This is a genomic window from Candidatus Symbiopectobacterium sp. NZEC151 (genome assembly GCF_025962655.1).
Classification (GTDB): domain Bacteria; phylum Pseudomonadota; class Gammaproteobacteria; order Enterobacterales; family Enterobacteriaceae; genus Symbiopectobacterium.
On record NZ_JAGFPE010000001.1, the window covers coordinates 807402 to 864503 of the forward strand.

Annotated in this window: 56 protein-coding genes and 1 pseudogene (2 of these 57 running past the window's edge); 23 read left to right on the forward strand and 34 right to left on the reverse strand. The window is 53.8% G+C overall.

All coding sequences use genetic code 11. The annotated features are described in order from the left end of the window. The 4 genes in view from J5067_RS03710 to J5067_RS03725 are tightly spaced (at most 5 nt apart) and all read right to left on the reverse strand, a layout consistent with a single transcriptional unit that may run on beyond the window. Nucleotides 1-530, reverse strand: partial view of a metal ABC transporter permease gene (locus tag J5067_RS03710; RefSeq protein WP_264642510.1) — the 5' portion only. It extends 325 nt beyond the left edge of the window; 530 of the gene's 855 nt are visible here — the first part of the coding sequence; the start codon lies at nt 528-530; the stop codon falls past the left edge of the window. Continuing rightward, a complete protein-coding gene (locus J5067_RS03715; RefSeq protein WP_264650462.1) occupies nt 527-1390 on the reverse strand; it encodes a metal ABC transporter permease in 864 nt (287 codons plus the stop codon). The genes J5067_RS03710 and J5067_RS03715 overlap by 4 nt, the downstream gene beginning before the upstream one ends. Nucleotides 1391-1395: 5 nt before the next feature. Beyond that, complete coding sequence (locus J5067_RS03720) at nt 1396-2277, reverse strand: manganese/iron ABC transporter ATP-binding protein (RefSeq protein ID WP_264642512.1); 882 nt, start codon at nt 2275-2277, stop codon at nt 1396-1398. Next, nucleotides 2274-3194: a metal ABC transporter substrate-binding protein gene (locus J5067_RS03725; RefSeq protein ID WP_264642513.1), complete on the reverse strand. Its 921-nt coding sequence runs from the start codon at nt 3192-3194 to the stop codon at nt 2274-2276. Before J5067_RS03725 ends, J5067_RS03720 begins: the two co-directional genes overlap by 4 nt. A gap of 828 nt (nt 3195-4022) precedes the next feature. Here J5067_RS03725 and J5067_RS03730 point away from each other — a divergent pair. From J5067_RS03730 to rlmA, 3 genes and pseudogenes are all read left to right on the forward strand, one after another. Next, nucleotides 4023-4140: pseudogene (locus tag J5067_RS03730) on the forward strand (DUF2627 domain-containing protein). 40 nt (nt 4141-4180) lie between these two features. After that, nucleotides 4181-4390: a transcription antiterminator/RNA stability regulator CspE gene (cspE, locus tag J5067_RS03735; RefSeq protein WP_196907015.1), complete on the forward strand. Its 210-nt coding sequence runs from the start codon at nt 4181-4183 to the stop codon at nt 4388-4390. Between the two features lie 108 nt (nt 4391-4498). Further along, nucleotides 4499-5305 carry a 23S rRNA (guanine(745)-N(1))-methyltransferase gene (gene rlmA / locus J5067_RS03740; protein ID WP_264642514.1) on the forward strand — a complete coding sequence of 269 codons (807 nt, stop codon included), beginning with the start codon at nt 4499-4501 and terminating at the stop codon, nt 5303-5305. 73 nt (nt 5306-5378) lie between these two features. Here the strand turns inward: rlmA and mntP are convergent, their stop codons facing one another. From mntP to manX, 5 genes are all read right to left on the reverse strand, one after another. Then, nucleotides 5379-5948, reverse strand: coding sequence for a manganese efflux pump MntP (mntP, locus tag J5067_RS03745; RefSeq protein WP_264642515.1), 570 nt, complete (start codon nt 5946-5948; stop codon nt 5379-5381). Between the two features lie 456 nt (nt 5949-6404). Beyond that, nucleotides 6405-6863: a DUF986 family protein gene (locus J5067_RS03750; RefSeq protein ID WP_264650463.1), complete on the reverse strand. Its 459-nt coding sequence runs from the start codon at nt 6861-6863 to the stop codon at nt 6405-6407. A gap of 155 nt (nt 6864-7018) precedes the next feature. Further along, entirely contained in the window at nt 7019-7861 is an 843-nt protein-coding gene (locus J5067_RS03755; RefSeq protein ID WP_264642517.1) for a PTS mannose transporter subunit IID, read from the reverse strand. Between the two features lie 14 nt (nt 7862-7875). Continuing rightward, a complete protein-coding gene (locus J5067_RS03760) occupies nt 7876-8676 on the reverse strand; it encodes a PTS mannose/fructose/sorbose transporter subunit IIC (protein WP_264642518.1) in 801 nt (266 codons plus the stop codon). Between the two features lie 100 nt (nt 8677-8776). Beyond that, complete coding sequence (manX, locus tag J5067_RS03765) at nt 8777-9730, reverse strand: PTS mannose transporter subunit IIAB (protein WP_264642519.1); 954 nt, start codon at nt 9728-9730, stop codon at nt 8777-8779. A gap of 478 nt (nt 9731-10208) precedes the next feature. Here manX and J5067_RS03770 point away from each other — a divergent pair, with 478 nt between their 5' ends. Further along, nucleotides 10209-10331 carry a hypothetical protein gene (locus J5067_RS03770; RefSeq protein WP_264642520.1) on the forward strand — a complete coding sequence of 41 codons (123 nt, stop codon included), beginning with the start codon at nt 10209-10211 and terminating at the stop codon, nt 10329-10331. Between the two features lies 1 nt (nt 10332). Continuing rightward, a complete protein-coding gene (locus tag J5067_RS03775) occupies nt 10333-11883 on the forward strand; it encodes a TerC family protein (protein WP_264642521.1) in 1551 nt (516 codons plus the stop codon). Nucleotides 11884-11964: 81 nt separating this feature from the next. Here J5067_RS03775 and J5067_RS03780 read toward each other — a convergent pair whose 3' ends face one another. The 3 genes from J5067_RS03780 to pabB form a co-directional block, all read right to left on the reverse strand. Beyond that, nucleotides 11965-13329: an L-serine ammonia-lyase gene (locus J5067_RS03780; protein WP_264650464.1), complete on the reverse strand. Its 1365-nt coding sequence runs from the start codon at nt 13327-13329 to the stop codon at nt 11965-11967. 241 nt (nt 13330-13570) lie between these two features. Beyond that, nucleotides 13571-14188, reverse strand: a complete 618-nt coding sequence (locus tag J5067_RS03785) for a CoA pyrophosphatase (RefSeq protein WP_264650465.1) — start codon at nt 14186-14188, stop codon at nt 13571-13573. After that, nucleotides 14185-15576: an aminodeoxychorismate synthase component 1 gene (gene pabB, locus J5067_RS03790; RefSeq protein WP_264628301.1), complete on the reverse strand. Its 1392-nt coding sequence runs from the start codon at nt 15574-15576 to the stop codon at nt 14185-14187. Before pabB ends, J5067_RS03785 begins: the two co-directional genes overlap by 4 nt. A 110-nt stretch (nt 15577-15686) precedes the next feature. Here pabB and J5067_RS03795 point away from each other — a divergent pair, with 110 nt between their 5' ends. Beyond that, complete coding sequence (locus tag J5067_RS03795; RefSeq protein WP_264642525.1) at nt 15687-15866, forward strand: YoaH family protein; 180 nt, start codon at nt 15687-15689, stop codon at nt 15864-15866. Between the two features lie 56 nt (nt 15867-15922). On the opposite strand, the gene J5067_RS03800 is transcribed toward J5067_RS03795, so the two are convergent. Beyond that, on the reverse strand, nt 15923-16270 hold the full coding sequence (locus J5067_RS03800) for a RidA family protein (protein WP_264650466.1): 348 nt from the start codon (nt 16268-16270) through the stop codon (nt 15923-15925). 193 nt (nt 16271-16463) lie between these two features. Between J5067_RS03800 and J5067_RS03805 the strand changes: the two genes are divergently transcribed. From J5067_RS03805 to rnd, 5 genes are all read left to right on the forward strand, one after another. Further along, nucleotides 16464-18389, forward strand: coding sequence for an ATP-dependent DNA helicase (locus tag J5067_RS03805; RefSeq protein WP_264642527.1), 1926 nt, complete (start codon nt 16464-16466; stop codon nt 18387-18389). A gap of 72 nt (nt 18390-18461) precedes the next feature. Further along, nucleotides 18462-19163, forward strand: coding sequence for a tRNA (adenosine(37)-N6)-threonylcarbamoyltransferase complex dimerization subunit type 1 TsaB (gene tsaB, locus J5067_RS03810; protein WP_264642528.1), 702 nt, complete (start codon nt 18462-18464; stop codon nt 19161-19163). A gap of 66 nt (nt 19164-19229) precedes the next feature. Beyond that, a complete protein-coding gene (locus tag J5067_RS03815; protein WP_264642529.1) occupies nt 19230-19799 on the forward strand; it encodes a Slp family lipoprotein in 570 nt (189 codons plus the stop codon). A 214-nt stretch (nt 19800-20013) separates the two neighbouring features. Continuing rightward, nucleotides 20014-21717 carry a long-chain-fatty-acid--CoA ligase FadD gene (fadD, locus tag J5067_RS03820; protein WP_264643714.1) on the forward strand — a complete coding sequence of 568 codons (1704 nt, stop codon included), beginning with the start codon at nt 20014-20016 and terminating at the stop codon, nt 21715-21717. A gap of 123 nt (nt 21718-21840) precedes the next feature. After that, nucleotides 21841-22968 (forward strand): ribonuclease D, encoded by a 1128-nt coding sequence (gene rnd, locus J5067_RS03825; protein ID WP_264650467.1) that lies wholly within the window; start codon nt 21841-21843, stop codon nt 22966-22968. A gap of 47 nt (nt 22969-23015) precedes the next feature. Here rnd and minE read toward each other — a convergent pair whose 3' ends face one another. From minE to minC, 3 genes are read right to left on the reverse strand one after another with little or no spacing between them, the layout of a single operon-like run. After that, complete coding sequence (gene minE / locus J5067_RS03830) at nt 23016-23285, reverse strand: cell division topological specificity factor MinE (RefSeq protein ID WP_264642531.1); 270 nt, start codon at nt 23283-23285, stop codon at nt 23016-23018. A gap of 3 nt (nt 23286-23288) precedes the next feature. Further along, nucleotides 23289-24101, reverse strand: a complete 813-nt coding sequence (gene minD / locus J5067_RS03835; RefSeq protein WP_195313355.1) for a septum site-determining protein MinD — start codon at nt 24099-24101, stop codon at nt 23289-23291. 22 nt (nt 24102-24123) lie between these two features. Next, the gene (gene minC, locus J5067_RS03840; protein WP_264650468.1) at nt 24124-24810 is read right to left on the reverse strand and encodes a septum site-determining protein MinC; all 687 of its coding nucleotides are present in this window, start codon (nt 24808-24810) and stop codon (nt 24124-24126) included. A 133-nt stretch (nt 24811-24943) separates the two neighbouring features. On the opposite strand from minC, the gene J5067_RS03845 reads away from it, so the two are divergent. The 3 genes from J5067_RS03845 (at nt 24944) to J5067_RS03855 (ending at nt 26746) form a co-directional block, all read left to right on the forward strand. Further along, nucleotides 24944-25213, forward strand: a complete 270-nt coding sequence (locus J5067_RS03845; protein ID WP_264642533.1) for a YcgL domain-containing protein — start codon at nt 24944-24946, stop codon at nt 25211-25213. Nucleotides 25214-25490: 277 nt separating this feature from the next. Continuing rightward, nucleotides 25491-26147, forward strand: coding sequence for a fumarylacetoacetate hydrolase family protein (locus J5067_RS03850; protein WP_264642534.1), 657 nt, complete (start codon nt 25491-25493; stop codon nt 26145-26147). 152 nt (nt 26148-26299) lie between these two features. Then, the gene (locus J5067_RS03855) at nt 26300-26746 is read left to right on the forward strand and encodes a YcgN family cysteine cluster protein (RefSeq protein ID WP_264642535.1); all 447 of its coding nucleotides are present in this window, start codon (nt 26300-26302) and stop codon (nt 26744-26746) included. Nucleotides 26747-26963: 217 nt separating this feature from the next. On the opposite strand, the gene J5067_RS03860 is transcribed toward J5067_RS03855, so the two are convergent. Then, entirely contained in the window at nt 26964-27296 is a 333-nt protein-coding gene (locus J5067_RS03860; protein WP_264628421.1) for a hypothetical protein, read from the reverse strand. Between the two features lie 1030 nt (nt 27297-28326). Here J5067_RS03860 and J5067_RS03865 point away from each other — a divergent pair. Beyond that, complete coding sequence (locus tag J5067_RS03865; RefSeq protein ID WP_264642588.1) at nt 28327-28824, forward strand: RICIN domain-containing protein; 498 nt, start codon at nt 28327-28329, stop codon at nt 28822-28824. Nucleotides 28825-28943: 119 nt separating this feature from the next. On the opposite strand, the gene J5067_RS03870 is transcribed toward J5067_RS03865, so the two are convergent. Beyond that, nucleotides 28944-29789 (reverse strand): leucine-rich repeat domain-containing protein, encoded by an 846-nt coding sequence (locus tag J5067_RS03870; protein WP_264628343.1) that lies wholly within the window; start codon nt 29787-29789, stop codon nt 28944-28946. A gap of 235 nt (nt 29790-30024) precedes the next feature. Here J5067_RS03870 and J5067_RS03875 point away from each other — a divergent pair, with 235 nt between their 5' ends. Further along, nucleotides 30025-30294, forward strand: coding sequence for a hypothetical protein (locus J5067_RS03875; RefSeq protein ID WP_264642590.1), 270 nt, complete (start codon nt 30025-30027; stop codon nt 30292-30294). Between the two features lie 72 nt (nt 30295-30366). Here J5067_RS03875 and dsbB read toward each other — a convergent pair whose 3' ends face one another. Next, on the reverse strand, nt 30367-30897 hold the full coding sequence (dsbB, locus tag J5067_RS03880; protein ID WP_264642591.1) for a disulfide bond formation protein DsbB: 531 nt from the start codon (nt 30895-30897) through the stop codon (nt 30367-30369). Between the two features lie 218 nt (nt 30898-31115). Beyond that, a complete protein-coding gene (gene nhaB / locus J5067_RS03885) occupies nt 31116-32657 on the reverse strand; it encodes a sodium/proton antiporter NhaB (protein WP_264650469.1) in 1542 nt (513 codons plus the stop codon). A gap of 231 nt (nt 32658-32888) precedes the next feature. On the opposite strand from nhaB, the gene fadR reads away from it, so the two are divergent. Continuing rightward, nucleotides 32889-33608 carry a fatty acid metabolism transcriptional regulator FadR gene (fadR, locus tag J5067_RS03890; RefSeq protein WP_264650470.1) on the forward strand — a complete coding sequence of 240 codons (720 nt, stop codon included), beginning with the start codon at nt 32889-32891 and terminating at the stop codon, nt 33606-33608. 52 nt (nt 33609-33660) lie between these two features. On the opposite strand, the gene J5067_RS03895 is transcribed toward fadR, so the two are convergent. Further along, on the reverse strand, nt 33661-35202 hold the full coding sequence (locus J5067_RS03895) for a SpoVR family protein (protein ID WP_264642594.1): 1542 nt from the start codon (nt 35200-35202) through the stop codon (nt 33661-33663). Between the two features lie 282 nt (nt 35203-35484). Here J5067_RS03895 and J5067_RS03900 point away from each other — a divergent pair, with 282 nt between their 5' ends. Then, a complete protein-coding gene (locus tag J5067_RS03900; RefSeq protein WP_264650471.1) occupies nt 35485-36741 on the forward strand; it encodes a D-amino acid dehydrogenase in 1257 nt (418 codons plus the stop codon). Nucleotides 36742-36782: 41 nt separating this feature from the next. Here J5067_RS03900 and J5067_RS03905 read toward each other — a convergent pair whose 3' ends face one another. The 6 genes from J5067_RS03905 to J5067_RS03930 all read right to left on the reverse strand — a co-directional run bounded on the left by J5067_RS03905 (nt 36783) and on the right by J5067_RS03930 (nt 44090). Beyond that, nucleotides 36783-37976, reverse strand: coding sequence for a multidrug effflux MFS transporter (locus J5067_RS03905; protein WP_264650841.1), 1194 nt, complete (start codon nt 37974-37976; stop codon nt 36783-36785). Between the two features lie 206 nt (nt 37977-38182). Continuing rightward, nucleotides 38183-39925 carry an ABC transporter permease subunit gene (locus J5067_RS03910; protein ID WP_264650472.1) on the reverse strand — a complete coding sequence of 581 codons (1743 nt, stop codon included), beginning with the start codon at nt 39923-39925 and terminating at the stop codon, nt 38183-38185. Further along, on the reverse strand, nt 39922-41436 hold the full coding sequence (locus J5067_RS03915) for an ABC transporter substrate-binding protein (RefSeq protein WP_264650473.1): 1515 nt from the start codon (nt 41434-41436) through the stop codon (nt 39922-39924). The genes J5067_RS03910 and J5067_RS03915 overlap by 4 nt, the downstream gene beginning before the upstream one ends. A gap of 24 nt (nt 41437-41460) precedes the next feature. Continuing rightward, nucleotides 41461-42285, reverse strand: a complete 825-nt coding sequence (locus J5067_RS03920) for an ABC transporter ATP-binding protein (RefSeq protein ID WP_264650474.1) — start codon at nt 42283-42285, stop codon at nt 41461-41463. 6 nt (nt 42286-42291) lie between these two features. Beyond that, the gene (locus J5067_RS03925; protein WP_264650475.1) at nt 42292-43095 is read right to left on the reverse strand and encodes an ABC transporter ATP-binding protein; all 804 of its coding nucleotides are present in this window, start codon (nt 43093-43095) and stop codon (nt 42292-42294) included. An 89-nt stretch (nt 43096-43184) separates the two neighbouring features. Beyond that, nucleotides 43185-44090 carry a LysR family transcriptional regulator gene (locus J5067_RS03930; RefSeq protein ID WP_264650476.1) on the reverse strand — a complete coding sequence of 302 codons (906 nt, stop codon included), beginning with the start codon at nt 44088-44090 and terminating at the stop codon, nt 43185-43187. A 95-nt stretch (nt 44091-44185) separates the two neighbouring features. Here J5067_RS03930 and J5067_RS03935 point away from each other — a divergent pair, with 95 nt between their 5' ends. After that, entirely contained in the window at nt 44186-44728 is a 543-nt protein-coding gene (locus tag J5067_RS03935; protein WP_264650477.1) for a GNAT family N-acetyltransferase, read from the forward strand. Between the two features lie 48 nt (nt 44729-44776). Here J5067_RS03935 and J5067_RS03940 read toward each other — a convergent pair whose 3' ends face one another. Then, nucleotides 44777-46051 (reverse strand): YeaH/YhbH family protein, encoded by a 1275-nt coding sequence (locus J5067_RS03940; RefSeq protein WP_264650478.1) that lies wholly within the window; start codon nt 46049-46051, stop codon nt 44777-44779. A gap of 36 nt (nt 46052-46087) precedes the next feature. Continuing rightward, nucleotides 46088-48022 (reverse strand): PrkA family serine protein kinase, encoded by a 1935-nt coding sequence (locus J5067_RS03945; protein WP_264642604.1) that lies wholly within the window; start codon nt 48020-48022, stop codon nt 46088-46090. A 517-nt stretch (nt 48023-48539) separates the two neighbouring features. Here J5067_RS03945 and J5067_RS03950 point away from each other — a divergent pair. Both J5067_RS03950 and J5067_RS03955 read left to right on the forward strand, forming a co-directional pair. After that, on the forward strand, nt 48540-49289 hold the full coding sequence (locus J5067_RS03950) for a MipA/OmpV family protein (protein WP_264642605.1): 750 nt from the start codon (nt 48540-48542) through the stop codon (nt 49287-49289). Nucleotides 49290-49410: 121 nt separating this feature from the next. Next, entirely contained in the window at nt 49411-50265 is an 855-nt protein-coding gene (locus tag J5067_RS03955; protein ID WP_264650479.1) for an aldo/keto reductase, read from the forward strand. Between the two features lie 107 nt (nt 50266-50372). On the opposite strand, the gene J5067_RS03960 is transcribed toward J5067_RS03955, so the two are convergent. Both J5067_RS03960 and gapA read right to left on the reverse strand, forming a co-directional pair. Beyond that, nucleotides 50373-51242: a D-hexose-6-phosphate mutarotase gene (locus J5067_RS03960; RefSeq protein WP_264642607.1), complete on the reverse strand. Its 870-nt coding sequence runs from the start codon at nt 51240-51242 to the stop codon at nt 50373-50375. Nucleotides 51243-51348: 106 nt separating this feature from the next. Further along, nucleotides 51349-52344: a glyceraldehyde-3-phosphate dehydrogenase gene (gene gapA, locus J5067_RS03965; protein WP_264650480.1), complete on the reverse strand. Its 996-nt coding sequence runs from the start codon at nt 52342-52344 to the stop codon at nt 51349-51351. Nucleotides 52345-52693: 349 nt separating this feature from the next. Between gapA and msrB the strand changes: the two genes are divergently transcribed. Then, a complete protein-coding gene (gene msrB / locus J5067_RS03970; RefSeq protein WP_264642609.1) occupies nt 52694-53113 on the forward strand; it encodes a peptide-methionine (R)-S-oxide reductase MsrB in 420 nt (139 codons plus the stop codon). An 83-nt stretch (nt 53114-53196) separates the two neighbouring features. Next, on the forward strand, nt 53197-53478 hold the full coding sequence (locus J5067_RS03975) for a YeaC family protein (RefSeq protein ID WP_264650481.1): 282 nt from the start codon (nt 53197-53199) through the stop codon (nt 53476-53478). A 30-nt stretch (nt 53479-53508) separates the two neighbouring features. On the opposite strand, the gene pncA is transcribed toward J5067_RS03975, so the two are convergent. The 3 genes from pncA to sppA all read right to left on the reverse strand — a co-directional run. Then, nucleotides 53509-54162, reverse strand: coding sequence for a bifunctional nicotinamidase/pyrazinamidase (gene pncA / locus J5067_RS03980; RefSeq protein ID WP_264628309.1), 654 nt, complete (start codon nt 54160-54162; stop codon nt 53509-53511). 49 nt (nt 54163-54211) lie between these two features. Beyond that, the gene (gene ansA, locus J5067_RS03985; RefSeq protein WP_264642611.1) at nt 54212-55231 is read right to left on the reverse strand and encodes an asparaginase; all 1020 of its coding nucleotides are present in this window, start codon (nt 55229-55231) and stop codon (nt 54212-54214) included. A gap of 90 nt (nt 55232-55321) precedes the next feature. Then, nucleotides 55322-57102: the 3' portion of a signal peptide peptidase SppA gene (sppA, locus tag J5067_RS03990; RefSeq protein WP_264650482.1), read on the reverse strand. The gene runs 70 nt beyond the window's last position; the window shows 1781 of its 1851 coding nt (coding positions 71-1851); its start codon lies off the right edge, out of view; the stop codon is at nt 55322-55324.

Here is a 57102-nt window from a genome sequence, read left to right on the forward strand (position 1 = left end):
TTGACCGGCAGGCCAATCACACGGGCATGGTGTGGATCGAAGCAATACAGCATCAAGTCACGGCGTTTAAGCATGACAATGACCAGCGTGACACCGGCAATCAGCAGGATTTGCGTCAACTCTTGTGCGGTGATCCCCAAGACGTTGCCAAACAGAATATGCGACAGATGTTGGTCGGTATCTATCCGGGCAAACATCACCAGCCCGAGGGCGAACATGCCAGAGAAAACGATACCCATCACGGTATCTTCTTTGACGCGGCTATGCTCTTTCAGATAACCGGTGGCGAGCGCGCACAGCACGCCGGAGGCAAATGCGCCTACCGCAAAGGGAATACCGAGCAAGAACGCCACAACGATGCCGGGCAGTACGGCGTGGGAGATGGCATCCCCCATTAACGACCACCCTTTGAGCACCAGATAGCAGGAGAGTACCGCACACACCACGCCGGTGACGACGGCAGCCAGCAGTGCGCGTTGCATGAACGGATAGGCCAGCGGTTCAATGATCCAATCAAACAACATTGTCATTGCACATCTCCCTCTGCCGCACGGTGGCGCGCACGCCGTGTCGCCAGTAAGCCATGTTTCGGGGCAAACAAAAACGCGAGCAGAAAGATCAGCGTCTGCAAGGTGACAATCACCCCGCCCGTTGCACCATCAAGATAAAAACTGAGATAGGCACCCAACGCGCTGCTGATGGCACCGAGCACAATGGCAATCACAATCAGTCTGCCAAAACGATCGGTTAACAGGTAAGCGGTAGCACCCGGTGTGATCACCATGGCAATCACCAAAATGGCACCTACGGTTTGCAGCGCGGCTACGGTGCAGGCGCTGAGCAGGGTAAAAAACAGGATTTTGAGCTTCAGCGGCGATAAACCAATGGAACGGGCGTGGTTCTCATCAAAAAACACCGCCAGCAGATCTTTCCACAGCACACACATGATGATGAAGGTAATGCCGATAATAATCTCGACCTGAAGCACGTCCTCGTCGGCGATGCCGAGAATATTGCCGAAAATAATCGACTGTACGTTAACCGAGGTGGGGTTAAGGGAGATGATCAGCAATCCGGCGGCAAAGAAGGTGGAAAAGATAAAGCCGATAATGGCATCTTCACGCAAACGTGTGATGTGACGGATAAGCGTCATTGCCAAGGCGGCCAGCATGCCGGTAAAAAAAGCGCCCGCCGCGTAGGGCAAGCCCAGTGCGTAGGCACCCGCAACGCCCGGCACCACAGAGTGGGAGAGGGCATCGCCCATCAGCGACCAGCCCTTGAGCATCAGGTAGGCGGAAAGAAAGGCACAGACGCCGCCTACGATGGCACTCACCCAAATTGCCTTCACCATGTAGTTGTAGTGGAACGGCTGCAACAAAAGTTCAAACATCTACGTTAGTTATCCTCTGGCCGGGAGCGGAATGCCGGTGTATCGCTGGGGGTTGCGCCATAAAAGACGGCAGGGCGTTCGTCATCGGTTAATACGGTGACAGTTCGGGCGTCGTCATCGTCGTGCAGATGCTCGCCACCGAGATTGATGTGGCGCAGCACGCCGCCAAAGGTTTTCTCCAGATTACTCTGGGTGAAGGTGGTTGCGGTGGGACCGGCTGCCAGTACGGTGCGGTTGACCAGAATCACGTTGTCGCAAAATTCAGGCACGCTGCCGAGGTTGTGGGTCGCCACCAAAATCAGATGTCCTTCATCACGCAGAGTGCGCAGCAGATCGATAATGGCATTTTCGGTTTTCACATCCACGCCGGTAAAGGGTTCATCCAACAGCAGCACACACCCTTGCTGCGCCAGCGCACGCGCCAGAAAAACGCGCTTTTTTTGCCCGCCGGAGAGTTCACCAATTTGCCGTTGGCTCAGCGCGCTCATGCCGACGCGAGCCATGGCATCGTTTATCACGTCACGATCTTGCTGGCGCGGGATGCGCAAAAAATTCATTTTGCCGTAGCGCCCCATCATCACCACGTCGGAGACCAGCACGGGAAAATTCCAGTCAACCTCTTCGGTTTGCGGCACATAGGCGATGAGATTTTTTTTCAACGCGTCACTGATGGCTTCGCCGTTGAGACGAACCTGGCCCGAAGAGGGCTTCACCAGCCCCATGATGCTTTTGAATAAGGTCGATTTACCGCTGCCGTTGACCCCAACCAGCGCGCAGATGGTGCCGCCGCCCAGTGAAAAGGACGCGTTACGAATCGCCTGATGGCCGTTGCTGTAAGTCACGGAGACATCGTCAACGGTAAGTGCTAATGCAGGTGTACGACTCATTGATTAAATCCTTCGGCGATGGTGTTCACCGTGGTTTGCAGCAGATCCAGATAGGTGGGAACCGGACCCTTTTCATTGGACAATGAGTCAACATACAACACGCCGCCATATTTCGCGCCGGTTTCTTTACTGACCTGTTTGGCCGGTTTATCGGAAATGGTGCTTTCACTGAACACCACCGGGATGTGTTTTTCACGCACGGTATCGATCACGCGGCGCACTTGCTGAGGGGAACCCTGCTCATCAGCATTGATCGGCCACAGGTAGACTTCGTTGAACTGATAATCGGTGGTGAGGTAGCTAAAAGCGCCTTCGCTGGTGACGAGCCAGCGCTGTGCCTCAGGAATGCGCGACAAACGCTCACGCAGTGGGGCATCCAGTGCGGTGATTTTTTCCGCATAAGCCTTTGCGTTACGGTTATAGATCTCCGCGTTATCCGGATCGTATTGCACCAGTCCCTTACGGATGTTCTCGACATAAATCAAGGCGTTGCTGGGAGACATCCAGGCATGTGGGTTCGGGTTGCCATTATAGGCCCCTTCACGGATAGGCAGTGGTGTTATCCCATCGGTTACCGTAACGGCCGGGACATCTTTGATATTTTCAAAGAAGCGGCTGAACCAGCGCTCCAGATTCAAACCGTTCCACAAGATAAGGTCCGCAGACTGCGCCTTGACGATATCCCGCGGTGTGGGCTGATAGTCATGGATCTCTGCGCCCGGCTTGGTGATCGATTCTACGGTAGCTGCGTCTCCCGCGATGTTCTGCGCGATATCCTGAATAATGGTAAAGGTGGTTACCACCTTGAGTTTGTCTTTGGCATACGCGGGTGAGGCGAGAGTAGACGCGGCGAGGAGTGCCAGAGGCAGAGTGAGACGCACAATTCGAGAAGGGGTGAAGGCCTGGAAGAAACGCATAGACATATCCTTACAAGTCGCGATGGTTAATTATTAGATGAAAATAATTCTCAATCGCATTTAAGTCAAGCGTCTCTTACGATTACTGCGACGCTGATACCCTGTGTTTACCCACTGCCGTGTGCTTTTGCGCGATCCTTGCATATCTTGAGCGTTGCCCTGTTGTAAAATCGTGATTCTGGTTAACAAATCTTACTTAACGTAACGAATGAAGTCTAACTGTTGCTGCGGTGTTTAAGGTGTTTTTTCGTTGGCCGCTAAAATGATGTACCGCGGCACAACATGCATAAAAAAAAATGTTGATCGGCCGATATACCAAATAGGTGCAATGGAAATATGCGATGTTGAGAGGGTATTCGCAATGGGAGCAAAATCAGAAAGGCGCTGGAAGTTGGCCAGTATCATTCTCCTGGTAGTACTGGCGTTATTAGTTGGCGTAATGGTTCAAGGGTATTAATGGATCGTAGCGGGAGGAACCTGTGTCATGCGATGCATTTTCCTCCCGGTAGCATAATAATAAGAAACCACTCCTTTTATTTTCTTATCGTAAATAAGTTCTAAATTTATAACATTTTGCTATGGCAAATGCGCCTTAACAGTAGCAAGGATTGCCAGGGAGTTACATTTTACGGATTAATAAATAAAACCACGAATATTCAGTGGGTTATCCATGACCTGTTTGTGATGCCAACGGCGGGTTTCATGCGACTGTTACAGGGGTTGAAGCCTTATTTTGTGCGGCACCTCTGTGACTGAAGAAAAATGGCTTGCCATCGTTTTCAGAGTGTGTAATAACGCATCTGGGTGAAACGAGGTGCGGTTCTGTATATGAGTGGCATTTTCAGTAAAGAAGTTAATGATACAACCGTTAGCGTTGCGTACTACTTCTCTGCCGATCTTTATCTTGGTGCCTCAAAGCAGTAACGACTTTGGTTTGTCTGTATAACGCCTTTGGGCGGTTTAAACAATTAAAGGAAATGTGTAAAATGGCAAAGATTAAAGGTCAGGTTAAGTGGTTCAATGAGTCCAAAGGTTTTGGTTTCATTACGCCTGCTGACGGCAGCAAAGACGTGTTTGTTCACTTCTCTGCAATCCAAGGTACCGGTTTTAAAACGCTGGCTGAAGGCCAGAGCGTAGAGTTCGAAATTCAAGACGGCCAGAAAGGTCCTTCTGCTGTTAACGTAACCGCGCTGTAATTACCGTTTCCGGTGCAAAACCCGCCATGGTGCGGGTTTTTTGTTGTCTGCCTTTTCCCTTGCCGCCTATCCGCTCGTGTTTTTATCGCTCTGTAGGAAAATATGTTCATGTTCTATCAATGCCCGCTCTGCCATCAGCCGTTACTGGCTAACGATCGCCAATGGTCATGCGGTACGCATCATTTCGATCGCGCCAGAGAAGGATACGTCAATCTGTTACCGGTGCAGTTTAAACGATCCAAAATGCCCGGTGACAACGCAGAGATGATGCGCGCCCGTCGCCTTTTCCTCGATGCAGGCCATTATCAGCCGCTACAGGCCGCGTTACTGCAACATCTCCATCGCGTGCTCGCATCCCAGGCGCAGGCCTTGCTGGATATTGGCTGTGGAGAAGGGTATTACACCGGGGCATTGGCGGACGCGTTACCGGCAGTGCAGATTTTCGGGCTGGATATCTCTAAGGCCGCTGTTCAGCGGGCCGCGAAACGCTATACGGCGGTTGAATTTTGCGTTGCCTCAAGCCGACGTTTGCCGTTCGGAGATGCGACGTTGGATGGCATACTGAAAATTTATGCGCCCTGCGACGGTGAAGAGTTGGCGAGAACCGTCAAAGCGCAAGGGTGGGTGATCACCGTTTCTCCCGGTCCGCGTCATTTGTACCAGCTTAAGGCACAGGTCTATGATGCTGTCATGCTGCATCCGGTAAAAGCGGAAGTGCTGCCGGGCTTTACGCTGCAAGAAGAGCACTCGCTGGCATACTGGATGTCATTAGCCGGTGATGAGGCCGCGGCATTGTTGCAAATGACGCCCTTTGCCTGGCGCGCGTCGCAAGCGGTTAAACAGCAACTGTTGGATAGCGAGCGCTTTGAGTGTGAAACGGATTTCATTATTCGTTTTCATCAGCGAGATGCCTGAGCCGCAGCGTTAAAAAAAGGGAGCACAGGCTCCCTTTTTTTTAAAACGTGGAAAACTGCTAACGCATCTCCAATCAGGCAACGCGAAACAGGTGTTCGTAGAGAATATTGCTGCCAATACCAACCAATACCACGCCGCCAAAGATTTCAGCCTTTTTCCCCATCAGCGGACCGATGTAGCGGCCGATCATCATACCCAATGTCACCATGATCATGGTGGCACAGCCGATAACCATCGCGGTGTGGAAAATATTGACCTGCAAGAAGGCGAGACCCACACCGATGGCCATGGCATCGAGGCTGGTAGCGATGGCGGTACAAACCAGAGCAAACAGCGTGTGACGGCGTACGGGTTCATCATCCTCGTTGGCGCTGCTCATGCCTTGCATAATCATGCGGCCACCCAGGATGACCAGCAGGGTGAAAGCCACCCAATGATCCCATTCAATAATATATTGGCTGGCAAAGAAACCCAGTGCCCAGCCGATAAGGGGGGTAATGGCTTCAATCAGCCCAAAGATTAATCCGGTGCGAATCGCATCACGAAAGCGAGGTTTGTGTAAGACGGCACCTTTACCAATGGAAGCAGCAAACGCATCCATCGACATGCCAAAAGCAAGAATAAGCGTAGCAGAAAGATTCATAGCAATAGCCTCGGCTGGGCGGTTCTCCATATCCACATGTCGCCTTCCCAACCTAAATAGGGGACATGTGTCTATGGTCTCGCCTGCATCACTGCCGCCCGCACCACGTTTTTACTATACCTGTTGCCGTATATCCGCTTCTGCATGACGGAGGTACTGACAATCTTTCGGTATAAAACGAGTATGTTGATACGGGCATTCCTGAATCTTATATTCAGAAATTGGCTACTCCCCAAATGACGGCGCAACCTTACCATAATATTTACGCGTGAAACAACCGATAAAAAGCAGGGATTTCTCTACTGTGGTTTTAAATGTAATTGATAATTGTTTTCATTATCATATACGATGTTAAATTCACAAAATAATAACAGCGTTAACAGGGTTAAATATAACCAGTTATCGTGTGGGAACTCACCGGGGAAACTCGGTATGTCAAAAATCAATCTATTTATATTATTGATTTTCAACCATAAATTTATATATCTTTTCGAGGTCGTCTAATTGTTGCACGTTGATCAGTAAGCGACGTTTTTCCAGTTCGACCACCAGTATGCCGTCTTCGGATAAATTCATGTTACGAATGCGGGTATAAGGAATAAAAATGTTGGCATAGATAAAACCGGTTGCCTTGAATAATAATTTTGGTCGGCGAATATAAGAGAGATATAGCGATATTGCCACCAGGGATATTAATAACGTGGTGGTTAATACCGTACCGTTATGAATGATATTCTGGTAGATAAGAATGCCAATAAGACCGACGAAAATCAGCGTGTCCAGCCGATTGGTGCGACGCAACGGCACCAGCAAACGGGTGCCTCCCTGACGCAGGGGTTGGATAAATTCATCAAAAATGGCATACGCCAACATAAGCGCAATAACGACAATCAGCACAATATCCGTTGTTGACATAGCATTCTCCTACGTTGTTGCGTTGAGCTAACCGCGATGTGGGGCGAAAAATAAAGGACGCGGCGTGAGGCACGGCGCGTCCGGTAGTTTATCACAGGCTCACAGAGGATTGCGGCACCCACTCCGCCCATCGTCGTTGCCGCGTGCTGGCGCGATTAAACGCCCAGCAGGCCAATCCAGTAGCCGAAGATACCGATGGCAAAGAAGCCGATAATCAGCCACAGCGCGTTAACTTTGCGCCGTAACAACCACATACAGCCGAACGTCAGCAGCAGCGGCACTAACCCTGGCATCAACTGATCGAGGATCGATTGCACCGTGGTGACCGTGGTCTCGCCGTTCTGATTGGTGACGCGGGAAACCACCATCGGAATGTTCACATGGGTCCATTTGTTAACCAACGCCCCCATGACAAACAGGCCGAGGATAGATGCCCCCTCGGTCATCTTTTGCAGGAAGCCGCCGCCCATATCACTGACGATATCGATGCCTTTACGGTAACCGTAAGCCACGCCGTAGTAGCGCACTAACAGACGTACCATGTTAAACAGCACGAAGAACAAAATCGGGCCGAGCAGGCTGCCACTCATGGCGATACCCGCACCCAGCGCGGCAAACACCGGACGGGCCGTTCCCCAGAAAATCGGGTCGCCGACACCGGCTAACGGTCCCATCAGACCCACTTTCAGGCCGTTGATCGCACCGTCATCAATCGGAGCACCGTTGGCACGCTGTTCTTCCATCGCCATGGTAACGCCCAGTACCGGCGCGGCCACGAAAGGTTGCGTGTTAAAGAACTCCAGATGGCGTTTGATCGCCTGTTTGCGCTCTTCCGAGTTTTCCGGATACAGGCGACGAATGACTGGCACCATGGAGAAACAGAATCCCAGGGCCTGCATACGTTCAAAGTTCCACGATCCCTGAAACAGGTTGGAGCGAATAAACACCGCACGGATATCGCTGGGCGTCAGTTTTTTCTCTTGCGTTGAATCAACCATTTCTTTCACCCCTGTTAGTCCAGTTCGTTATCAAGATCGTTGTTGCCCGATGCGCTGGCGGGTTGCCCCTGCGCCTTGTTGTACTTCGGACTTAACTGGATATACATGATCGCCATGACGATACCGATAACGCCCAGCGCAACCAGGTTGAACTGGGTGAAGGCAGCAGTTACGAAGCCAAGATAGAAGAACGGCATCAGATATCCAGCACGCATCATGTTGATAACCATCGCATAACCAACCACAACGATCATGCCGCCTGCGATATTCAACCCGTTGGTCACTACCTCAGGGATGGAGTTCAGCAGTGTGTGGACGGCTTCAGTACCGACGGACACGGCCACAATCAGCGCAGGAATAGCGATACGCATTGCCTGCAACAGCAGGGCAGAGATGTGAATCCAACTGATGGCGTTTAAATTACCGCGTTCCGCTGCACTGTCAGCCGCATGCTGAAAGGCCACGGTGATGGTACGAACGATAATGGTCAATACCTGGCCTGCGGCGGCAAGCGGGATAGCCAGTGCAATACCGGCCCCCACGCCCTGACCACCGGCGATAACCAGAATGGTAGAGATGATGGACGCGAGTGCAGCATCAGGTGCTACAGCAGCACCGATATTCATCCATCCCAGCGCAATCATTTCCAGGGTCCCACCGATGATGATCCCGGTTTGCAAATCACCGAGCACGGCGCCAATCAACGTACAGGCGACCAGAGGACGGTGAAACTGGAATTCATCAAGAATAGACCCCATCCCCGAGACGCATGAGACGAGAAATATCAGCACAAGTTGAAGTGTTGTTATCTCCATTGTACTTCTCCTATGAGAAAACTGTCTGAGTAAATATGATCAAAATAAACATAGTCGAGACACAGCATTACGGTGCCAGGGTGCGGTAATGCTATTGTCGTTAGCTATTCACCTTGGCAATCAGATCCATCATTTTAAGTTTAGAATCGGTGGATACCTTTCTGACTTCCAGCTCAATGCCGCGTGCATCCAACGCCTTGAAGGCTTCGATGTCTTTGGCATCAATGGAGACGGCGTTATTCACCTGGGTTTTACCTTGACGGAATGCCATACCGCCGATGTTCACCGACGTGATTTCAACGCCATTCTCAACCAGACGCTGCACGTCGGTGGGATTGGTGAACAACAACATCACGCGGTCGTTGGCGTATTTCGGGTTTTCATACACCCGGATCGCTTTGGCAACGTCCACCACGTGGGCGGTTACGCCGGGAGGGGCCACCTGTGTCAGCAGCGTTTTGCGTACGTTATCGGCGGCAACTTCATCGCTGATGACGATAATACGGCTGACATTGGTCTCCTTGGTCCAGCGGGTCGCTACCTGACCGTGAATCAAGCGGTCATCGATACGTGCGAGGCCAATTTTCATATGTCCACCGGGGCCAACCTGTGCGGGCGCGACGGCTTTGGCTACCGGCTTGGCGGCGGGTGCGGGTTCAGCGGCTTTCAGCGCTTTCACGCCGGTGCGGCCCGCTTCAAGCGCGATGGCGATCAACTCCTCGAAGGAAGGGTTATCATCGCGCGCCATAAACGTTTCTGCCAGCATCGGGATATTCACCCCGGCAATCACATCATGGTTGGCTTTGTCCGTGACCAGACGGCTGGCGGCATTAAACGGGCTGCCGCCCCAGGTATCAACAAGAAACAGCACGCCAAGCGACGTATCCAACGTTTCGAGCTTAGCCTGATATTTCTCAATTAACGTTTCCGCATTTTCACCGGGAACGAAATCAATCCAGGCGACGTTACTTTGTTCACCCAGAATCATTTCCGCTGTTTTCAGCAGCGGCCCGGCGGTGGATCCGTGAGTGCACAACATAATTGCAATACTCACTTGCTACCTCCTCATTCTATTTAAGGTACTCAATGCATCCGGTTAAGGGGTAAGGCGGTTAACCGAAGTGATATCAGTATGAACGCAAGTTTTTACTCAAGAATCATAAAAGAATAAAAAGGATGCGCTGTAGCGTTATATGCTATGAAACGATTCAGGCTCCCCATCATGGGTGTAAAGTCCGATTTATTTTACCCACTGAAAAAATAAATAGTGTGATGCTGCTTACGTATTTGCTGGTTAAAACGGCGTTTGTTATGTGATTGAGAACAATATCACGGGTATGTTAAGGAACAGTGGATATCGGCGTTTCTTGGTAGCAAAGAAATCTTTGTAAAAATTCGAAACAACCTGCTAGAGTAATCTCCTGTTTAATTGCTCAGGAGCACAGGGTCTCGACCCACTCTATATGGACCGTCACCGACAATCCTTTCTTACCCAGCCGGCCTGCGCCGGTGCTGTTTCTGGGGCTGACCTGATGGGTCACCCACGTATCGATAGCCGTCAGGGCGGTATTTATTCTCTTGCTGTTTCCCCTATGCTGCGCCACATCACACCGACGGTGTTGATGCTGTCTGCTTGCGCCATTTCTGGAGTCTGACATGGAATTTTTGCTGGATCCCTCAATCTGGGCGGGCCTGTTGACGCTGGTGGTACTGGAAATCGTCCTGGGTATCGATAACCTGGTGTTTATCGCCATTCTGGCGGATAAATTGCCGCCGAAGCAGCGCGACAAGGCCCGTGTCATTGGCCTCTCGTTGGCGCTCTTGATGCGCCTGGGGCTGCTCTCCCTGATTTCATGGATGGTGAAACTGACCAACCCACTGATCACTATCGCCGGTTACGGTTTCTCCGCACGCGATATGATCTTGCTGGCGGGGGGGCTATTTTTGCTATTCAAAGCCACCACAGAGCTGCATGAACGGCTGGAAAACCGGCCGCATGAACATAATGGGCCCAGGGTTCATGCCAGTTTCTGGGCGGTTGTCGCACAGATTGTGGTACTGGATGCCGTCTTCTCACTGGATGCGGTGATCACGGCTGTCGGTATGGTTAACCATATCGGTGTGATGATGACAGCAGTAGTGATTGCGATGGTAGTGATGCTGCTGGCCTCCAAGCCGCTGATGAACTTCGTCAATGCCCATCCGACGGTGGTGGTACTCTGCCTTAGCTTCTTGCTGATGATTGGTTTGAGCTTGATGGCGGAAGGTTTCGGCTTCCATATCCCGAAAGGTTACCTGTACGCCGCGATCGGTTTCTCGATTCTGATTGAGCTGTTTAACCAGATTGCGCGCCGCAATTTCATCAAGCACCAGTCGCGCCGCCCGATGCGTGAGCGGACTGCCGAAGCGATCCTGCGTTTGATGGGGGCGCGTAAAGCCACGGATGATGAAGAAGCAAAACCGGCATCGCCTGCCATGGAAACCTTCGCAGCAGAAGAACGCTATATGATCAGCGGTGTATTGACGCTGGCATCGCGCTCGCTGCGCAGCGTGATGACTCCACGTACCGAGATCTCCTGGGTCGACAGCGAACGCTCGATTGACGATATTCGCGTGCAACTGCTGGATACGCCGCACAGCCTGTTCCCGGTGTGCCGGGGTTCGCTAGACGAATTGGTCGGTGTGGTGCGCGCCAAAGAATTGCTGGTGGCGCTGGATAGCGGGGTAGATGTGGAAAGCTTCGCCGCTGCCACACCGCCGCTGGTGGTGCCGGATACGCTGGATGCCATCAATCTGCTACCGGTATTGCGCCGTGCCAAGGGCAGTCTGGTTGTCGTTACCAACGAATTTGGTGTGGTGCAGGGACTGGTGACGCCGTTGGACATTCTGGAAGCGATTGCCGGTGAATTCCCGGATGAAGATGAAACGCCGGATATTGTGGTTGAAGAGGGCGGCTGGTTGGTGAAAGGCGGCACCGATTTGCACACGCTGCAACAGGTGTTGGACAGCCATGAACTGGTCGATCCGAAAGAAGAATATGCGTCGTTGGCGGGGTTGTTGCTGGCACACAGCAATGAAATTCCCAAGGTGGGCGAGGTGATTGAACTGCATCACTTCCGCTTTGAGATCAAGGCCGTATCGGAATACCGTATCGAATTGGTACAGGTTACGCGCTTGGCCGATCCTTATGCGGATGAAGAAGAGTAATCGCCCGCTCCGTAGACTAAAAAAACCCCTCTGTCGAGGGGTTTTGCTTTTTGGTCGTTACGTTCAGCCAATCAGGCTCGGTTAATCACATTGCACTTTCACGGCTAAACCGCCGCGCGACGTTTCGCGGTACTTTGCGTTCATGTCTTTGCCGGTTTCGTACATGGTTTCAATCACTTTATCGAGCGATACGCGCGGTTCGCTGGTGCGACGCATGGCCATGCGTGTTGCATTAATGGCTTTCACCGAGGCAATGGCATTGCGCTCAATGCACGGCACCTGAACCTGACCGGCGACAGGATCGCAAGTGAGACCGAGGTTGTGCTCCATACCAATTTCAGCCGCCACGCACACTTGCTCCGGGCTGGCACCGAGTAATTCCGCCAGGCCCGCTGCCGCCATGGAACAGGCTACGCCGACTTCACCCTGACAGCCGACTTCCGCACCGGAGATCGACGCATTCATTTTGTACAGTATGCCAATCGCCCCGGAAGCGAGGAAGTAACGCAGGGCAATGTCGGTGGTAATCGGCTCAATAAAGTGGTCGTAATAGGCCAACACCGCCGGAACGATCCCGCACGCCCCGTTGGTCGGTGCGGTCACGACGCGGCCGCCAGCGGCGTTTTCTTCATTGACGGCTAACGCGAACATGTTGACCCAATCGACCACATCCATCGGGTCGTTGGAGTGTTTGCCTGCGGCACCCAGAATGCGACGCAGCGCCGAGGCGCGACGCGGTACGCGCAGCGGGCCGGGCAACACCCCTTCGGTATTCATACCGCGATCGATGCAGGCACGCATGGTTTGCCAGACATCGGCAAAGTAGTGCTCAATCTCATCGCGACTGTGCAACGCCAGCTCATTGCGCATCACCAACCCGGAAAGCGACAAACCGTGCTGTTTACAGTGCATCAGCATCTCTTTTGCCGAGTGGAAGGGAAACGGAACCTGAACGTCACCCGCGCTGCTTTGACCAAAGTGGGCTTCATCAACGATAAATCCACCGCCGATGGAGTAATAGGTGTTGCGATACAGAGGGAGGTCGCCGCCAAAGGCGGTAATTGTCATGCCGTTCTCGTGCAGGGAGAGATTCTCACTGCGAAAATTCATGCCACCGTGCAGCGGAAAATCCACTTCATGCTGACCCTTTGCCAGCAACAGGCGTTCGCGCTGTTCCACGTCGCGGATAAATCCCGGAATGGCATCGATGGCGATGGTATCGGGCATGTTGCCCGCCAGCCCCATAATAATGGCGATGTCAGTATGGTGTCCTTTCCCGGTCAGGGAGAGCGAGCCGTAGACGTCAACGGCGATGCGGGTAACCTCGTCGAGCTTGCCCAGCTCAATCAAATCATCGACAAATTGCTTACCGGCTTTCATCGGTCCAACCGTATGAGAGCTTGAAGGGCCAATACCGATCTTGAACATGTCGAAAACGCTTATCACGCGAAAACTCCTCAAAAGCGCAGGTTTAGAATAATACTCCTTAGATCGCGCTATTGTAGTGGGGTTTATATGGCAGGAGTGGGCTTTTCACATGAAAAAATCTTATGCGCCAGGTGAAGATAACTTATAGCAGATCCCCGTCACACTTGCGCTAGCGAAGGATAAACAGGGGAATAGAAATACCCCTGTTTATCTGTGGTTAATGCTGGCGTCGGGGGCCGTCAGAATAAAATGCTAGATTTCAGACGGTTGAGGCAGAGACTTGCAGGGCAAGCTGGCGAATGATGGCGGCGGTCAGCCCCCAGACAAACTGTTGTTGATACCAGGAGAGGTAAACGCGGTGCGTTTGGCGCTGCCGCTCAATATCCAGCGGATAGTAGCGTGTCAGCGAAAATGCATCAGTCAACGGCATCTCAAACAGTTCCGCCACCTCATCCGCATTGGGCCTAACGCGGATATTGGCCGGCAACAGCCCAACCACCGGTGTGACCTGAAAGCCGCTGACGCTGTCCAGCGGCGGCAGCGTGCCTAACACCGTCACGACCTCAGGGGCAATAGCCACTTCCTCTTGGGCTTCGCGCAATGCCGTGGCGATCAGGCTGGCATCGCTGCTGTCCGCAGCACCTCCGGGGAAGGCCACTTGACCGGCATGCTTGCGCAGCGTGCTGGCACGACGGGTTAGCAACAGCGTCGGGGCATCGGCGTGGCACACAATCGGCACCAGCACCGCCGCTTTACGCACTTGACGCACCGGTTTGGCCTGCGGCGCGCGCTGTAACTGAAAGCGGGTGACGAAGTTCGCCAAATCGTCAGTCAGCGTGGGGAATGGCAAAGTAACGGGCTGAATAACCGTGCTCATAACGTGTGCGCCGCACTGAGTTGAGGAAGAATACGGCCCAGTTTATCCAATGTTTCCTGATATTCCGCCTGTTCCTGACTGTCTGCCACGATACCGCCGCCCGCCCAACAGTGAAGCTGGCCTTGCTCTGCGATCAGCGTGCGAATGGTAATGCTGGTATCCATGGTGCCACAGACGCTGATATAGCCAATACTGCCGCAATAGGCGTTGCGGCGATGCGGCTCCAGCTCTTCAATAATCTCCATGGCGCGAATCTTGGGAGCACCGGTGATGGAGCCGCCGGGGAAACAGGCGCGCAGCAAATCCGTGGCATGGCTGCTTTCCGGCAGCCTTGCTTCAATGGTGCTGACCAGATGGTGTACCGCCGGAAACGCCTCAACGTGAAACAGTTCAGGCACCCGCACGCTGCCGGGGACGGCGACGCGCCCAATATCGTTACGCAGCAAGTCGACAATCATTAAATTCTCCGCCCGATCTTTCTGCGAAGCGGCGAGTGCCGTGGCGCGGCGCGCATCTTCCTGCGGATCGGCGGCGCGCGGCAGTGTGCCCTTGATCGGGCGCGTTTCGATGCGCTGGTTGTGTAACTGCAAGAAACGCTCGGGTGATACGCTGATCACGCAGTGCTCCGGCAAGCGGATAAACGCAGAAAACGGGGCCCGATTGGCGCCCGAGAGCGAGAGAAATGCCTGCCATTCGTCACCGCGATAACCTGCGCTGAAACGCTGCGCCAGGTTGACCTGATAGCAATCCCCTGCGCGCAGATAGGCCTGAATGCGTTGAAAGCGTGTACCGTACGCTTCCCGCGTCATATTGGACTGCCACGGCGTGGTCAGTTGGAAATCGTCATGGGTTGCCGTATCCTGCGGCGCAAAGAGCCAGGCAAGGCGGGCAGCATGATTTTCATAGGTCAGCAGCGTCAGCGTCTGCCGTTGGTGATCGGCGATTAGCGCCCAGTCGTAGATGCCCACCGCCATGTCCGCCAGGTGGATATCTTGCTGTGCCCGCGACGGCAGCGTTTCGACGCGCCGCCCGAGATCGTAACCAAACAGGCCGAGTGCACCGCCCTGAAAAGGCATATCGGGGTGCGCGTGCGCGGTGATCCCGGCCCGCGTCATCTCCTGGCGCACCAACAAGAAAGGATCTTGCGTGGAGCACTGCGTGCCGTCCGCGCGCGTGATGAGCGTCTCATCGCCACGTGTGGTTAATGTGGTCACCGGATCGGCCACCATGATATCGAAGCGGTTATGTTGGTGATCGGCAAAACCGGAGTGCAACAGCATGGCCCACTGCTGATCGGCGAAGGGCGCAAACAGGCGCAGCAGGGCATCCGGCTGATAGGGCAGCGAGTGGTAATCGGGTAAACGAGAATCCATCGGTTGTAATGTCATCGTGCAGGTGCTGATTAATTTAGGATATAGCGTTATGATGCGCGCTTATAGGCCACGCGAGTGCGTCAGCCTAGCACACTTCGCCTACGGCGTATAAGGAAGCTGACTGAATGTTTAATGATATGCCCCCCTTGACCCACTCGCAGCAGCAAGATGCGGTTGAACGTATCCAATCGCTGATGGCGGACGGCATGAGCAGCGGAGAGGCCATCGCACTGGTTGCCGCTGACTTGCGGCGGCAACATAGAAGTGACGCTGTCACTTATGATGAAAGCGACGAGGATGAATAATCCTTAACGCTGTCGCTTAGTGGCAAACGCTGCCAGCGATGAGCGATAGCCATGCACTACAGCGCGGCGATAGCCTTGATTTCCACTTTGTATTTCGGGTTCATCAGACGCGCTTCTACGGTACAGCGTACCGGCGCGTGGCCTGCCACCACCCAGGCATCCCAGGCGGCATTCATGGCGTTAAAATCTGCCGCGTTGGCAAGAAAAATCGTCACATCTAACAGACGCGTTTTGTCTGAACCATTCTGACTCAGGATGGCATCAAGCTGCGCCAGGGCGCTTTCGGTTTGTCCCTCGGCATCGGCATCCAGATTCTCCGGTACGCTGGTGTAGTAAAGGGTGCCGTTATGGATCACGGCATCGGACCAGCGGGCTTCTGGTTGAATTCTGATAATGTCTGTCATGGGTTGTCTCCCTGAATCAATCCTGTGAGGTAAAAATCGTTTTGCAGCCTACCATGATTCTGCGACGTGATGCGACGCGATCGCGATGCAGGGTGGCTGCCGGGGCAGACAAAGGGCATAATTGGGCAATAGCTTCACGGCATCCCCTGCGGTTGTGGTTGTGACAATGGGCAGTGACAAATAGAGAGCGTGTGTGACAAAACATTCCGTACAGGACGACTTTTCTCCCGAAGGCACTCTGGCGCGAGCCATTGACGGTTTTAAACCGCGCGAACCCCAGCGTGATATGGCCGCTGCGGTTGAACGTGCCATTTGCGAACAACACGCGCTGGTGGTGGAAGCGGGCACCGGGACCGGTAAAACCTATGCCTATCTGGTACCGGCACTGCGTTCCGAACGCAAGGTGATTGTCTCCACCGGGTCAAAAGCCCTTCAGGATCAGCTTTTCGCCCGCGATTTGCCGCGCATCGCCAGTGCATTGGGCTACACCGGACAGGTAGCGTTACTCAAAGGGCGCTCTAACTATCTGTGTATCGAGCGGCTGGAGCAGCAATCACTGGCCGGGGGCGATCTGAGCGGTGAGGCGTTGAGTGAGCTGGTGCGTTTGCGCGGCTGGTCATCGGCCACGGTGGACGGCGATGTCAGCACCTGCACCGACGTAGCGGAAGATAGCGCGGTATGGCCGTTAGTCACCAGTACCAACGATAACTGCTTGGGGAGCGATTGCCCGCATTATAAAGAATGCTTCGTGGTCAAGGCGCGCCGTAAGGCGATGGAATCCGATGTGGTGGTGGTTAACCATCACCTCTATCTGGCGGATATGGTGGTCAAAGAGAGCGGATTTGCTGAGTTGATCCCCGACAGCGATGTGGTGATTTTTGATGAAGCGCACCAGATCCCCGATATCGCCAGCCACTACTTTGGTCAGCAACTCACCAGCCGCCAACTGCTCGATCTGGCGAAAGATATCATTATTGCCTACCGCACTGAAGTGCGCGATGCGGCGCAGTTGCAAAAATCCGCCGATCGCTTATCGCAAAGCACGCAGGATTTCAGGCTGGCACTGGGTGAACCCGGCTTTCGCGGCAACCTGCGCGATGTGCTGGCACAGCCGTCGCTGCAACGCGCGCTGCTGTTGCTCGATGATGCGCTTGAACTCTGCTATGACGTCGCCAAACTCTCGCTTGGGCGCTCGGCGCTGCTGGATGCCGCTTTTGAACGCGCTACCCTGTATCGCGCTCGTCTCAAGCGGCTACAGGATGTGCAACAGGCCGGTTACAGCTACTGGTATGAATGCAATGCGCGGCACTTCGTGTTGGCACTGACTCCGCTGTCCGTGGCAGACCGTTTTCGTGAGCTGATGAAAGAGAAAAAGGCCGCATGGATATTTACCTCGGCGACGCTGTCAGTCAACGACCGGGTTGAACACTTTACCGAGCGTCTGGGATTGGACCATGCGCACTCCATGCTGCTGCCGAGCCCGTTTGATTATGCGCAACAGACGTTGCTCTGCGTGCCGCGTTTTCTGCCGGAGATGCAGCAACGCGGTGCCGCACAGCGGCTGGCGACGCAGTTGCGCCCGCTCATCGAGGCGAATCGCGGACGCTGCTTTATGTTGTGCACCTCGCACCAAATGATGCGCGATTTGGCCGCCGAGTTCCGCGCCTCACTGACACTACCGGTATTGCTCCAGGGCGAAACCAGCAAGGCGCAACTGTTAGCGCAGTTTGTCTCTGCGGGGAATGCGTTGCTGGTGGCAACCAGCAGCTTCTGGGAAGGGGTAGATGTGCGCGGTGATGCGCTCTCTTGCGTGATTATCGATAAACTGCCGTTTACCTCACCCGACGACCCGCTGCTGAAAGCGCGTATTGAAGATTGTCGTCTGCGCGGCGGCGATCCGTTCGATGAGGTACAACTGCCCGATGCGGTCATCACGTTGAAGCAAGGGGTGGGGCGTTTGATTCGGGATGTGGACGATCGCGGCGTTATCGTTATCTGCGATAACCGCCTGGTGATGCGTCCTTACGGCAAAACCTTTCTGCAAAGCCTGCCGCCCGCTGCCCGCACGCGCGATCTGGCGCAAGCGATACGTTTTCTGTCCCGCACCGAGGCGGTGTGATGCCTCTGAGTAATTCCCTGCGCGGTGTGCTATGCTTCGCCGCGTTATTTTGTTTCCCTGCCTGAGGTCGGCATGTCTACGCGAATTTTAGCGCTCGATACTGCGACGGAAGCCTGTTCCGTTGCGCTCTGGAATGATGGTCAAATTTTCTCCCTGTATGAAGTGTGTCCCCGTGAACATACCCAACGCGTGTTGCCGATGGTGCAACAGGTGCTGGCTGAAAACGGTGTGTCGTTGAACAGTCTGGATGCGCTGGCGTTTGGTCAGGGCCCCGGCAGCTTCACCGGCGTGCGCATCGGTATTGGTATTGCGCAAGGACTGGCGTTAGGCGCGGATTTGCCGATGCTGGGGATCTCCACGCTCGCCACGATGGCGCAGGGGGCCTGGCGTCGTACCGGGGCCACGCGTGTGCTGGCGGCGATTGACGCCCGCATGGGAGAAGTCTATTGGGCTGAGTATCAGCGTGACGTTGACGGCAACTGGCAGGGCGACGAGCATGAAGCGGTGCTGACGCCGCAGCAGGTGCTGGAGCGCACTCTATTACTGCGCGGTGAATGGGCGACCGTTGGAACCGGGTGGGAAGCCTATCCGACACTGGCTGCCCACGCGGAGATCGCTCTGTCTCCGGGCGACATGCTGCTGCCGCAGGCGCAGGATATGCTGCCGCTGGCCTGCCATCAATGGCAGTCGGGCAAGGCGGTTGCCGTCGCCGATGCGTTGCCGCGCTATTTGCGCAACAACGTCACCTGGAAAAAATTACCCGGTCGCGCCTGATAACAGCGCAACTTATTGCATTACGACCTACTCTAATGAGTAGGTAATGGCAAAGGGATCAGTATCATGGCGATGTCTTATTGGTCAAAGCGGGTGACGTTCGCAGCGCTGGCACTGTTGTTGGCAGGCTGTTCCTCGATTCCTGAATCAATCCAGAGTAGCTCGGAAAGACCGTACGACCGGTTGTCGCAAATCACGTTGATGCCGCAGGTGGCCTTGGGCCAGGAGGCGCGTCTCGGCGGCCGCGTTGTTGCCGTGCATAACGACAATGACAAAACCCGTTTGGTGATTGTCAGCCTGCCGTTGGATCGCTGGGCGCGACCTCAGTTGGACAGCGTTTCGGAAGGGCGATTCATTGCCAACGTCAAAGGCTTCCTTGAACCCCTCGATTTTCAGGGGCGGTTGGTGACGGTGGTGGGTTCGGTGGCAGAAATGGAGCAAGGGCAGATAGGCAGCAGACCTTATCGTTTCGTGGTAATCAATGTGACGGGTTATCAGCGCTGGAACGAAACGCAGCAGGTCATCTTGCCGCCCGGCGCGGCCGATCCCTGGGGATGGGATTGGCGTTACCGGCGGGGTTGGGGCTTTGGCAATGACTGGGGCCCGGCGCGCATCGAGACCATCGTGACGCAATAAATGACGGTTTTTCTCTTTTAGATAAATCCGGAACAACGAGGCGACGCAGGTCGCCTCATTTTTTTGATACATATAGTTAACAATAAGGCGTGATCGAACTCTCAACCTCGATATTGTCTCAGCAGCAACTGGTAAGCTGAGTTAAAATAATGTTAATTGAACGAGCGGTGGGAGAATCATCATGCCACTAAAAAAATACCTTGGGAGTGATGCCTTGGAGAAAATCTGGTTAACGCGTTATCCGGCGAACGTGCCCGCCGACATTAATCCGGATAACTATACGTCGTTGGTCGATCTTTTTGAAAATGCGGTTGCTCGATATGCCGACCTGCCCGCGTTTATTAACATGGGTGAAGTGATGACCTTCCGCAAGCTGGAAGAGCGTAGCCGCGCGTTTGCCGCCTATTTGCAGAATCAACTGCACCTGCAAAAGGGCGATCGCGTGGCACTGATGATGCCAAACCTGTTGCAATATCCGGTCGCGCTGTTTGGCATTTTGCGCGCCGGATTGGTGGTGGTTAACGTCAATCCGCTCTACACGCCGCGTGAGCTGGAACACCAGTTGAAAGACAGCGGTGCCATCGCGATTGTGATTGTGTCCAACTTTGCACATACGCTGGAAAAAGTGGTGTATAACACCAGCGTTAAGCACGTGATCCTGACGCGCATGGGCGATCAGCTCTCCACTGCGAAAGGGACGCTGGTCAACTTTGTGGTCAAATATATCAAACGTCTGGTGCCGAAATACCATCTGCCGGATGCCATTTCGTTTCGCAGCGCGCTGCAACAAGGACGCCGTCTGCAATACATCAAACCGCAGATCGTGAATGCCGATTTGGCGTTTTTGCAATACACCGGCGGCACCACCGGGTTGTCGAAAGGCGCGATGCTGACGCACCGCAATATGCAGGCGAATCTGGCACAGGCGAAAGGCGCTTACGGCCCGGTGCTGCAAGAGCGCCATGAGTTGGTGGTCACCATGCTGCCGCTTTATCACATCTTTGCGCTGACGGTAAACTGCCTGCTGTTTGTTGAGTTGGGTGGGCAAAATCTGCTGATCACTAACCCGCGCGATATTCCGGCGGTGGTGAAGGAACTGGGCAAATACCCGTTCACCGCGGTCACGGGTGTTAACACCTTGTTTAACGCGCTGCTGAATAACAAGGCCTTCCACGAGCTGGATTTTTCTACGCTGCGTTTGTCGGTGGGCGGCGGCGCATCGGTGCAGCAATCGGTGGCGGAGCGCTGGGAAAAATTGACGGGTAAACACCTGCTGGAAGGCTATGGCCTGACGGAAAGCGCACCGCTGGTGGCGGGCAATCCCTATGATTTAAAACACTACAGCGGCAGCATTGGTTTGCCGGTGCCCTCCACCGATGTGCGCATTGTCGACGATGAGGGGCACGATGTTGCGCCGGGAGAATCGGGCGAGCTGTGGGTAAAAGGGCCACAGGTGATGCTGGGCTACTGGCAGCAACCGGCCGCGACGCAAGAGGTGCTGAAAGAGGGCTGGCTGGCAACCGGCGATATTGTCACGGCAGATGAAGAGGGGTTTCTGCGCGTGATCGATCGCAAAAAAGACATGATTCTTGTGTCCGGGTTTAACGTGTATCCGACAGAAATCGAAGAGGTGATCGCGCGCCATCCAAAAGTGTCCGAAGCAGCGGTAATCGGTGTGGAAAGCGAACTGAGTGGTGAAGCGGTAAAAGCTTATGTGGTGGCCCGTGATAGCAGCCTGAGCAAAGATGAACTGATCACCCATTGCCGCCGTAATCTGACCGCTTATAAAGTGCCAAAACTGGTCGAGTTTGTGGAAGAATTGCCGAAATCAAACGTGGGAAAAATTCTGCGCCGCGAGCTACGTGCCGACAATGGCAAGAAAAAGTCCTCCGATGAAGGTGCCGCAAAGGTTTCCTGATTTATCAATAAAACGTCTGCCAGATCGCAGCAGGACAGGCTATCATAGCAAAAGGTTAACAACGCCGGTTTTACCGGCGTTGTTTTTGCAGTAGCCGACAGTTAAAAAACAAGAGAACACGTTTTGAATTATCAGTTAATCAGCGACAACAATGGCCTGGAACAGGTTTGTCAGCAGGCGCGTCAGCACACGCAAGTCGCGCTGGATACCGAATTTGTTCGCACTCGCACCTATTATCCGCAGTTGGGTCTTATCCAGCTGTTTGACGGTGAAACCCTCTCCCTGATTGATCCCCTCACTATCAGCGCCTGGCAGCCGTTTGTGGCGCTGTTGCAGGATGCGCAGGTGACCAAGTTCCTGCACGCCAGCAGTGAAGATCTTGAGGTGTTTCTTAACGCGTTTGGCGTGTTGCCGCATCCGTTTATCGATACTCAGATTTTTGCCGCCTTTCTCGGTAAGCCCTTGTCGTATGGATTTGCTGCATTGGTGGCAGATTATCAAGGCGTGACGCTGGACAAGACCGAATCGCGCACCGACTGGCTGGCTCGCCCATTGACTGAGAAACAGTGTGACTATGCCGCCGCAGACGTCTTCTATTTGTTGCCGATGGCGGAGAAGATTGTGGCCGAAACCCGTGAGGCTGGATGGCTGAACGCGGCGTTGGATGAGTGCCGGTTACTGTGTCAGCGTAAGCAGGATATTCTCACGCCAGAACTGGCCTATCGCGAATTTGGCAACGCCTGGCAACTGCGCGGTAAGCAGTTGGCTTGCCTGCAACTGCTTGCTCAGTGGCGTTTGAACCTGGCGCGCCAGCGCGACAGCTCAGTCAACTTTGTGGTGCGGGAAGAAAATTTGCTTCAGGTGGCGCGCTGCATGCCGTCCTCGCTGGGCGAGTTGAGCGCACTGGGGCTGAGCGGCCCGGAAATCCGTTACCACGGTAAAACACTGCTCGATCTTGTGGCCCAGGCCAATGCGCTGGCGGAATCCCAGTATCCCGCGCCGATCGTCAATCTGATCGACTATCCGGGCTATAAGCGCGTGTTCAAGGACATCAAGAATCTGGTGACACAGGTGAGTGAACGTAGCGGGCTTTCTGCCGAGTTACTGGCATCACGGCGTCAGATCAACCGCTTGTTGAATTGGCATTGGAAGCTGTTTGCTCAGGAAGGCACTGCGCCTGAAATGTTGAACGGCTGGCGAGCCGAACTGTTCGATGCGCCATTGCGCGATTTATTGACGCGCGAAGGGTAACGTCAGAATAACCCCCACAGGATGTGGGGGTTATTAATTCCCAAGACTCATTTAGCGGGTTCTTCCGGTTCTGGCAGGGTGACGTTAAGCTCGAGCACGGAGATATCATCTCCTTTTTGCTCCAACTGTACCGTCACCATTTCCGGGTCGATCTGTACGTATTTACAGATCACCGCCAAAATATCCCGCTTTAACTGTGGCAAATAATGTGGCTCATTGTCGCCACGGCGGCGTTCCGCAACGATAATTTGCAGCCGCTCCTTGGCAATATTCGCGGTGTTTTTTTTGCGGGACAGAAAGAAGTCGAGTAAGGCCATAATTTATCCCCCAAAAAGGCGTTTAAGAAAACTCTTTTTCTCTTCCTCAATGAAACGGTAGGGACGATCTTCACCCAGCAAGCGATCGACGGTATCAGCGTATGCCTTACCTGCGTCGGAAGCGATATCAAGGATCACCGGTTCCCCCTGGTTTGATGCACGCAGTACGGACTGATCTTCAGGAATAACGCCAACCAGCGAAATACGAAGAATCTCCAGTACATCTTCCATACTTAACATATCACCGCGGCTAACGCGGCCTGGATTGTAACGGGTGAGCAGCAGATGCTCTTTAATCGCATCCTGACCGCGTTCGGCCCGGCGTGATTTGGAGGCAAGGATACCAAGAATGCGGTCAGAGTCGCGCACTGACGACACTTCCGGGTTGGTGGTAATGATGGCTTCGTCGGCAAAATAGAGCGCCATCAACGCACCGGTTTCAATCCCAGCCGGAGAATCACAAATGATAAAATCAAACTCCATTTCTGCCAGCGTATCCAACACTTTTTCCACGCCTTCGCGCGTCAGCGCATCTTTGTCACGGGTTTGTGACGCGGGCAGGATATAGAGGTTTTCCGTGCGTTTATCTTTGATCAATGCCTGATTCAGCGTGGCATCGCCTTGAATCACATTGACGAAGTCGTAGACTACGCGGCGCTCGCATCCCATGATGAGATCGAGGTTACGCAGCCCAATATCGAAGTCGATAACAACCGTCTTTTTACCTTTCTGGGCTAAACCGGTAGCAATGGCCGCGCTTGAAGTAGTCTTGCCAACGCCCCCTTTACCCGATGTAACAACAATAATGCGTGCCATAAATAGTTCCTTGTTAAAGGGCTTAGTCTAGAGGTTGTATGGTTAAATCGTTTGCGAGCAGATCGAGTTTCAGGCGCGCAGCCTGCCCGACGTGGGCCGCTGGGATCTTGTCGCTGAGCCAGTAGCGCCCGGCGATGGATACCAGTTCGGCGGCAAGATGCGTACAGAAGATTTGGCTCTGCACATCGCCCGAGACGCCCGCCAGCGCGCGGCCCCGCATCATGCCGTAAATATGGATATTGCCATCGGCGATCACTTCTGCACCGGCGCTGACGCTGCTCAGTACAATTAAATCGCCTTCTCTGGCGTAAATCTGTTGGCCGGAACGAACCGGCGCGGTAATCACTTTGGTTTTGGCTATTGCAGGTGACATGGGAATAGGTTCAGGTGCCCGACGCGACGACTTGCCTTCATTTAACAGCGGCAATCCCGCCTTGATAATGGCTTTTTTCAGTGTCTCGTCCTTACAACCGCTCACACCCACCACGTGTAACCCCGTAGAAATAATAGCGTGCTGGATAGATAACCAGTCTATTTCATCCGTCAGGGCGGCAACATTAATAACCACAGGCGCATTTTTTAAAAATGCGGGAGCCTGCTCGATCTTTTCCTGTAATGCTTTAATAATTACCTCGGGTTGCGACTCATACAAATGAACAACCGATAAGGTAAAATTGCTGCCTTTTAACTCAATTGGCGTTTGTGACATCTATCCTGACTCAGTTTCAGCCTGTTAAATCCCTGGATTGGCATGGCAACATGATATTCCAGAGTGCTGTAAGCATGTTATAGTCACAATTATATACAGGCAAGGTGACATTCCCATCTAATCGAGTAAAAAAATGTTTTGTGTGATCTATCGAAGCGCCAAACGCGATCAAACCTATCTCTATGTTGATAAAAAAGACGATTTTTCCCGCGTGCCGGAAGCGCTGATGAAAAGCTTTGGCACGCCGCAGTTGGTGATGCTATTACCGCTTGATGGCAGCAAAAAATTAGCGTCAGCCGACATTGAAAAAGTAAAGCAGGCGCTAAAAGAAGAAGGTTTTTATCTGCAAATGCCGCCGCCTCCGGAGAATTTGTTATCCGTTCATCACAACGTCAGCAAATAACGTGGTACCGTGTTTGGGATGAAAATTCGGTTTTTTCTTAACCGTTTTCCACCCCAAATTGCCTAGCTTAGGCGTCGTGCTGATGCGTAACGGCGCTTAAAAAGTATGATCTGGCGTTGAGTTCTTTACTTATATTTTTCCGCATTACCGTCTACAGGCTTGTTTTATCGGCGCAGAGACGTATAAATAAACCCCTGACGTAAAGGGATACCCACCGGTTTGCCTGATGCACTGGGTATCTGAGCGTGATTTTCAACTGACAGGGCAGGAGATATCCATGTACCAACACAGAGACTGGCAGGGCGCATTGCTCGATTTCCCGGTAAATAAAGTGGTTTGCGTTGGCAGTAATTACGCAGACCACATCAAAGAAATGGGAAACTCGGTCGCCCCTGAACCCGTGCTATTTATCAAACCTGAGACCGCACTGTGCGATCTGCGCCAACCAGTGGCTATTCCGAAAAACCTGGGCTCGGTGCATCACGAAGTTGAACTGGCGGTGCTGATTGGCACGCCGCTTAAGCAGGCAAACGAAGAGCGCGTGGCGCGCGCGATTGCCGGTTACGGTGTTGCGTTGGATTTGACGCTGCGTGACATTCAGTCCGAATGCAAAAAGGCCGGTCGCCCCTGGGAGAAAGCCAAAGGGTTTGATGGTGCTTGCCCGATTTCCGGTTTTATTCCCGTCGCCGAGTTTGGCGATCCGCAGCAGACGGATTTAGGCGTGAAGGTGAATGATGAAATCCGCCAGCAGGGCAATACGCGCGATATGATCACGCCGATTCTGCCATTGATTGCTTACATGAGCCGCTTTTTCACGCTGCGCGCAGGGGATGTGATCCTGACCGGCACCCCTGCGGGCGTTGGCCCGATTGTGTCCGGCGATATGCTGACTATCACCATCAACGATCGCAGCCTGTCCACGCGGATTATCTGATCTTTCTCTGACCCGTTCCCGTTGGGGACGGGTAAAGCACTTGCTTCACCTCGCCAAATCCGTTATATACCCGTCATAATTCACATTGCAGATGTGGTTGGCGGGGCGTTTGTGCGTTGCCAGATAACATAAAGATTGATGAGATACTGTGCATGAGCGAACGCGATTTTTGGCAGCAAAAAACCTTGTCTGAAATGTCCGACCACGAGTGGGAGTCCTTGTGCGACGGCTGCGGTCAGTGCTGCTTGCATAAACTCATTGATGAAGACACTGAAGAACTCTACTTCACCAATGTCGCCTGTAATCAGTTAAACATCAAAACCTGCCAATGCCGTAATTATGAACGGCGATTCGAGTATGAGCCGGATTGCATCAAGCTGACGCGGGAAAACCTGCTCTCTTTCGACTGGTTGCCCGCTACCTGCGCTTATCGATTGATCCACGAAGGGAGAGATCTGCCCGGCTGGCATCCGCTGCGCGCGGGTAACAAAGCGCTGATGCACAGTGAACGCATCTCCGTGCGCCACATTGCGGTGCGTGAAACCGAGGTTGTCGATTGGCAGGACCATATCCTGAATAAACCGGAGTGGGCGCGCTAAGCATTGTGGTGCAGCGTGTTGACTGCTGTTGTTAACAGTCATCCCATTCCCGTAAACGCCGTATATCCTCTGCGCTGCGATGGCTGATCTCAGCGCGTTTCAAACGAACGCAGTAGAGTCTCAAACCGTCAGAGACATGGGAACGGCACGGCTACAATAATATTTGGAAGAAGTCTATGTCATTACGCTTTAGGTTAGAGCATAAGTACTACTTTGCTTAATGTTGACTTTCTAAATATCGCTGTATATCTCTCGATATACGTGATTGCCGTTCCAATTCTTGATTCTCAAAGAAAAGATTATCACGTTTAAGCGTATTACCACCGCGCCTCATCTCTATTCGTGAAAGAGCGTAACACCGCTCTTGATTGATGTCCGCCCCCCGTTTGTTTATCTCTTCGGTTATGCGAAGTACTGTGTGCCCATGACTGTTGTATGTGCCTAATGCTTTACACAGATCGTCATTGTTGTACGCAGATATCTGCTGGCTGGATAGGCTTGTGGCAGCGCACCCGGATAAAACCAGTGCCATTGCTAAAGTTAATTTCATGAGCACTCCTGGCGATAAGAGCCTTGGGCAAATGCAACAAATGGGATTGATGTGACTAATAGGGTCATGGCGAGTCCTTCTACCGTTGTCTTGTTTATGGCCCAAAATGGTATCTGGACGTCAGTTTTAACAACAGAAACAAAGGGTAAACCAACTGTGTTTAGTTAAAAACGCGTCACTGGTTATGACATTAATGACTTTATCTTAGCAACTTTGAACGAAGTTATCCGCAAACGGGGTCAGTTAAATATACCTGGCAAATAAATCTTGATAAATATCGTTATCTTGGGAAGGGGCATCCTATCGCAGAACCACAATGGGTTCAGGGGCAATGATTAAGGCTGCGATTAAGTTGGGGCGCAATGCATTTGCGTCGAGTTTGAAGAGGAACGATATAGGCAGACGTTGAGAGAATTGATAGGTGGGGTCGCCTAATATACCAGCTTGTATAATTACCCGACTACTGTTGGGAATCATAAGGATTTTTTCATGAGGAATGTGATTACTTCCCTGATAATAACAATCATGGTATCTGGATGCGCTGTCGAGAACTTCGACCCGAATAAAATTCACATCAGTCAGCCTAAGAGCACCATGCCTAATCAGTACGACAGACCAACCCCATCACAGAGAGCGGCTATCATGTCCGGAGAACGGCCTGATTGGGATAAGAAAGACGGGAGTTCGGTGGGTTATGGTGTTGCTCGGTGAACCTCATTTCTGATTCTTGTAGTCCGAAACCTGTGAGCCCGATGGGCGCATTGTCCGCGTTCCCTCCCATTATGATCCGGTAGCCCGCGTCTACAACGGGGCATAGAACGGCACCTTTAAATGGGCATTCACCAATAACCTGGCCTGTGGGTGTATTACGACATGTAGAGCAGCGATCGCTTTACTGGCAGTAATACAGGGTTCAGTGACTTGTCGTTGTGGAGAATGAAGTATCTTTCTCAGTTAAGACCTGGCGAGCTAGGCCAGCGTCAGGACGGCACTGTGGTACCAAGACTACTGAATCGACACGAGGAATAGTATGAAAAACGCAAAGGTTTGCAGCCGGTTAGCCGTTGTTCTGGCTTTAATGGTCAGCTCAGCATCATTGATGGCAGCGGAAAAGAGCACAATCAGGGAACAAGATCTTGCTCAGGCGTTTGTCATTACACTGAACGCCACAACGGTTAACGGCTTTGTGAGTATTGCCCGAGGCCGTAATTGTGTGGTTCAGGGAGCAAATGGCATTCCCACCCTGCTAACGTGCCCCGAGGCATCAAAAACTGCACCGGTTACTACGGCTTTCAAGATCATTGAACTCAGTCATGATGAGTGCCTGGCTGATGATGGCATGGGGCCTGTAGTTAAGAGATGCGATATCAAGGATCCCGCTCAGCATTGGGATGCGCTAACCGCGGGACCCACCCACGTTAAAAACTTCGAGACAAAAAGATGCCTGACGTCAGTGGGACTTGATAAACCACTCAAGTTGCAAAGCTGCACGGGTTCTTTTGCACAGACCTGGGTTCTGCCGCAGTAAGAAACTGCGGTCAAGTTTAACTGTAGGTCTACTTCGGTGGGCCTTTTCTTTTCCGCTATCTATGGTAGTTAACGGTGTTAGTTGAGGAAAGTGAAAAACTGCTAATGTTTTGTCTGTTTTTAATAAAAAAAACTGGGGCCGATATTGTGGGCGTTATTGATGATTTTATTCAGTTTTAGTATGGTTTTTACTGATAAAGGATTTTGGTTGAGATGAATCTCTGTCTCTTTTGTCATGCCAAAAATGTTTTTTGGCAGTGATTCTAACCAATTGTTTTTTAGATTCAGATACAGAATGGACGTTGGCAGGTTTTTAGGTAATTTGGTTATTTTATTATCATTTAATGAGATGTATTTTATTGAGTGGGGTAAGGCTGCGGATAAACCCTTTAAAACATTCCCACTTAAATCCAGATACACAAGAGAAGAGGGCGTATCGCTAACAAAACCTTCCATCCCGTTATCACTGATATCCAGTTTGGCTATACCGGATGGTAGGTTTCGTGGAAATTCTCTTATGGCATTATTGGATAAGAAAAGTTCGGAGAGTGTCTCTGGAAGGCTGGTGGGCAGTGTGGTTAATCGATTGTCATGTGCGTACAGTTTATGAAGGTTTTTGGGTAAGTTTTCAGGCAACCAACGAATTTTGTTCCTGTCTAAATGTAATTCCTTAACGTGCTCAGGAATAAAATCTGGTAACGCACTGAGATTGAGTTTGCTTAAGTTAAGGGAGTCAGCGTTTCTTTTTAAACAATCTTGCATTTTCGTCACTGCAATATCCCTTTCTTCTCCTTCTCCTTGCCGGGCGTCTTTCTCCCAAGCTGACCAACCAGCATGATATTCTTCAGCATTCTGAGGTGATGTTATAGCTTGAGACGAGATGTTTGAATTCGACGTAGAGATCGCTGACGCGGTGTTTATCAAAGATGCTGAATAGGAGTGGTCGTTATTTTTAATAGTGAACATGTTAATTATCTCTTTAAATTCAATTCTTTTTACTATGTTCTCCCACAAAGGGGATGAATGATATCAAATAACAGGAATGATGGTGGCATGGGGCCATACTGCCACTTAACCTGAATAAACCAGACTGGTGCGCTAATACCGTCGGTGTAGCGTTAATTTATCCTGGTAAACTTGCCGTTATGCATAGGCGTTTACTACATTTGCAGTTTATGTGATTAACGGTGAGTGAGGCGTGATGCTTTGGTTAGAACAAGGGTTATATCTACGCATTGAGGAGTTGGACAACGGCCCCCGACCACTACCGCTGCAAAGCGGATTTTCGGTGGGGACGGCGTACCGCGTGTTGGGGTGTTTTAATCCTTCAGAAACCTCAGATGCCTATTACATATTGGCAAACGATCGCGATGAGATATGGTTTATTTGCAATCGGCATGTACGCGTTGTGGTGTTGGACGCATTGCGTAACGATTTCAGGTATCCGTTAGACCTCTCGCTTCACCACTGACGTCGCGCATGGCCGACAGGGCCTTACGCTAATGTGGGGCCAGATGGCACAGGCCATCTGGCAACAACAGGATTAGCGGCTAAACAGGTCGCGACGTTTAGGCTTGAACGGCTGGGCAATCAGCACCAGTACGCCCATCACCAGAAACGCACCGAAAATCACCAGCATCCACTGCGGCATCACCAGTGACAGGAACTGCCATTGACGCTCGGCACAGTCACCGGAAGCGACGAACACGGAGGGCAGCCACTTATCCAGCGGCAGCCATGACGGGAAGCTGACAAAGAAGTCGCAGACGGCAAACGGTGAAGGATGCAGCATGACATTGGTGTGTTCCCAGGCGAGCTTTAACCCTTCGACCGCGCTGTAGATCCACAGAAAAATCGCCGGATACCGCAGCAGCGTCGCGGGAGCGATAGCACCCAGCAACCCGGCTCCCATCACGCCGAACAGTGCGCTGCGCTGGTAAATACAGAGCACACAAGGTTTGAGCAACATAACATGCTGAAAATAAAGCGCGACCAACTCAAAGGCAAACGCCGTCAAAGCCATTAACAGCCAGGCACCGCGCCCACGTGAGCAGCGGTTAAGAAATCGCAACATAACGAATATTCCATGCTAAAAAAAATGATCGATTTGGCGGCAAAGACGGTACAGGCAATGCCGCCATCATTTCACTGAGCAAAACGTAACAATCTATTTATTTGATACTCTTTATCTATCATTTTTACGATTGCCATTTTTGACAAATCGCACGCAACGTTTAAGCGTTGTAACCCGTTCACTATACACGATAGTTGTGCTAAGCGATGCGTCTGTGTTTACAGTTTTGGTAGCGTTATCCATTGCCATTCAGTAAGCAGCTCTGTTGCAGGCACTAACGAGAAGGCAACGCACAGCCAGCCTACCAGCGTCATCACGATCGTATAGGGCAGCGCCATGATGACCATTCTGCCATAAGAAAGTCGAATGAGCGGTGCCAGGGCCGAGGTCAGCAAAAAGAGAAAGGCGGCCTGCCCATTAGGCGTCGCAACCGATGGCAGGTTAGTGCCGGTATTGATCGCGACGGCTAACAGCTCAAACTGCTCCAGTGAGATGCGCCCTTGTTCAAAGGCCTGATGCGCCTCGTTGATATAAATCGAGCCGACGAACACATTATCGGAAATAGAAGAGAGCAGGCCGTTAAACAGATAAAACAGCGTAAGCTGTTGTTGTGCCGAACCCTGAAGCACAAACTGAATCAGCGGTGTGAACAGTTGTTGGTCAATAATGACCGCGACGATGGCGAAGAACACGGTAAGCAGCGCGGTAAAGGGCATTGCATCCTGAAAGGCTTTGCCGATGGCGTGCTCCTCGGTGATGCCGCAAAACGAGGTAACCAGAATAATCACGCTCAGTCCGATTAAACCGACTTCCGCCAGGTGAAACGCCAGCGCGGCAATCAGCCAGATGCCAATAATGCCTTGAATCCACAGCATGGTGCGCTCTTGCGGTGCCCGCTCGGCGCTGGTCTTACGCTCGTAATCCTCCAGCACCTGACGCACGGTGTCGGGCAGCGTGACGCCGTAGCCGCATATTTTTACGCGTTCTACCAGAATGCAGGTGGCGATTCCGCACAGGAATACCGGGATGGTCACCGCAGCCATCCGCAAGAAAAAGCTGGCAAAATCCCAGCCGGCGGTTTTGGCAATGATCAGGTTTTGTGGCTCACCGACCATGGTCATCACACCGCCGAGGGCCGTGCCTACCCCGGCATGCATCAGTAAACTGCGTAGAAATGCGCGAAATTGTTCTAACGTTTGCGCATGCTCAGCGTTGATGTTGGACTCGGCCTGTTGATCCAGCCCGGTGATGTAGCGGTGATAAATATCGTAAAATCCGGTGGCGACGCCAATCACCACGGCGATGACCGTCAAGGCATCAAGAAAGGCCGAGAGAAACGCGGCCGCCAGGCAGAAGGCGAGCGAAAGCACTACCTTGGAACGGATGCGCAATAACAGCCGCGTGAACACAAACAGCAGCAGCGGCTTCATAAAGTAGATGCCCGCAACCATAAACATCAGCAACGTGATGACAGGAATATTGCGAGAAACCTCATGCCAGATCTGATCCGGACTCGTCATGCCGATAAACACCGCTTGCAGAGCTAATAGCCCGCCGGGCTGAAGCGGGTAGCATTTCAAGGCCATCCCCAGGGTAAAAATAAACTCCGCGACCAGCAACCAGCCCGCTAAAAACGGACTGACCCAGAAAAACACCAGAGGATTGAGGATAAGAAAACCCAGCAGGGTTAATTTATACCAGCCGGGGCATGGTCCCAGAAAATTATTGCGCAGTGCGCGCCCTAAAGACATGTCCGTCATTTTTTTCGCTGTTCCCTTATTGTCTAACGGTGTGAAACCCGATTTGCCGTTCACCGACGGTAAACGACCGGGTAAATACTAAGCCCAATGCGGTGACTTTTAAATAAATCAGCGGGTGAAGTGTCACAGTTTCTGTCGGAATTGTGTTTTTGTCTCCCCGCCACGCTATGTGATAGCGGGCTGCTCTGGTATGATGAGTCCGCTTTTATATCGCAACGGAACATCACACACATGGTTATCAAGGCGCAAAGTCCTGCCGGATTCGCGGAAGAATATATTATCGAAAGCATTTGGAATAATCGTTTTCCTCCCGGTTCTATCTTACCTGCGGAACGTGAATTATCGGAACTGATCGGGGTAACCCGTACCACGTTACGCGAGGTGTTACAGCGCCTGGCACGTGATGGCTGGCTGACGATTCAGCACGGTAAACCCACGAAAATCAATAATTTTTGGGAAACTTCCGGGCTGAATATCCTGGAAACGCTGGCGCGGCTCGATCACGACAGCGTGCCGCAACTGATTGATAATCTGCTGGCCGTGCGCACCAACATTGCCGCAATCTTTATTCGTACTGCCCTGCGTCAACATCCTGATAAGAGTCAGGAAGTATTAATACAGCGGGGAAGTGTCGAAGACAACGCCGATGCATTTGCACAACTGGATTATGCAATTTTCCGTGGATTGGCGTTTGTTTCAGGTAACCCGATTTATGGGTTGATTCTCAACGGGCTGAAAGGGCTCTATATGCGGGTTGGGCGTTACTACTTCTCTAACCCGGATGCGCGCAAGCTGGCTATTGATTTTTATGCTCGTCTGGAAACCATCGCGAAAGAAGGGTTACACGAGCGTGTAATGGATGCCGTTCGCACCTACGGGAAAGAGAGCGGCGCTATCTGGCACAGTATGCAAAACCAGATCCCGCGCGATATTGCTGAGGTTCGTCGTTAATTAATGCCGTCGCGTGTCGCGCCCTGTGTGAGCGCAACACGCGAGGTTAGCTTCAGTTGACCCCAGGATTGCGTGGTGGACAGCGTTCAACCAGCTCTACACTGCCATCCGCATTCTGTTGCTCCAGATAGACATCAAATCCCCACAGGCGGTGTACGTGTTTCATCACGTCGTGGCTGCTTTTGTCCAGTGGTGCACGATGGTGAGGGACATAGCGCAGCGTCAGCGAGCGATTACCGCGCAGATCCACATTCCAGACCTGAATATTCGGCTCCTGATTGCTGAGGTTGTACTGCGCAGACAGCTCCTGACGGATCATCCGGTAGCCTTCCTCATCGTGGATAGCGGCAATTTCCAGATAATTGTTGTGGTCGTCATCCAGCACGGTAAAAAGCCGGAAATCGCGCATCACCTTGGGTGACAAAAACTGGCTGATAAAGCTTTCATCCTTGAAGTTCTGCATGGCGAAATGCAGGGTTTCCAGCCAGTCCTTGCCAGCAATATCAGGGAACCAGTGGTGGTCCTCTTCCGTCGGCGTTTGGCAAATACGCTTGATATCCTGGAACATGGCGAACCCGAGTGCGTAGGGGTTAATGCCATTGTAGTAAGGGCTGTTGTACGGCGGCTGATAGACCACATTGGTGTGGCTGTGCAGGAACTCCATCATAAACCGCTCGGTCACTTTCCCTTCATCGTAGAGATGATTGAGAATGGTGTAGTGCCAAAACGTTGCCCAGCCCTCATTCATGACCTGAGTCTGTTTTTGTGGGTAAAAATATTGGCTGACCTTGCGCACAATGCGTAGCACTTCGCGCTGCCAGGGTTCCAGTAACGGCGCGTTCTTCTCCATAAAATAGAGAATATTTTCCTGCGGCTCGCGCGGGAAACGCCGCGTTGCTTCGAACGACACCTCGGGATCGCGGCGTGGCAGGGTGCGCCACAGCTCATTGACCTGACTTTGCAGATACGCCTCACGGCTTTTCTGACGCAGTTTTTCCTCTTCCAGCGAAATTTTTTGCGGGCGCTTGTAGCGATCGACACCGTAATTCATCAGCGCATGGCAGGAATCGAGCAGTTGTTCAACCTCTTCCACACCGTAACGCTCTTCGCATTGTGCGATGTATTGGCGGGCAAAAATCAGGTAGTCAACGATCGAGCTGGCATCGGTCCAACTGCGAAACAAATAGTTACCTTTAAAAAAGGAGTTGTGGCCATAACAGGCGTGCGCAATGACCAACGCTTGCATGGTGATGGTGTTTTCTTCCATCAGATAAGCGATGCAGGGATCGGAGTTGATAACGATCTCATAGGCCAGTCCTTGCTGGCCGTGCTTGTAGCGCTGCTCTGTTTCGATAAACCGCTTACCGAAAGACCAATGGGAATAATTGATGGGCATGCCGATACTCGAATAGGCATCCATCATTTGCTCTGAGGTGATCACCTCGATTTGATGTGGGTAGGTCTCGAGGCGATAGTGCTTCGCCACCCGATCGATTTCCTCGAGGTAAGTTTGTAGCAAATCGAACGTCCAGTCTGGTCCGTCATTCAAACGTGTCTCAGCTTGCGGTACTCGAGTCTTTGTTTTTGTCACCATCAGCGCGCCCCCTACAGTGCCATCCACACGCTTTCGTGCAGACTCTATTAATCGTAGCTCACTCTGATAAAAGTGCCGTGAAAACCGGTGTTTGGCAGATAATATTGCGGCGAAAACAGCAGCATAAAACGGCACTGCACCCGCGTAATAATAGATAAATAGTATGTTAGCCAAGCGTGACAACGGTAAATCCCATGTTACATTAGCTTTTTATTTTGGCTAGTGGCGATTCAGGCAGCATATTGCGCCGCAAACGGCGAGTTATCACGGAGATAAGTCAACATGCGGGTTGTGATTATAGGCAGTGGCGTTATTGGCGTCAGCACGGCGTGGTATCTGTGTCAGGCAGGGCATGATGTCACGGTCATTGACCGACAGCCTGCCGCGGCGCTGGAAACCAGCGCAGGCAACGCCGGACAAATTTCCCCCGGTTATTCAGCGCCTTGGGCCGCACCCGGCATCCCCCTGAAAGCCATCAAATGGTTGTTTCAACGCCATGCACCGTTAGCTATCCGGCCCGATTGTTCCAGCGATCAGTTACGTTGGATGTGGCAGATGCTGATGAACTGCGATTCGGCACACTATCAGGTCAATAAGGCGCGTATGGTGCGGTTGGCAGAATACAGCCGCGACTGTTTGCAGGCACTGCGCGCACGCACGTCGATTCAGTACGAAGGACGCCAGGGCGGGACGCTGCAACTGTTTCGCAGCGAGCAGCAGTATGACAATGCCAGCCGGGACATTGCAGTACTGCGCGAGGCTGGCGTGCCGTACCAGTTGCTGACGTCGCAGGAACTGGCGACGGTAGAGCCTGCGCTCGCTGCGGTGGCGCATAAGCTGAGCGGCGGGCTGCGCTTGCCCCATGATGAGACCGGCGACTGCCAACTGTTTACTCAGCGTCTGGCTGAAATGGCGCAGGCGGCAGGTGTGACTTTTCGTTTTGGCGAATCCGTAGAGCAGTTGCAGGTGGCTGGCGGCCGCGTCACTGAGGTGCGTTGTCATGGGCAAACCGTAACCGCAGATGCCTATGTGGTGGCCTGTGGTTCTTACTCGACGGCGCTGGTTCGTCAGTGGATGCACCTGCCAGTCTATCCCCTGAAGGGCTACTCGTTAACGCTGCCGCTTGCCAACGAAGCCGCTGCACCGGTTTCAACGGTGCTCGATGAGACGTACAAGGTGGCCGTGACGCGCTTTGATCGCCGTATCCGCGTTGGGGGTATGGCGGAAATCGTTGGCTTTGACACGACGCTGAATCCTAAACGCCGTGAAACGTTGGAAATGGTGGTTCGCGATCTTTATCCTGACGCCGGACCGGTAGATCAGGCGACGTTCTGGACCGGGCTGCGCCCGATGACGCCGGACGGCACGCCGCTGGTAGGGCGCTCACCGCTCGCCAATCTTTATCTCAATACCGGACATGGAACCTTAGGCTGGACGATGGCGTGCGGTTCAGGACAGTTGTTAGCGGATATCATTTCTGGCAACACGCCCGACATTGCCCATGACGATTTGTCGATCTTTCGTTACGCCAGCGTGTAAATCCATCGGTTTATCGAGCACGATCGCAGCGCGTGCTGCGATCAACTGAGCGCTGTAATCGTGCCGCGCGCCTTTGCGCTTAAACGCTGGGCGCGCAGCGCCAACAGCGTGGCGCACAGCATGGAAAGTGCCAGTGTGCTCTGCGGCGTAAGGGGCAGCGCCATTACCCCCAGTCCGACGCACGCGCCACCGGCCATTTGCACGAATCCCACCAGCGCCGATGCCGTGCCCGCTTCATTCGCATAAGGTTCCAACGCATAGCTGGTGGCGGGGCCAATGGCAAACGCCAGGCCAGCAAACGCTACCACGACCGGTGCCATAAAGATCCACCAACGCGCCTGTAGCGCCTCGGGCAACCAGAGAATAATGGCGCACAGTAACAAAAAGCCGCTGCCAATCAATATCACGCTGAGCCTCAGGCAAGCGGGTCGGCCAATTTTCACGATCGCGCGCGTTGCCAGCAGGCTCATCGCCATCACCCAAAAGCCGTTTGCGCCGAACACCAGCGAGAACTGTAACGGTGACAACCCGCCGTGTACCATCAATACCACGGATGCCATCGACAGATAGGTCAGGGCCATCCCCATAATGCCAGCATTACAGCCAGCAAAGCCGATAAAGCGCGGTGTGAAAAGGATTCTGGCGTATTGCTTGATGGGCAAACCCGGCAGGCGCAGGGTGTCTGCCGGGCGGGTTTCTGGCAGATAGCGCAGGGTCAGCAATAGGACTACGCTGGCATACAGCGTCAAAAACCAGAAGCAGGCGCGCCAACCGAATGCGGCGGACAGCAAGCCGCCAAAAAACGGGGCCAGCGCGGGCACGATATTCAGCGTACCGTTAAGAAAGCCGAAAGTGCGTGCGGCATCATCACCGTTCAACCGGTCACGCACGCCGCTAAACACCACCACGGCGGTGCAACACACGGCAACGCTTTGCAGTATGCGGGAGGCGATAAACACCGAGCCATTGGTCGCCAGCGCCGCCGTGATGGCACCCACGATGTAAATCACGATCCCGATCAGTGCCATCGGGCGGCGTCCTACGCGGTCAACCAGCGGGCCAGCCACCAGTTGTCCCCATCCCATTATCATGATAAACAATGAAATGGTTGATTGAATGGTCGCGTTATCGCTGCCTAGACCCTGCGAAATGGCCGGGATCACTGGAAGGTAAAGATCGATGGCTAATGGGCCGAGCAGCACCAGCATAAATAACAACAGCACAAATTTTTGTATGGTCATGGCAAGGTGAATTCCGTTCCCTGGCAAGTGAATGAATAACGTGGTGCTTGCCTTTGGTCATCGTCAGGAAAGGCGGGTTGCATAACCACACTGTAGCGAATGGTACGACACAACGGGCGTGCTTTACCACGCCAGAAGCGTTTTTTGCTGTTTTGCTGCACGCAACTGACGGGCGCTTCGATATGATATAAGTGACATTGTCACTTTGTGCTTTTCACGCCATTAGCCATTTGTCCCAATGAGACCGCCAACATTGCCAGCAGCATCAGCGTGGCAACAGGGGCCAGCACCGCCCACGGCGCGCGCTCAATATAAGGCATGCCTTCAGCAACAATCCGGCCCCATTCAGGGTACGGCGGCTGTTGTCCCAACCCGAGAAAACCTAATGCGGTCAGTGCCAGTGTGATACCGGGAAAACGCACTAAGGCGTGTCGGGTCACGGGGCCAATCAGTGCTGGCAGCACATAGCCCGTAAAGCGATGCCAACGCCCGATCCCCAGCAGTGGGGTGATGCGCACATAAGGGCGCGCCAGGATCTCTTCAACCAGCGCGGCAGTATGCGCCGCCAGCGGTGCCCAACTGACCAGCATCACCGCCAGTGCTGCGCCATAGGTAGACGGCCCGGTCAGCGTGACGACGATAAGGCCCGCCATCATCGGCGGCAGCGCATTGGCTATCTCCATCGGACCAATAAACAGCCGTGGGAATAGTCCAAACACAATACCGAGAAGCAAACAGGCAGCGCTGACGCCGGTAGCGGTGATCAGCGTGGCAAACGCGCCATGCGCCACGCGTGCCAGCAGATCGCGTCCGGTGGCATCTGCGCCTAACGGTAGCGCGAGGCTGGGGGGTTGCAAGCGAAGAAAATCGGATGCCAGCGGATCGCGAGTTAGTCCGACGGCGATCAGCAGTGCCAATATCAGCGCAATCGCTATCGGGAAGGCATAATGCGGTCGCCTCATTGGACTGATGGTGGGGGCGGGCAACGATCCGCTGCGCAGCGCACGTCCCAGTATCAGTTGGCGTAGCAGGTTGCCAAGGGTACCGCTTACCGTGGCAATCAACAGCAACAGCAGGACACCGCATTGCAGGGCGGGCAGATCCTGTGCGGCTGAGGCCCCGAGCGTGGCGCGGCCCAAGCCGGGAATGGCAAAAATCTTTTCTACGGCCACTGCGCCACCCGTCAGCCCTACGGTGATAAAGCCAATCTGTGGCAGTAGCGCAGGCAGCGCGCGCCGCAGAACCGCGATGGCGCAATCAAACTGGCTGATGCCCGCCACGCGCCAGGTGATAAGCCACGGTTCGGCAAAGGTGCTGCGCAGCGCATCCGCCAGCAAGCGCGCCAGTAATCCTCCGGCGGGCAGCCCTAACGACAGCGCAGGCAGCACCAAATGCTGTACACCGTGCCAGCCATAAGGCGGAAACAGCGGTAGCCAGACCGCCCCCACCATCAGCAACAGCGATGCCAGCAAATATTCTGGCAGGGTGGTGAACGCCATCGCCCATGCCCCGTGGCTGCTATCCGCCTTGCCGCGCAGTCCGTTACGCAGCGTGGAAACACACAGCAGCGTGGCAACCAGTATTGCCAAGGTTAACGCTGCGCCCATCAGCGTCAGCGATACGCCTGCTGCGTCTACCATGGCGGGCAATACCGGCTTGCCCGAGATCCAGGAGTGCCCGGCATCGCCCTGCAATATACCGCGCCACCACTGCCACAGCAGCGCTAGCGGGCCTTGATCGAGGCCCAGTTGACTGCGAATGGCCTGCAATGCTTCTGGCGTTGCTTCTTGTTCGGCGGATTTGGCGCGCAGCACGCTGAGTGCCGGGTCGCTGCCGGAAAGCCATGGCAATAGGCCAATGAGCGCGATGACCGCAAAGGCGCTCAGGGCACGGGATACCAGCGGGGCGATAACCGCCCCGATGCGCAAGGGAGAAACCATCATGGTTGATGCATCTGTCCGTTGATGTGCGTTTGTGGCGTAACCAGTATCCGTTCACGCGGATCGCGTGCTGCCTGACGTACACCGGTTGCCTCGCCCTGAATAACCCGTTCGTGCAGCAAGGGGATCGCTGCATCCGTGGCGAGAATACGCTGTTCCGCTACCATGATGGCTTTACGCCGCGCGTCTCCGGCGGGAATAGCGGCAGCGGCGAGCAGCGCTTCATCAACAGCGGGATCGCACAGCTGTGACAGGTTAAACGACCCTTTGCAACTGAAATCGCTGTACAGGTAAGCCACCGGATCGCCGGAATCCAGCACCGTGGCGCGCGACAGGATAAAGGCATCGAACTTTCCGGCTAAGGCATCGGCTTCGATCTGGGCATATTCACGCACTTCCTGCTGAACGGTAAAACCGGCCGCGGTTAACTGTTGTGCCAGATAAACGGCGACTTCTGGCAGCTCTGCGCGATCGCTGAAGGTGGCCAGTTTGATAACCTCTCCCTGCGGGTGGCGAGCCGGTGTCGGGTGGTCTACTGCGTGGCGCAACGGTCCAGCCCAACGCAGCGCCGGGCCGAGCAAGCCGCTGGCGATATCCGCACGATTCTCATACACGTTCTTGACCAGCACCTCGCGCTGAACGGCGTCGCGCACGGCGGCGCGCAGTCCGGCATCACGCAGCGGGCCGACGCGGGTGTTGAGATAAAGGGTATTGGTGCGCGGCATCGGCACCTCATGGATCAGCGCCGGATCGATCAAGGGAGCCTGCGCAACCGGCACGGCTTCCACAATATCCGCGCTGCCGCTACGCAGTGCGGCGGCACGGGCAGTGCCGTCTGGAACGAAATCAACGTCAATCCCTGCCGCCTGCGCAGGTGTGCCCCAGTAGCCATCAAAGCGCTCAAGGGTGGCGTGGCTGGTGCCCTGAACAGCGGTTAACACAAAGGGGCCACTGCCGTGGCGAATCGGATCAACGCGGCCTTGCTGATAGGCATTGGGTGAAAGGATCGCCAGTTGTGGGCTGGAGAGCCGTTGCGGCAGCAGGGGATCGGGGGTTGCGGTCGTTACGCGCACCGCGTTGTCGCCGTCAGCGCGAATGTGTAGCGTAACGCCATCCAGAATACGCGGCTTGGGTGCGGCCTGCGTTGCCGCCGTCAGCGCATTGACCACGGCGGCGGGCGTCAAGGGTTCACCGTCGTGGAAGCGCACATCGGGACGCAGCGTGAAACGCCAACTGGTGTCATCCACTGGCTGCCAGGCCATTGCCAGCGCCGGTTGTGCGTCACCATTCTCATCCAGCACGATCAGCGTTTCGCTGGTGCTCCAGCGCGAAAGTTTGAAGGCATCGTCGCTGAGCGGGGTCAGGCCCGCACGAGGCGGTTGCAGCATCGCGATGCGAATACGATCGCTGGCGGCTTGCGGCGCGGTTTTCTCTTCGCTGCCAAAGCAGCCAGTCAGCCCGGCACTGCCAACGGCCAGCAGTAACGGAAAAATTCGGCGATAGACTAACGACATAACAGCGTCCTTTCAGGGAAAAAATTAGCAATAACAATCAGGGAGTGTCGGGATGGCGGCCAGCAGCGCCCGCGTATGCGGATGGGCTGGCGTGGAGAGCAGTGCGCTACGCGGCCTGTCCTCAACAATCTGGCCCTCATGCATAACCAATACGCGTTGGCACAGCGCCGCCACGGCGGAGATATCATGGGAGACCAACAGCATTCCCATGTCATACTGCTGGGCGAGTTGAGTAAATAACGCCGTTATCTGCTCGCGTAACGGCAAATCCAAACCGCTCACCGGTTCATCGGCAATCAGGAAGGCCGGGCGCAAGGCCAGAGCGCGAGCAATGGCGACCCGCTGCGCTTGCCCACCGGAGAGTGTTGCCACCCGCCGATGCAACAGTGATGCTGGCAACGCGACATCGTCGAGGGCGCGTTGCAATACCGACATCGACGCTGCGCCGTGGCCTAAAAAATGCAGTGGCTCGGCAATCGACTGCGCCACGGTTTTATTGGGCGCCAGCGTGGAAGCCGGATCTTGGGGAACATACTGTACCAACTGGCGATACCAGCGCAGTGCTGCGGTGGAAGCCGGAACAACGGCACGGCCCTGACAGCTCACGCTTCCTGAATCCGGCGTTTCTAACCCCAGCAGAATCTTCAGTAGCGTTGATTTTCCAGCACCCGAAGCCCCCACTAATCCGACATGCTCACCCTTATTAAGTGACAATGTCACGTTATTGATAACGCACTGATAGCGCGTGGCGTGCCAGAAGCGCGTGCCCGGCAGCGGATATTGCTGGGTTACCTGACGCAATGCCAGGAAAGGCGGCGTCGTGGCCGCGTGCAAGGTAGAAGCGCACATCTTATTTCACCCCGCCAACGCCAGCGCGTGCTGAGGTAGACGATGACGTTGCTGACGTGCAGCAGTCACCAGCGCCGCGGTGTAAGGATGTTGCGGGTGACGCACTATCTCATCGATAGTGCCTTGCTCAACGATCTTGCCATCGGACAAAATCAATGCCCGCTGGCAGAGCGCTGCGGCCACGGCGATATCATGGGTGATAAACAGCAAGGCGCGTCCTGGCGCACGGGTGGTATAGGTTTCCAGCGCCTGTAGTACCTGCGCCTGGGTGATGACGTCCAGCGCGGTGGTGGGTTCATCTGCAATCAACAATGCGCTCTGACTGGCGAGCGCCAGAGCGATACAGACGCGCTGACGTTGTCCGCCAGAAAGTTCACCGGGATAGCGATGCGCGATGTGCTCCGGCTGAGAAAATCCGGTGGTAGCCAGTAACGCAATCGCCGCTTCCCACGCGGCGCGTGCGGATAGGGCGCGGTTAGCGCGTAGCGCCAGTACCAACTGTTTACCGACGCCAATCAGCGGATGTAACGCCGCCGAGCTATCTTGGAAAATGGCGGCAGTGCGCGATTGCCGTGCTTGATCCGCAGAAGAGAGCGGCAGCCCGTCGTGTCGGTAAAAACGGATGGCACCGCTTACCCGTTCTCCCGCTTGCGATAAACCTAACAGGGCGCGCGCCGTAAGCGATTTTCCTGAACCCGAAGCGCCAAGCAGTGCAACACGCTCGCCGGGATGCAGCGAAAAGCTGAGGTTGTCGAGTTTGGTGATGCCATCAAGGGTGAGAGTGAGGTTGTCAACGGTCAGCAACGCCATGCAGGAGGATCCCTGTGGTACAGTAAAGATACGTTATAATGTATCATATGATATAATATAACGTAACATTTAGTGTGAGGGAATACAGCTTAAAAAGGCGTAACCTCGCTGTCGGCCAGGGTATGGATGTGCTCCAGCACTTTTGCCATGCTGCGATTAATCACTTTATCCTGCCGCATCACGATGCCCAGCGTGCGATGTAATCTCGGTTCCAGCGGATATACACTCAGGCCCGCCTTATCGGCAGGCGTCATGACCGACATGCTGGGCACAATGCTGTAACCTAACCCCGCGCTGACCATCCTTTTAATGGCTTCAATGCTCCCTAACGCCATGATCGGATTTGTTGCCTTACCTTCTGCGTGAAGCCAGTCATCAATCAGTTGCCGGGTATGGCTCCCGGTTTCGAAGGCAATCAGGGACTGCTCTGCAAACGCTTTCGGCGTGAGTGCCCGGATGTCACCCGTGCTGTCTGCCTGAGCGATCGCAACAAATTCATCTTTGATGACCGGCGTAACACTCAGGCTTCGGCCACTCACGGGCAGCGTAACCAATCCCAGATCGATACTGTTTTCTTCCACGGCTCTGACAATGTGTTGCGTATTGCCGGTCCTGACGCCGATAGACAAACGCGGATACGCTTTCTGGAGCTGGCATAGCAGCGTCGGGAGTAAATGAATGCAGGCTGTCGCGCCGGTACCCAACATTACGGTTCCGCTGATGTCCTGTTGGTGTTGTGCCACTGCATGCAGGGCGGCGTTAACGGCATTTTCAATGTGGTCACAGTGATCGAGCAGCGCCAGCCCTGCGGCCGTCGGGCGAACACCCCGTCCGGTGCGCTCAATCAAACGCACGTGCAGCGCCTGTTCTAATTGCCGGATTTGCAGGCTGACTGCGGGCTGTGAAATACCCAATACTGTTGCTGCTGAGGTAAAACTTCCTCGTTGTATCACGAGTTTATAGGTGACCAGTTGGTCGAGGTTAAACTGCGCCATCCCTCATTTCCCTTATGCAGGTTATAAGCGTAGGTGGGTATCAGCCTTGGCTGATTTCACGTAGCCTGTGATCGGTTTTTTTTGGGAGTAAAACCGTGGACATTATTGCAGCAGAACCACAACACATTAGCGCTATCCAGAAAATTTATGCCTATCACGTCATCCATGGCACCGCATCGTTTGAAACAGAGCCACCGGATATAAACGAGATGCACGCCAGATTGAAGAAAAACCACGACGCCGGCCTGCCCTGGTTTGTCGCCATCAAAAACGGTCGCCTGACTGGGTATTGCTATCTGTCACGCTACCGTGAGCGTCTGGCCTACCAGTATACGCTTGAAGATTCGATCTATGTTGATCCGCAATGCCAACAACAGGGCGTGGGAAAAGCACTGCTCGCCCATGCCATTGAGTGGGCGGAGCAACACGGCTTTCGTCAACTGATTGCGGTAGTGGGCAACAGTGAAAACGAGGGATCGCTGCATTTACACCGTCAGGCCGGTTTCTCGCTGGTAGGAACGCTGGCAAGCGTAGGGTTAAAACACGGGCGCTGGCTGGACACGGTGATGCTGCAACGTGCACTGGGCGCAGGGGATTCAACCTTGCCTGAGACCACGCCGCGGTTTGACGCGAATTGACACGGGTTTAGTGTCCGCCAGCGCGAAGGCTGGCGGAAGGTGAGACGATTAGCCGTGAACGGTTTGTTTGCGGAACAATTCGCGAAATACCGGATAAATATCATCCTGATCGCGAATATGCTGCATGGCAAAATTGGGGTAGGTATCACGCAGCGCTTCATACTCGCGCCACAAGGTTTGGTGTGAGCGACGCGTAATTTCGATGTAGCTGTAGTAACGCACAAAAGGCAACAGTTGGTTAGCCAGAATATCGTGACACAGCGGTGAGTCATCGGCCCAGTTATCGCCATCGGAGGCTTGTGCCGCATAAATGTTCCACTGTGACGGGTTATAGCGCGCTTTAACCACTTCCTCCATCAATTTCAATGCGCTGGACACAATGGTGCCGCCGGTCTCCTGAGAGTAGAAAAACTCCTGTTCATCCACTTCTTTGGCTTGGGTATGATGGCGAATATAAACCACATCCACGTTCTTATAATTCCGACTCAAAAACAGATAGAGCAGAATATAAAAGCGTTTCGCCATGTCCTTGGTGGACTGATCCATCGAGCCGGAAACGTCCATCAGGCAAAACATCACGGCCTGACTGGATGGTTCGGGCCGGCGTTCATAGTTCTTGAAACGCAGGTCGAAGGTATCGATAAAGGGCACGCGCGCAATCTTCTCGCGCAGCGCCGCAATCTCATGGCGCAACCGATCCTCTTCGAGCAATTGTGCAGGCTCGGTGTGTTCAAGCTCTGTCAGATCTTCCTCAAGTTGGTGCAGTTCACGCCGTTTACCTGCCGTCATTGCCATACGTCGCGCCAGTGAATTTTGCAGCGAACGCACCACGCTGATGTTAGCGGGCACACCGTTGGCGGTATAACCCGCACGGTGCGTTTTGTACTCGTTCATTTGATGCTGCTGGGTCTTTTTCAGATTAGGCAGCGCCAGATCTTCGAACAGCAGATCGAGGTATTCATCCTTGGAGATTTGAAACACGAACTCGTCCTGGCCATCGCCATCTTTACTGGCGTTGCCCTGACCGCCACCGCTGCCGCCACCTCCTTGTGGCCGCTCGATGCGATCGTTGGTAACAAAGTGGTCGTTGCCAGGGTGGACGCGATGCCGCTTCCCGCCGCGTCCTTGGTGGAACATCGGTTCGCTGATGTCGCCCTGAGGGATCGATACAGACTCCCCGCTGTCTATGTCGGTTACCGAACGCTTGTTGATGGCCTCGGAAATCGACTGTTTTATTTGCGACTTGTAGCGGCGTAAAAAGCGCTGGCGGTTCACCAGGCTTTTGTTCTTGCCGTTCAGCCGTCGATCAATGAAATAGGCCATGATTCCCCCGCATGACGTCGTCAAGCTGCCCGTACGTTATGATGATTTCCTGACACGCAGATACCATTCGCACAGCAAGCGCACCTGCTTGCGGGTGTAGCCTTTCTCCATCATGCGATCGACAAAGTCGTCATGTTTTTTCTGCTCATCGGTCGAGGTTTTGGTGTTGAACGAAATCACCGGCAACAGCTCTTCCGTATTGGAGAACATCTTCTTCTCAATGACGGTGCGCAGTTTCTCATAACTGGTCCAGTTCGGGTTGTGACCACTGTGGCTGGCACGGGCACGCAGCACAAAATTGACGATTTCGTTACGGAAATCTTTGGGATTGCTGATGCCCGCCGGTTTCTCGATTTTCTCCAGTTCGGCATTCAGCGATTCCCTGTCGAACAGTTGCCCGGTGTCCGGATCGCGGTACTCCTGATCCTGAATCCAGAAATCCGCATAGGTGACATAGCGATCGAAAATGTTCTGCCCGTACTCGGAGTAAGACTCCAGGTAGGCGGTCTGAATCTCTTTGCCGATAAATTCGGCGTATTTGGGGATCAGATAGCCTTTCAGGTGCTCGACGTATTTTTCCGCCAGTTCTTGCGGGAACTGCTCACGTTCGACCTGCTGCTCCAGCACGTAGAACAGGTGTACCGGGTTAGCCGCGACTTCGCTGTGATCGAAGTTGAACACGCGCGAGAGGATCTTGAAGGCGAAACGGGTGGACAAACCGCTCATGCCTTCATCGATGCCCGCGTAATCACGGTACTCCTGATAGGATTTGGCCTTGGGATCGGTATCCTTCAGGCTTTCCCCATCGTAGACGCGCATTTTGGAGTGGATGCTGGAGTTTTCTGGCTCCTTAAGGCGCGACAGGATAGAGAAGCGTGCCAACGTTTCCAGCGTGCCGGGCGCGCAAGGGGCGTGCGACAGTTCGCTGTGATCGAGCAGTTTTTCGTAGATCTTCACCTCTTCGGAGACGCGCAGGCAGTAGGGCACCTTGACGATGTAAACGCGGTCCAAAAAGGCTTCGTTGTTTTTGTTATTACGGAATTGCACCCATTCCGATTCGTTGGAGTGGGCCAGAATGATGCCGTTAAACGGCAGGGCGGCAATGCCCTCCGTGCCGTTATAGTTGCCTTCCTGTGTGGCGGTCAGCAGAGGATGAAGCACCTTGATAGGCGCTTTGAACATCTCGACAAACTCCATGATGCCCTGGTTGGCACGGCACAGCGCACCGGAATAGCCATAGGCATCAGGATCGTTTTGGGCAAAATGCTCCAGCTTACGGATGTCCACTTTCCCGACCAGTGCAGAGATATCCTGATTGTTTTCGTCACCCGGTTCGGTTTTGGCGATCGCGACTTGTGCCAGAATGGAAGGCCACACCTTAATCACTTTGAACTTGGTGATGTCACCGCCGAAATCGCGCAGGCGTTTGGCCGCCCAGGGGGACATGATGGTGCCGAGATAACGGCGTGGCACCGCATACTCTTTTTCGAGAATATCGGCATCTTCCTGCGGGTTGAACAGGCACAGCGGATGGTCGTTGACCGGACTACGCTCGCCGTTGGCACTCAGCACATAAATCGGCACGCGTTGCATCAAGGCTTTCAGGCGCTCAGCCAGCGACGATTTCCCGCCGCCCACCGGACCGAGCAGATACAGGATCTGTTTCTTCTCTTCCAGCCCTTGCGCGGCGTGTTTCAGGTAAGCGACGATCTGCTCTATGGCATCTTCCATGCCGTAGAACTCTTCAAAGGCCGGATAGCGCGCAATCACCCGATTAGAGAATAAACGGGAAAGGCGAGATTCATGGGCAGTGTCCACCATCACGGGTTCGCCGATCGCCATTAACAATCGTTCGGCGGCACTCGCATAGGCACTGCGATCCTGCTGACAGATGTTAAGAAATTCCTGCAACGTGAATTCTTCGTCCTTGGCAGCGTCATAACGCTGACGGTAATGATCAAATATGTTCATAGCGATGCCCGTCCTTCGTCGATTAGCACAGATTTAGAGAGCCTGTTAAATAATGTGCGGCGTTATTTATGCGGCCATAGATGTGTAGCCCTCTGGCAGATGATTTCTCTGAATACAGCAACCCTTATGCCATATTCGCAGCAGTGCGGATGTTATTACACTGACAAGGCGCGTTTTCCTTAACCCACACCCGGCGAGGTGGAAAGGCAGGGGCAACGCGCTTATGCTGACCTGCGAACTCAGGAACATTCATCTCCCTGTCATTAAGCGTAGTTGGCATCTGCAAAATTTCCTCATTGGTAAAAACATCTTTTTAAGATATTTCAATAACTCACTCAGCGAAGTATGCCGCTACAATGGCGGTAGCCACTGGGCATTCGTGCCTCTGGCTCATTTGGAGCGACGATAGGTGCGGCATGTGGTTTAATGCCATGCGATTTGCACATTTAACGATTATGATTGATATGAGCGAAATACGATTTTGATAATTCATATCAGTAATGGGAATAATAACGTTATGAAAAAATCATCTGTGATTTATACCTCTTTGCTGTTGGCAGGGTCGCTGGCGGCAACAACGGCGGTTGCGGCGGACTTCTCACTGGGGGCCGGGGTATTAGGTTCCATCAGCCCTTATCGCGGGGGCGATAACGCGCTGTATCCGGTGCCAATGGTGACCTATGAAAGTGACAACTTTTATTTTCGCGGGCTGGGCGGGGGTTATTACCTGTGGAACGATGGTCAAAACCGCCTGTCGGTGACGGCACTCTATTCTCCGTTAGGTTTTAAACCGAGTGATAACGACGACGCGCAAATGAAGCAGCTGGATAAGCGCCGTGGCACGCTGATGGCAGGTCTGGCCTATTCTCACTCCGCGTCCTGGGGGATCCTGCGCACCTCTCTCGTGGCGGATACCTTGGGCTATAGCGACGGTTATCTGTGGGACAACACCTACCTGTATCGCTTCGAACTGGGTGACTGGTCATTGACGCCGGGCGTCGGTGTCACCTGGAGCAGCGAAAGACTCAACCGCTATTACTTTGGTGTCAGCGGCAAAGAGGCATCGCGCTCAGGGTTGGGGGCTTACAGCCCGGACGGTGACTGGTCGCCGTACGCCGAGTTGAGCACCAACTACCGTATTAACGATAGCTGGAGCGCATGGGCCACCGGACGCTATGTGCGTCTGGCGGACGAAGTGAAAGAGAGCCCGATGGTCGATCGCAGCTATACCATGGTGTTTGGCGCGGGTGTGAGCTATCGCTTCTAACGCCTGATGCGCTAAGACAGGGCGGGTGCCGCACAATAATGGGGTGATTTCACCCCATTTGCACGTTTTGGGGGCGCTGCGGCTCAGCGATGATGTTCAACGGGATGCAAGGAGGATAGCGATGACAACCCGACAGATTCGATTTCCTGACGGTTCAAGTCTGCCCGCTATCGGGCAGGGCACGTGGTTTATGGGAGAAGCGGCCAGTGAGAAAGCGCGTGAAATAAAGGCCTTGCAGGCCGGGCTCGATCTCGGGCTCCGGCTTATTGATACCGCAGAAATGTACGCCGATGGGAGAGCAGAGAGCGTGGTGGGTGCCGCACTGTGCGGACGGCGCGACGAGGCGTTTCTGGTCTCCAAAGTCTATCCCCACAATGCGGGTGGCACGCGCGCGATTGAAGCCTGTGAGCGCAGCTTGAAACGCCTGCAAACCGATGTGCTGGATTTATACCTGCTGCACTGGCGCGGCGGTATCCCATTGGAAGAGACCATCAACGCGATGGAAGCGCTGCAACAGGCGGGCAAGATTCGTCAGTGGGGCGTATCCAATCTGGATGTGGAGGACATGAACGAACTCTGGTCCTTGTCGGGCGGTGAGCACTGCATGACCAATCAGGTGCTTTATCACGTTGCCTCGCGCGGCATTGAGTTTGATCTGCTGCCCTGGTGTCAGGCGCGTGCGATGCCAGTGATGGCCTACTGTCCGTTAGCGCAAGCGGGTACGCTGCGCCGCAATCTGTTTTCTCACCCGGTGGTTACGCGCATGGCAGACAAATACCAGATAACGCCCGCACAAATCATGCTGGCATGGGTATTGCGACAACCCGGCGTGGTGGCCATTCCGAAAGCGAGTTCGGTGGCCCACGTTGAAGAAAACGCGCGCGCGCTCACGCTGGTATTGGATAGTGGTGATATCGCTGCGCTGGATGCCGCTTTTCCCGCACCGACAAGTAAACAACCGTTGGATGTTGTGTAGCGGGATAGGGCGATGAGAGATGACTGGGCTCACACTACGCGGTTAGCGCCGCCCGCAGGCCTGCGAGCGGCGGTTTTGGGTTTATCGCTATAAACCCGTGCCGTTGATCAACGTTTTACGCTAATCACCGTGGTCAAACGCGCAGGTGCGGCTGGCGTGGCAACAAACGGCTGGGTCACGCGTGCGGTTTCCACGCAGACAAAGGTCTTGTAACCGTCATCCGGCATGTCGGCGATGGTTTTAGACAGTTCCGCCGCCGGGTTCCAGGCAACCGCATCGCTGTGGTGCGTGTGGTGCACGTCGATAGTGCGTTTCAGCGTCGGGTCCACGATGCTGCTCACTGCTTGCGGATGGGTATAGATGCGATCGGTGCGCTCAGTGAACGTCAGATCGCCACCTTGCGTCGTCAACTTGCCTTGATTGACCTTATCGATAAAGGTATCGCCCAAACCGCTGACGCGGATATGGTCGATGTCACCAATCTGGAAGTAGGTGTGCAGGGCGCTGGTGATGCTGTAATCGCCTTGCGCTTCTAACTCGATAGTGCAGGTTTTGCCGAGCTTGTAGCGCGCGGTCAGCGTGAAAGCGTGCGGCCAGCTTGCCAACGTCTCTGGCGTATCGCGCAGGGTGAAGGTCAACTCAACGCCGTCAGCATCTTCACGGTGCGCGGTGAATTCCCATGGCAGCAGACGGGCAAAACCGTGGTTAGGTTCTGCAAACGGACCAAACCACGGGAAGCAGATCGGCACACCGCCACGAATGGCGACACCTTCAGCGAACGGCGAGTTGTCACTCAACCACAGGACTGGCGTTTCACCTTGCGGCTGCCAGTGCAGCAGATGCGCACCTTGCAGCGTGACGGCAGCGCGTACCTGCGGATGGTCAACGACAATAACCGGCAGTTGGTCGATCTGGCGTTGACTGAGCGTGGACGAAATTTCAGATTTGATGGGAAGTGAAAAAATTTTATCGTTCATGATGTTACCTTGTTTTATTTGTATTTCGTGTTGCATCATGGCGGAACGCAGCTAATAAAAAGGGCGACATTACGTCGCCCCTTGCATCGCTTATCGCACCGTCGCCTTATTTGGAGATGTGGGCGATCAGGTCCAGTACTTTGTTGGAGTAGCCGGTTTCGTTGTCATACCAGGAAACCAGTTTCACAAAGTTGTCGTTCAGCGCGATACCGGCTTTGGCATCGAACACAGACGTCAGAATTTCGCCGTTGAAATCGGTGGAAACCACGTCATCTTCAACATAACCCAGAACGCCTTTCAGCTCGCCTTCAGCAGCGGCTTTGATGGCTTTCTTGATTTCTTCGTAAGTGGCTGCTTTTTCCAGACGAACAGTCAGGTCAACCACAGAAACGTTCGGGGTAGGAACGCGGAACGCCATACCGGTCAGTTTGCCGTTCAGTTCTGGCAGAACTTTACCTACAGCCTTGGCTGCGCCCGTAGAGGACGGGATGATGTTCTGGGATGCGCCGCGGCCGCCGCGCCAGTCTTTGTGAGACGGGCCATCAACGGTTTTCTGGGTAGCGGTGGTGGCGTGAACAGTGGTCATCAGACCTTCGATGATGCCGAAGTTGTCGTTGATCACTTTTGCCAGCGGTGCCAGGCAGTTAGTGGTGCAAGATGCGTTGGAAACGATATCTTGTCCGGCATATTTGTCAAAGTTGGCACCACGAACGAACATCGGGGTGTTGTCTTTGGACGGGCCAGTCAGAACCACTTTTTTCGCGCCAGCGGTGATGTGCTTACGTGCAGTTTCGTCAGTCAGGAAGATACCGGTCGCTTCTGCAACCACTTCAACGCCAACTTCGTCCCACTTCAGGTTAGCCGGATCTCTTTCTGCGGTAACGCGGATTTTTTTGCCGTTAACAATCAGCTGACCGTCTTTCACTTCAACGGTGCCGTCAAAACGGCCGTGAGTTGAGTCGTATTTCAGCATGTAAGCCATGTAGTCAGCGTCCAACAGGTCGTTGATTGCAACGATCTCGATGTCAGAACGATTCTGAGCAGCACGGAAAACAATACGGCCGATGCGGCCAAAACCGTTGATACCTACTTTGATAGTCATATATTCCACCAGCTATGGTTTGTGAATAATGGTTAGTGAATAAAGGTTGGTTGTAAAATTACAAAAACCTTGCTGAGCGTCAAGCGGAATCGTGTCAATAGTTGCGGCAAGTCAAATCTGATGCGCAACGGTTGCACGAAAAAGCGCCGTAATGAAACTTAGGAACATCTTTCCCTTAAATGGGAGCGTTTGCACCAATATAAAGCCCGCAGGCCCGATAAATGTGATGAGTATCACAATTGCTGGGGCGTTGCGTGGTTACTCCCCATTTTAGTCGGAAAAAACGTTATGAGGATGTTAATTCTTGTTAAACTAAGCCATGCCAAACAGAAATGATGACGAGACAATCATGGATAAGCCAGCTTCAACGTCTGCACCAGCAGACAAGGGAACCTTGACGGAGATGCAACAGTACGTGACACAGCAACGTGGCACGGAACCCGCCTATTCAGGCAAACTGTTGCATAATAAACGCACCGGGGTGTATCACTGCCTGTGTTGCCAAAGCGCGCTGTTTTATTCCGACAACAAATATGACTCTGGATGCGGTTGGCCCAGCTTTGACCGGCCCGTGGCGAAGGGGGCAATTCGCTATTTGGAAGATTTTTCTCATAACATGCAGCGTATTGAAATTCGCTGCGGTAAATGCGATGCGCACTTGGGGCACGTGTTCCCCGACGGCCCGCAAACTACCGGTGAGCGTTACTGCGTCAACTCGGCCTCGTTAAGTTTTATCGATGGCACCGACGGTGGGAAAGTGGATGGCTGACGTTTCACAGTGATGTTTGTAGCTAAAACGTTTCAGCTTGCTGGGTTTTGTTCAAAAATAGCAATGACAGGATGGCAATCACGATGCTCGACAAACAGCTTGATGAGGTTGTGACGGCGCTGACGCCGGATATCTACCAACGCCTGGCAACCGCCGTGGAACTGGGCAAATGGCCTGATGGCGTTCCGCTGACAGCGGAGCAAAAAGAAAATTGCCTGCAAATGGTGATGCTGTGGCAGTCGCGCCATAATGTTGATGCGGAGCACATGACCATCAATACCGACGGTGAGTTGGTGATGAAAAGCAAGCAAGAGCTGAAGCAGGCGTTTGCCATCGACAACCTGATTCAGCGAGAACGACAGTAGCCGAGCCCCTGAATGCACAGGGGCGCAGTATTATGCGGAGTCATTTGCTGATGTTGCGATAAAGTCGGCCAGGCAAATGCGGCGCGCTCCGCGAGCCACCATGTCTACCAGGGCAGCCTCGCTGTCGTCCGGTTGGAGATTCACACCGCGGCAGCCCTCTTCAACGATCTGCACCTCATACCCGAGTGCCAGCGCATCGAGCACGGTAAATTTTACGCAGTAATCCGTTGCCAGCCCCATGATGGTCAACCGCGTGATGCCGCGTTGGCGCAACAGGTTATCCAGTGCGGTGGTGGCGCGTTTTCCGTTGTCGAAAAAAGCGCTGTAGCTGTCAATGTCAGGCTGAGTGCCTTTTTGTATCACCGCATCAAACGCATGATGATGAAGGCGCGGGTGGAACTCCGCACCTCGCGTACCCTGTACGCAGTGCACTGGCCACCAGATCTGCGCTAATCCTGCCAGTTCACCACACTCACCCACGACAGCGTCCGGATGATTGCTGGCGAAGCTCAGATGATTGGCCGGGTGCCAATCCTGGCTGGCAATGATGGGCATCCCGGCCTTCTGTGCCGCCGCTATCGCCACGTTGGCAACCTCAATGGTGACATCACCCTGTGCGACAGGCAGTGCGCCGTTCGGGCAAAAATCATTCTGCAAATCGACCAACAGCAGGGCATGATTGATGACTGCATGGTGTAGGACGGTAGGGTTCATGGCAGCTCCAGCATCCGGGTTAGGCGTCCTGAGTCAGTTCGCCGCGCAGGTCTTGTTGCATTAACTGGCGAATGGTATCCGGGGTTAAATCAGGCTGGCTCAGCAGATAATGCAGTTTAGTCAGCGCGGCTTCCACCGTCATATCAAAACCGCTGATCACACCGGCCTGCGCCAGCGCGTTGCCGGTGGCGTAGCCTTCCATGTTCACCCGTCCGGAAATGCACTGGGTGAGGTTAACCACCACGATACCGCGTGCCGATGCCTGACGCAGTTCGTCCAACAGCGCCGGGCTTTGCGGTGCATTCCCCACACCGTAAGAGCGCAATATCAGCGCTTTGACCGGCTGACGCAGGAAGTTACGCACCACATCCGCTGAAATTCCCGGATAAACGGTAATCACACCGATCGGTTGCGGGGTAATAGGATGCACGATCAGCGGCCCACTGGGGGTTTCCGATTGAGGCGGCACCAGGCGGCGTATATGAATACCGGCTTCTAGCAGCGTCGGGAAGTTGGGGGAGGCGAACGCATCAAAGCCGTCCGCATGGGCTTTCGTGGTGCGGTTACCGCGCAGCAGCTTGTTATTGAAAAACAGGCTGACTTCATTCACCGGGTGATTAGCCGCGACATACAGGGCGTTCAGCAGGTTGGTTTGTCCATCAGAACGCAACTCCGCTAACGGAATTTGTGACCCTGTCACAATGAGCGGCTTGGCCAGATTCTCCATAATGAAGGAGAGGGCTGACGCCGTGAAGGCCATGGTATCGGTGCCGTGCAGAATAACGAAGCCATCGTACTCATCGTAGTGCTGTTGAATATCCTCAGCAATGGCCTGCCAATCGGCAGGGGTCATGTCGGAGGAGTCAATCAGCGGATCATATTCATGGATGGTAAAATCAGGCATCTCCGGGCGATGAAACTCCGGCATGTTAGCCAGTTGCTGTTGCAGGTGACCAGATACCGGAATGTAACCATTGGCGGAGCGTTGCATACCAATAGTACCACCGGTATACGCGACATAGATGGATTTCTTTTGCATGCTGTTCTTATGAAAAAAGGGTGTGCTGATGAAAAAATGAAAAACAGCCCGACATACGCCGGGCTGAGGGAAAATCCAGTGTTACCCGGTTTATTTCACTTCACCGCAGGCCATGCAAAGCGCATAGCGATGCTGAGGATCGTTGAAGGTATTGAGCAACGCCGGTTGCGCTTGCACCACTTCAGCCAACTGCGCTACCGGAGCAGGCAACATCGCCTGAAGTCGGGCCGGTAACCAGGCGTGAGCGGCGGCGTTGACGCGGTTGAGCATCATATCCAGCAGGCTTGGCTGTTCCTCGAACCAGTTGAGCTGGTATTGGCCCAGCTTGGCCAGTTCGGCCGCTTTTTTGACCGCATCGTCAAAGTCACCCAACTGATCGACCAAACCGTTGGTCTTGGCGTCGTCACCGGTCCAAACGTGCCCTTGGGCGATTTTATCAATCTCTTCCGGGCTTTTCTTGCGTGACTGCGCCACCAGATCGACGAAGTTTTTATAACCGCGCTCGATGCTGATTTGCATCATTTGCGAAAACTCGGGCGGCAGCGTTTTGGTGATGCTGAGATCCGCTAACGGCGAGGTAGCCACGCCATCGGTATGCACGCCGATAGCACCAAGGGTATTTTCAAACGTGGTGATCACGCCAAATATCCCAATCGACCCGGTCAAGGTGCTCGAACTGGCGATAATGGCGTTGGCTGGCGTGGAGATCCAGTAGCCGCCGGACGCGGCCATACCGCCCATCGATACCACGATCGGTTTGCCAGCCAGACGTACTGCCATCAGCTCCGCGCGAATCTTCTCCGAGGCGGTTACGCTGCCACCGGGGCTATTGACGCGCAGCACGATCGCCTTGATTTTAGGGTCCAGTCTGGCCTGCCGAATGTGGGCCGCCGTGGTATCACCACCGACCACCCCCGGGGTTTCCGGACCGTCAACGATAGCGCCGCTGGCAAAGATCACCGCGATTTCCGCGCCGCTTTGGTTGGTCGGTTTTTCGCTGTAGTCATAAATGCTGGTGTAGTTGAAGCTCTGATTCTTGTTGTCCCAGCCGAAGGTTTTTACCAGCTTCTGTTCGATGACCGAACGGGATGCCACTTCGTCCACCAGTTTGTTATCCAGCGCATAGCGTGCCGGATCGCCTTGTACAGCCTGAAGGCCGGCGATAATCGCACTGGCACCGGGGAACAACTGTTGCGGTGTGATTTGGCGGTTTGCCGCAACCGTATTCAGGTAATTTTGCCACAATCCACCCACCCAGCGCATATCGGCTTCGCGCGCTTCGGGGGACATATCGTCACGCAGGAAGGGTTCTACCGCCGACTTGTAAGTACCGACGCGAAATACGTGGCTGGTCACATCCAGCTTTTCCAACAGCGATTTGTAATAGAGGCCATTGGTGGCGAAACCGCGCAGATCGACGTTACCCTGCGGGGTCAGCGAAATGGTGGTCGCGAAGCTGGCCAGATAGTATTGCGTTTGGCTGTAACTGTCACCGATCGCGAAAATGGGTTTGCCGCTGTCGCGGAATTCACGCAACGCCTTGCCAATATATTGCAGCGAGGGCTGGTCGGCGCCGACGAAATCACTCAGATCGAGCACCATACCGGTAATATTGCTGTCGGTTTTGGCCTGACGAATAGTGTTAACAATATCAAACAGCGAATTTTCCTGACGGCGATTGCTGGAAGCGCCAAAAAATTCCCTGCCTAACTGGCGCAGTTTATTATTCACCGTCGGTTTATCGACGATAACGCCGGTTATATCAACGAGCAGCGCGCCCTGCGGTGTTTGGGCCGGTGCATTTTTAAACTGCACATAAATGCCGACACCCACCAGAATCAACACAATCAGAAACAGATTAAGAATAAACT

Excerpts from the sequence above, each read along its gene's own strand:
- J5067_RS03715 (WP_264650462.1), bottom strand. The coding sequence starts at position 1,390 with ATGTTTGAACTTTTGTTGCAGCCGTTCCACTACAACTACATGGTGAAG.
- J5067_RS03720 (WP_264642512.1), bottom strand. The coding sequence starts at position 2,277 with ATGAGTCGTACACCTGCATTAGCACTTACCGTTGACGATGTCTCCGTG.
- J5067_RS03725 (WP_264642513.1), bottom strand. The coding sequence starts at position 3,194 with ATGCGTTTCTTCCAGGCCTTCACCCCTTCTCGAATTGTGCGTCTCACT.
- cspE (WP_196907015.1), top strand. The coding sequence starts at position 4,181 with ATGGCAAAGATTAAAGGTCAGGTTAAGTGGTTCAATGAGTCCAAAGGT.
- rlmA (WP_264642514.1), top strand. The coding sequence starts at position 4,499 with ATGTTCTATCAATGCCCGCTCTGCCATCAGCCGTTACTGGCTAACGAT.
- mntP (WP_264642515.1), bottom strand. The coding sequence starts at position 5,948 with ATGAATCTTTCTGCTACGCTTATTCTTGCTTTTGGCATGTCGATGGAT.
- J5067_RS03750 (WP_264650463.1), bottom strand. The coding sequence starts at position 6,863 with ATGTCAACAACGGATATTGTGCTGATTGTCGTTATTGCGCTTATGTTG.
- J5067_RS03755 (WP_264642517.1), bottom strand. The coding sequence starts at position 7,861 with ATGGTTGATTCAACGCAAGAGAAAAAACTGACGCCCAGCGATATCCGT.
- J5067_RS03760 (WP_264642518.1), bottom strand. The coding sequence starts at position 8,676 with ATGGAGATAACAACACTTCAACTTGTGCTGATATTTCTCGTCTCATGC.
- J5067_RS03770 (WP_264642520.1), top strand. The coding sequence starts at position 10,209 with ATGGGTCACCCACGTATCGATAGCCGTCAGGGCGGTATTTATTCTCTT.
- J5067_RS03775 (WP_264642521.1), top strand. The coding sequence starts at position 10,333 with ATGGAATTTTTGCTGGATCCCTCAATCTGGGCGGGCCTGTTGACGCTG.
- J5067_RS03785 (WP_264650465.1), bottom strand. The coding sequence starts at position 14,188 with ATGAGCACGGTTATTCAGCCCGTTACTTTGCCATTCCCCACGCTGACT.
- pabB (WP_264628301.1), bottom strand. The coding sequence starts at position 15,576 with ATGACATTACAACCGATGGATTCTCGTTTACCCGATTACCACTCGCTG.
- J5067_RS03795 (WP_264642525.1), top strand. The coding sequence starts at position 15,687 with ATGTTTAATGATATGCCCCCCTTGACCCACTCGCAGCAGCAAGATGCG.
- J5067_RS03800 (WP_264650466.1), bottom strand. The coding sequence starts at position 16,270 with ATGACAGACATTATCAGAATTCAACCAGAAGCCCGCTGGTCCGATGCC.
- tsaB (WP_264642528.1), top strand. The coding sequence starts at position 18,462 with ATGTCTACGCGAATTTTAGCGCTCGATACTGCGACGGAAGCCTGTTCC.
- J5067_RS03815 (WP_264642529.1), top strand. The coding sequence starts at position 19,230 with ATGGCGATGTCTTATTGGTCAAAGCGGGTGACGTTCGCAGCGCTGGCA.
- minE (WP_264642531.1), bottom strand. The coding sequence starts at position 23,285 with ATGGCCTTACTCGACTTCTTTCTGTCCCGCAAAAAAAACACCGCGAAT.
- minD (WP_195313355.1), bottom strand. The coding sequence starts at position 24,101 with ATGGCACGCATTATTGTTGTTACATCGGGTAAAGGGGGCGTTGGCAAG.
- minC (WP_264650468.1), bottom strand. The coding sequence starts at position 24,810 with ATGTCACAAACGCCAATTGAGTTAAAAGGCAGCAATTTTACCTTATCG.
- J5067_RS03845 (WP_264642533.1), top strand. The coding sequence starts at position 24,944 with ATGTTTTGTGTGATCTATCGAAGCGCCAAACGCGATCAAACCTATCTC.
- J5067_RS03850 (WP_264642534.1), top strand. The coding sequence starts at position 25,491 with ATGTACCAACACAGAGACTGGCAGGGCGCATTGCTCGATTTCCCGGTA.
- J5067_RS03855 (WP_264642535.1), top strand. The coding sequence starts at position 26,300 with ATGAGCGAACGCGATTTTTGGCAGCAAAAAACCTTGTCTGAAATGTCC.
- J5067_RS03860 (WP_264628421.1), bottom strand. The coding sequence starts at position 27,296 with ATGAAATTAACTTTAGCAATGGCACTGGTTTTATCCGGGTGCGCTGCC.
- J5067_RS03865 (WP_264642588.1), top strand. The coding sequence starts at position 28,327 with ATGAAAAACGCAAAGGTTTGCAGCCGGTTAGCCGTTGTTCTGGCTTTA.
- J5067_RS03870 (WP_264628343.1), bottom strand. The coding sequence starts at position 29,789 with ATGTTCACTATTAAAAATAACGACCACTCCTATTCAGCATCTTTGATA.
- J5067_RS03875 (WP_264642590.1), top strand. The coding sequence starts at position 30,025 with ATGCTTTGGTTAGAACAAGGGTTATATCTACGCATTGAGGAGTTGGAC.
- dsbB (WP_264642591.1), bottom strand. The coding sequence starts at position 30,897 with ATGTTGCGATTTCTTAACCGCTGCTCACGTGGGCGCGGTGCCTGGCTG.
- nhaB (WP_264650469.1), bottom strand. The coding sequence starts at position 32,657 with ATGACGGACATGTCTTTAGGGCGCGCACTGCGCAATAATTTTCTGGGA.
- fadR (WP_264650470.1), top strand. The coding sequence starts at position 32,889 with ATGGTTATCAAGGCGCAAAGTCCTGCCGGATTCGCGGAAGAATATATT.
- J5067_RS03895 (WP_264642594.1), bottom strand. The coding sequence starts at position 35,202 with ATGGTGACAAAAACAAAGACTCGAGTACCGCAAGCTGAGACACGTTTG.
- J5067_RS03900 (WP_264650471.1), top strand. The coding sequence starts at position 35,485 with ATGCGGGTTGTGATTATAGGCAGTGGCGTTATTGGCGTCAGCACGGCG.
- J5067_RS03910 (WP_264650472.1), bottom strand. The coding sequence starts at position 39,925 with ATGATGGTTTCTCCCTTGCGCATCGGGGCGGTTATCGCCCCGCTGGTA.
- J5067_RS03915 (WP_264650473.1), bottom strand. The coding sequence starts at position 41,436 with ATGTCGTTAGTCTATCGCCGAATTTTTCCGTTACTGCTGGCCGTTGGC.
- J5067_RS03920 (WP_264650474.1), bottom strand. The coding sequence starts at position 42,285 with ATGTGCGCTTCTACCTTGCACGCGGCCACGACGCCGCCTTTCCTGGCA.
- J5067_RS03925 (WP_264650475.1), bottom strand. The coding sequence starts at position 43,095 with ATGGCGTTGCTGACCGTTGACAACCTCACTCTCACCCTTGATGGCATC.
- J5067_RS03930 (WP_264650476.1), bottom strand. The coding sequence starts at position 44,090 with ATGGCGCAGTTTAACCTCGACCAACTGGTCACCTATAAACTCGTGATA.
- J5067_RS03940 (WP_264650478.1), bottom strand. The coding sequence starts at position 46,051 with ATGGCCTATTTCATTGATCGACGGCTGAACGGCAAGAACAAAAGCCTG.
- J5067_RS03945 (WP_264642604.1), bottom strand. The coding sequence starts at position 48,022 with ATGAACATATTTGATCATTACCGTCAGCGTTATGACGCTGCCAAGGAC.
- J5067_RS03950 (WP_264642605.1), top strand. The coding sequence starts at position 48,540 with ATGAAAAAATCATCTGTGATTTATACCTCTTTGCTGTTGGCAGGGTCG.
- J5067_RS03955 (WP_264650479.1), top strand. The coding sequence starts at position 49,411 with ATGACAACCCGACAGATTCGATTTCCTGACGGTTCAAGTCTGCCCGCT.
- J5067_RS03960 (WP_264642607.1), bottom strand. The coding sequence starts at position 51,242 with ATGAACGATAAAATTTTTTCACTTCCCATCAAATCTGAAATTTCGTCC.
- gapA (WP_264650480.1), bottom strand. The coding sequence starts at position 52,344 with ATGACTATCAAAGTAGGTATCAACGGTTTTGGCCGCATCGGCCGTATT.
- msrB (WP_264642609.1), top strand. The coding sequence starts at position 52,694 with ATGGATAAGCCAGCTTCAACGTCTGCACCAGCAGACAAGGGAACCTTG.
- J5067_RS03975 (WP_264650481.1), top strand. The coding sequence starts at position 53,197 with ATGCTCGACAAACAGCTTGATGAGGTTGTGACGGCGCTGACGCCGGAT.
- ansA (WP_264642611.1), bottom strand. The coding sequence starts at position 55,231 with ATGCAAAAGAAATCCATCTATGTCGCGTATACCGGTGGTACTATTGGT.